This window comes from Marinobacter sp. 1-4A (assembly GCF_016597725.1).
Lineage (GTDB): Bacteria > Pseudomonadota > Gammaproteobacteria > Pseudomonadales > Oleiphilaceae > Marinobacter.
Window position 1 is genome coordinate 344,762 of sequence record NZ_VCGY01000004.1, and the last position, 50,042, is coordinate 394,803.

General features: G+C 51.3%; 56 protein-coding genes and 2 tRNA genes (1 of these 58 cut by a window edge). 29 read left to right on the forward strand and 29 right to left on the reverse strand.

Going from position 1 to position 50,042, the window contains the following annotated elements:
- The 8 genes from FE845_RS11365 to FE845_RS11400 all read right to left on the reverse strand — a co-directional run.
- Positions 1-343 carry the 5' portion of a glutathione S-transferase gene (locus tag FE845_RS11365; RefSeq protein WP_200364617.1) on the reverse strand. 284 nt of this gene lie to the left of the window's left edge, so only the first 343 of its 627 coding nucleotides appear in the window; the start codon lies at positions 341-343; its stop codon lies beyond the left edge, outside the window.
- A gap of 57 nt (positions 344-400) precedes the next feature.
- Positions 401-1,429, reverse strand: a complete 1,029-nt coding sequence (locus tag FE845_RS11370) for a hypothetical protein (protein ID WP_200364619.1) — start codon at positions 1,427-1,429, stop codon at positions 401-403.
- A 265-nt stretch (positions 1,430-1,694) separates the two neighbouring features.
- Complete coding sequence (locus FE845_RS11375) at positions 1,695-2,315, reverse strand: hypothetical protein (RefSeq protein ID WP_200364621.1); 621 nt, start codon at positions 2,313-2,315, stop codon at positions 1,695-1,697.
- A 301-nt stretch (positions 2,316-2,616) separates the two neighbouring features.
- A complete protein-coding gene (locus FE845_RS11380; protein ID WP_200364623.1) occupies positions 2,617-3,636 on the reverse strand; it encodes an RES family NAD+ phosphorylase in 1,020 nt (339 codons plus the stop codon).
- The gene (locus FE845_RS11385) at positions 3,636-4,580 is read right to left on the reverse strand and encodes a sce7725 family protein (protein ID WP_200364625.1); all 945 of its coding nucleotides are present in this window, start codon (positions 4,578-4,580) and stop codon (positions 3,636-3,638) included. Before FE845_RS11385 ends, FE845_RS11380 begins: the two co-directional genes overlap by 1 nt.
- A 2-nt stretch (positions 4,581-4,582) precedes the next feature.
- Positions 4,583-5,482, reverse strand: coding sequence for a sce7726 family protein (locus FE845_RS11390; RefSeq protein WP_200364627.1), 900 nt, complete (start codon positions 5,480-5,482; stop codon positions 4,583-4,585).
- Positions 5,483-5,685: 203 nt separating this feature from the next.
- Positions 5,686-5,772: transfer RNA gene (locus tag FE845_RS11395), tRNA-Leu, on the reverse strand.
- Positions 5,773-5,844: 72 nt separating this feature from the next.
- Entirely contained in the window at positions 5,845-6,483 is a 639-nt protein-coding gene (locus FE845_RS11400) for a class I SAM-dependent methyltransferase (protein WP_200364629.1), read from the reverse strand.
- A 183-nt stretch (positions 6,484-6,666) separates the two neighbouring features.
- Here FE845_RS11400 and FE845_RS11405 point away from each other — a divergent pair, with 183 nt between their 5' ends.
- Genes FE845_RS11405 through cydC form a run of 4 tightly spaced genes read left to right on the forward strand, consistent with a single transcriptional unit; the run spans position 6,667 to position 12,423 of the window.
- Positions 6,667-8,094, forward strand: a complete 1,428-nt coding sequence (locus FE845_RS11405) for a cytochrome ubiquinol oxidase subunit I (protein WP_200364631.1) — start codon at positions 6,667-6,669, stop codon at positions 8,092-8,094.
- A 2-nt stretch (positions 8,095-8,096) separates the two neighbouring features.
- Complete coding sequence (gene cydB / locus FE845_RS11410) at positions 8,097-9,098, forward strand: cytochrome d ubiquinol oxidase subunit II (protein ID WP_200364633.1); 1,002 nt, start codon at positions 8,097-8,099, stop codon at positions 9,096-9,098.
- On the forward strand, positions 9,099-10,814 hold the full coding sequence (gene cydD, locus FE845_RS11415) for a thiol reductant ABC exporter subunit CydD (protein ID WP_200364636.1): 1,716 nt from the start codon (positions 9,099-9,101) through the stop codon (positions 10,812-10,814).
- Entirely contained in the window at positions 10,807-12,423 is a 1,617-nt protein-coding gene (gene cydC / locus FE845_RS11420; protein ID WP_200364638.1) for a thiol reductant ABC exporter subunit CydC, read from the forward strand. Before cydD ends, cydC begins: the two co-directional genes overlap by 8 nt.
- Before the next feature lie 9 nt (positions 12,424-12,432).
- Here cydC and FE845_RS11425 read toward each other — a convergent pair whose 3' ends face one another.
- Positions 12,433-13,674 carry a saccharopine dehydrogenase family protein gene (locus FE845_RS11425; RefSeq protein WP_200364640.1) on the reverse strand — a complete coding sequence of 414 codons (1,242 nt, stop codon included), beginning with the start codon at positions 13,672-13,674 and terminating at the stop codon, positions 12,433-12,435.
- 199 nt (positions 13,675-13,873) lie between these two features.
- Here FE845_RS11425 and FE845_RS11430 point away from each other — a divergent pair, with 199 nt between their 5' ends.
- Positions 13,874-14,215, forward strand: coding sequence for a hypothetical protein (locus tag FE845_RS11430; protein WP_200364643.1), 342 nt, complete (start codon positions 13,874-13,876; stop codon positions 14,213-14,215).
- A 12-nt stretch (positions 14,216-14,227) separates the two neighbouring features.
- Entirely contained in the window at positions 14,228-14,707 is a 480-nt protein-coding gene (locus FE845_RS11435; RefSeq protein ID WP_200364645.1) for a hypothetical protein, read from the forward strand.
- A gap of 13 nt (positions 14,708-14,720) precedes the next feature.
- Here the strand turns inward: FE845_RS11435 and FE845_RS11440 are convergent, their stop codons facing one another.
- The 3 genes from FE845_RS11440 to FE845_RS11450 form a co-directional block, all read right to left on the reverse strand.
- Positions 14,721-15,563, reverse strand: a complete 843-nt coding sequence (locus FE845_RS11440) for a putative RNA methyltransferase (RefSeq protein ID WP_200364647.1) — start codon at positions 15,561-15,563, stop codon at positions 14,721-14,723.
- Between the two features lie 106 nt (positions 15,564-15,669).
- Positions 15,670-16,611 carry an electron transfer flavoprotein subunit alpha/FixB family protein gene (locus FE845_RS11445; protein WP_200364649.1) on the reverse strand — a complete coding sequence of 314 codons (942 nt, stop codon included), beginning with the start codon at positions 16,609-16,611 and terminating at the stop codon, positions 15,670-15,672.
- A complete protein-coding gene (locus FE845_RS11450) occupies positions 16,612-17,361 on the reverse strand; it encodes an electron transfer flavoprotein subunit beta/FixA family protein (RefSeq protein WP_200364651.1) in 750 nt (249 codons plus the stop codon). It abuts the gene before it with no gap.
- Positions 17,362-17,884: 523 nt separating this feature from the next.
- Here FE845_RS11450 and FE845_RS11455 point away from each other — a divergent pair.
- Entirely contained in the window at positions 17,885-19,537 is a 1,653-nt protein-coding gene (locus FE845_RS11455; protein ID WP_200364653.1) for an electron transfer flavoprotein-ubiquinone oxidoreductase, read from the forward strand.
- Positions 19,538-19,695: 158 nt separating this feature from the next.
- On the opposite strand, the gene FE845_RS11460 is transcribed toward FE845_RS11455, so the two are convergent.
- From FE845_RS11460 to FE845_RS11490, 7 genes are all read right to left on the reverse strand, one after another.
- A complete protein-coding gene (locus FE845_RS11460; protein ID WP_200364655.1) occupies positions 19,696-20,157 on the reverse strand; it encodes an FKBP-type peptidyl-prolyl cis-trans isomerase in 462 nt (153 codons plus the stop codon).
- 200 nt (positions 20,158-20,357) lie between these two features.
- Positions 20,358-20,924 (reverse strand): DUF1285 domain-containing protein, encoded by a 567-nt coding sequence (locus FE845_RS11465; RefSeq protein ID WP_200364657.1) that lies wholly within the window; start codon positions 20,922-20,924, stop codon positions 20,358-20,360.
- A gap of 27 nt (positions 20,925-20,951) precedes the next feature.
- Positions 20,952-21,848 carry a radical SAM protein gene (locus tag FE845_RS11470; RefSeq protein WP_200364660.1) on the reverse strand — a complete coding sequence of 299 codons (897 nt, stop codon included), beginning with the start codon at positions 21,846-21,848 and terminating at the stop codon, positions 20,952-20,954.
- Between the two features lie 43 nt (positions 21,849-21,891).
- Complete coding sequence (sixA, locus tag FE845_RS11475; RefSeq protein ID WP_200364662.1) at positions 21,892-22,341, reverse strand: phosphohistidine phosphatase SixA; 450 nt, start codon at positions 22,339-22,341, stop codon at positions 21,892-21,894.
- Positions 22,342-22,356: 15 nt separating this feature from the next.
- Positions 22,357-23,424 (reverse strand): NAD(P)H-dependent glycerol-3-phosphate dehydrogenase, encoded by a 1,068-nt coding sequence (locus tag FE845_RS11480; protein ID WP_200364664.1) that lies wholly within the window; start codon positions 23,422-23,424, stop codon positions 22,357-22,359.
- 63 nt (positions 23,425-23,487) lie between these two features.
- Entirely contained in the window at positions 23,488-23,979 is a 492-nt protein-coding gene (locus tag FE845_RS11485; protein WP_200364666.1) for an STAS domain-containing protein, read from the reverse strand.
- A 16-nt stretch (positions 23,980-23,995) separates the two neighbouring features.
- Positions 23,996-25,216, reverse strand: a complete 1,221-nt coding sequence (locus FE845_RS11490; RefSeq protein ID WP_200364668.1) for a PP2C family protein-serine/threonine phosphatase — start codon at positions 25,214-25,216, stop codon at positions 23,996-23,998.
- Positions 25,217-25,329: 113 nt separating this feature from the next.
- On the opposite strand from FE845_RS11490, the gene FE845_RS11495 reads away from it, so the two are divergent.
- Positions 25,330-26,814 carry an HD domain-containing protein gene (locus FE845_RS11495; protein ID WP_200364670.1) on the forward strand — a complete coding sequence of 495 codons (1,485 nt, stop codon included), beginning with the start codon at positions 25,330-25,332 and terminating at the stop codon, positions 26,812-26,814.
- On the opposite strand, the gene FE845_RS11500 is transcribed toward FE845_RS11495, so the two are convergent.
- Positions 26,804-27,847 (reverse strand): NAD(P)/FAD-dependent oxidoreductase, encoded by a 1,044-nt coding sequence (locus tag FE845_RS11500; RefSeq protein ID WP_200364673.1) that lies wholly within the window; start codon positions 27,845-27,847, stop codon positions 26,804-26,806. The two genes, FE845_RS11495 and FE845_RS11500, sit on opposite strands and share 11 nt — an antisense overlap.
- Before the next feature lie 116 nt (positions 27,848-27,963).
- Between FE845_RS11500 and FE845_RS11505 the strand changes: the two genes are divergently transcribed.
- From FE845_RS11505 to FE845_RS11550, 10 genes are all read left to right on the forward strand, one after another.
- Entirely contained in the window at positions 27,964-28,920 is a 957-nt protein-coding gene (locus FE845_RS11505; protein WP_200364758.1) for an acyl-CoA desaturase, read from the forward strand.
- Positions 28,917-29,384 (forward strand): nuclear transport factor 2 family protein, encoded by a 468-nt coding sequence (locus tag FE845_RS11510; RefSeq protein WP_200364675.1) that lies wholly within the window; start codon positions 28,917-28,919, stop codon positions 29,382-29,384. Before FE845_RS11505 ends, FE845_RS11510 begins: the two co-directional genes overlap by 4 nt.
- Positions 29,381-30,175, forward strand: coding sequence for an SDR family NAD(P)-dependent oxidoreductase (locus FE845_RS11515; protein WP_200364677.1), 795 nt, complete (start codon positions 29,381-29,383; stop codon positions 30,173-30,175). Before FE845_RS11510 ends, FE845_RS11515 begins: the two co-directional genes overlap by 4 nt.
- Positions 30,175-31,440: an NAD(P)/FAD-dependent oxidoreductase gene (locus FE845_RS11520; protein ID WP_200364678.1), complete on the forward strand. Its 1,266-nt coding sequence runs from the start codon at positions 30,175-30,177 to the stop codon at positions 31,438-31,440. The genes FE845_RS11515 and FE845_RS11520 overlap by 1 nt, the downstream gene beginning before the upstream one ends.
- A gap of 2 nt (positions 31,441-31,442) precedes the next feature.
- Positions 31,443-32,327, forward strand: coding sequence for a DUF1365 domain-containing protein (locus tag FE845_RS11525; protein WP_200364679.1), 885 nt, complete (start codon positions 31,443-31,445; stop codon positions 32,325-32,327).
- Positions 32,315-33,589, forward strand: a complete 1,275-nt coding sequence (locus FE845_RS11530) for an SAM-dependent methyltransferase (RefSeq protein ID WP_200364680.1) — start codon at positions 32,315-32,317, stop codon at positions 33,587-33,589. Before FE845_RS11525 ends, FE845_RS11530 begins: the two co-directional genes overlap by 13 nt.
- Positions 33,586-34,104 (forward strand): DUF2878 domain-containing protein, encoded by a 519-nt coding sequence (locus tag FE845_RS11535; protein WP_200364681.1) that lies wholly within the window; start codon positions 33,586-33,588, stop codon positions 34,102-34,104. The genes FE845_RS11530 and FE845_RS11535 overlap by 4 nt, the downstream gene beginning before the upstream one ends.
- On the forward strand, positions 34,101-34,850 hold the full coding sequence (locus FE845_RS11540; protein WP_200364682.1) for a hypothetical protein: 750 nt from the start codon (positions 34,101-34,103) through the stop codon (positions 34,848-34,850). The genes FE845_RS11535 and FE845_RS11540 overlap by 4 nt, the downstream gene beginning before the upstream one ends.
- 81 nt (positions 34,851-34,931) lie before the next feature.
- Positions 34,932-35,744 carry an exodeoxyribonuclease III gene (xthA, locus tag FE845_RS11545; RefSeq protein WP_200364683.1) on the forward strand — a complete coding sequence of 271 codons (813 nt, stop codon included), beginning with the start codon at positions 34,932-34,934 and terminating at the stop codon, positions 35,742-35,744.
- Between the two features lie 18 nt (positions 35,745-35,762).
- The gene (locus tag FE845_RS11550; protein WP_200364684.1) at positions 35,763-36,395 is read left to right on the forward strand and encodes a TetR/AcrR family transcriptional regulator; all 633 of its coding nucleotides are present in this window, start codon (positions 35,763-35,765) and stop codon (positions 36,393-36,395) included.
- Between the two features lie 44 nt (positions 36,396-36,439).
- Here the strand turns inward: FE845_RS11550 and FE845_RS11555 are convergent, their stop codons facing one another.
- Positions 36,440-36,856: a phasin family protein gene (locus tag FE845_RS11555; RefSeq protein WP_200364685.1), complete on the reverse strand. Its 417-nt coding sequence runs from the start codon at positions 36,854-36,856 to the stop codon at positions 36,440-36,442.
- A gap of 227 nt (positions 36,857-37,083) precedes the next feature.
- Between FE845_RS11555 and FE845_RS11560 the strand changes: the two genes are divergently transcribed.
- From FE845_RS11560 to FE845_RS11585, 6 genes are all read left to right on the forward strand, one after another.
- A complete protein-coding gene (locus tag FE845_RS11560; RefSeq protein WP_200364686.1) occupies positions 37,084-37,245 on the forward strand; it encodes a hypothetical protein in 162 nt (53 codons plus the stop codon).
- Positions 37,246-37,261: 16 nt separating this feature from the next.
- Positions 37,262-37,699 (forward strand): YeeE/YedE family protein, encoded by a 438-nt coding sequence (locus FE845_RS11565; RefSeq protein ID WP_200364687.1) that lies wholly within the window; start codon positions 37,262-37,264, stop codon positions 37,697-37,699.
- A gap of 4 nt (positions 37,700-37,703) precedes the next feature.
- A complete protein-coding gene (locus FE845_RS11570; RefSeq protein WP_200364688.1) occupies positions 37,704-38,174 on the forward strand; it encodes a YeeE/YedE family protein in 471 nt (156 codons plus the stop codon).
- Between the two features lie 87 nt (positions 38,175-38,261).
- Positions 38,262-38,690 carry a TIGR01244 family sulfur transferase gene (locus FE845_RS11575; protein WP_200364689.1) on the forward strand — a complete coding sequence of 143 codons (429 nt, stop codon included), beginning with the start codon at positions 38,262-38,264 and terminating at the stop codon, positions 38,688-38,690.
- 38 nt (positions 38,691-38,728) lie between these two features.
- On the forward strand, positions 38,729-39,838 hold the full coding sequence (gene hemH, locus FE845_RS11580) for a ferrochelatase (RefSeq protein ID WP_200364691.1): 1,110 nt from the start codon (positions 38,729-38,731) through the stop codon (positions 39,836-39,838).
- Positions 39,839-39,909: 71 nt separating this feature from the next.
- Positions 39,910-41,817, forward strand: coding sequence for an acyltransferase family protein (locus FE845_RS11585; RefSeq protein ID WP_227714269.1), 1,908 nt, complete (start codon positions 39,910-39,912; stop codon positions 41,815-41,817).
- An 8-nt stretch (positions 41,818-41,825) separates the two neighbouring features.
- Here the strand turns inward: FE845_RS11585 and FE845_RS11590 are convergent, their stop codons facing one another.
- Together FE845_RS11590 and FE845_RS11595 are read right to left on the reverse strand one after the other, a co-directional pair.
- Complete coding sequence (locus tag FE845_RS11590) at positions 41,826-42,044, reverse strand: hypothetical protein (protein WP_200364695.1); 219 nt, start codon at positions 42,042-42,044, stop codon at positions 41,826-41,828.
- Positions 42,045-42,227: 183 nt separating this feature from the next.
- Positions 42,228-42,318 (reverse strand) — tRNA-Ser (locus FE845_RS11595).
- A 257-nt stretch (positions 42,319-42,575) separates the two neighbouring features.
- On the opposite strand from FE845_RS11595, the gene FE845_RS11600 reads away from it, so the two are divergent.
- From FE845_RS11600 to FE845_RS11620, 5 genes are all read left to right on the forward strand, one after another.
- Entirely contained in the window at positions 42,576-43,292 is a 717-nt protein-coding gene (locus FE845_RS11600; protein ID WP_200364697.1) for a Bax inhibitor-1/YccA family protein, read from the forward strand.
- A gap of 103 nt (positions 43,293-43,395) precedes the next feature.
- Positions 43,396-43,812, forward strand: coding sequence for a sulfurtransferase complex subunit TusD (gene tusD, locus FE845_RS11605; RefSeq protein WP_200364760.1), 417 nt, complete (start codon positions 43,396-43,398; stop codon positions 43,810-43,812).
- Between the two features lie 2 nt (positions 43,813-43,814).
- Positions 43,815-44,165 (forward strand): DsrE family protein, encoded by a 351-nt coding sequence (locus FE845_RS11610; RefSeq protein ID WP_200364699.1) that lies wholly within the window; start codon positions 43,815-43,817, stop codon positions 44,163-44,165.
- A 31-nt stretch (positions 44,166-44,196) separates the two neighbouring features.
- Positions 44,197-44,481 carry a sulfurtransferase complex subunit TusB gene (tusB, locus tag FE845_RS11615; RefSeq protein WP_200364701.1) on the forward strand — a complete coding sequence of 95 codons (285 nt, stop codon included), beginning with the start codon at positions 44,197-44,199 and terminating at the stop codon, positions 44,479-44,481.
- Positions 44,482-44,484: 3 nt separating this feature from the next.
- Positions 44,485-44,811: a TusE/DsrC/DsvC family sulfur relay protein gene (locus FE845_RS11620; RefSeq protein ID WP_200364703.1), complete on the forward strand. Its 327-nt coding sequence runs from the start codon at positions 44,485-44,487 to the stop codon at positions 44,809-44,811.
- 45 nt (positions 44,812-44,856) lie between these two features.
- Here the strand turns inward: FE845_RS11620 and FE845_RS11625 are convergent, their stop codons facing one another.
- From FE845_RS11625 to FE845_RS11650, 6 genes are all read right to left on the reverse strand, one after another.
- On the reverse strand, positions 44,857-45,234 hold the full coding sequence (locus FE845_RS11625; protein ID WP_200364705.1) for a hypothetical protein: 378 nt from the start codon (positions 45,232-45,234) through the stop codon (positions 44,857-44,859).
- Positions 45,235-45,281: 47 nt separating this feature from the next.
- The gene (locus FE845_RS11630; RefSeq protein WP_200364707.1) at positions 45,282-46,481 is read right to left on the reverse strand and encodes a DUF445 domain-containing protein; all 1,200 of its coding nucleotides are present in this window, start codon (positions 46,479-46,481) and stop codon (positions 45,282-45,284) included.
- Positions 46,482-46,814: 333 nt separating this feature from the next.
- The gene (locus FE845_RS11635) at positions 46,815-47,087 is read right to left on the reverse strand and encodes a hypothetical protein (protein WP_200364709.1); all 273 of its coding nucleotides are present in this window, start codon (positions 47,085-47,087) and stop codon (positions 46,815-46,817) included.
- Positions 47,088-47,228: 141 nt separating this feature from the next.
- Positions 47,229-47,528: an antibiotic biosynthesis monooxygenase family protein gene (locus tag FE845_RS11640; protein WP_227714270.1), complete on the reverse strand. Its 300-nt coding sequence runs from the start codon at positions 47,526-47,528 to the stop codon at positions 47,229-47,231.
- A 148-nt stretch (positions 47,529-47,676) separates the two neighbouring features.
- Positions 47,677-49,002 (reverse strand): group II intron reverse transcriptase/maturase, encoded by a 1,326-nt coding sequence (gene ltrA / locus FE845_RS11645; RefSeq protein WP_200364711.1) that lies wholly within the window; start codon positions 49,000-49,002, stop codon positions 47,677-47,679.
- A 511-nt stretch (positions 49,003-49,513) separates the two neighbouring features.
- Positions 49,514-49,900 (reverse strand): VOC family protein, encoded by a 387-nt coding sequence (locus tag FE845_RS11650; RefSeq protein WP_200364713.1) that lies wholly within the window; start codon positions 49,898-49,900, stop codon positions 49,514-49,516.
- Positions 49,901-50,042: the final 142 nt, after the last annotated feature.

A 50,042-nucleotide genomic window follows, 5' to 3' on the forward strand; every position in this document is an offset into this window, starting at 1 on the left:
CAGAGTATTTATAGCGATCCAGCCAGTGCTTAAACTCGTTATCGTTCTGCTCGATCAAGGCCTTGGCTTGATCCAAAACCGCTGCATCCAACAGCCCTTGCGGATCATGCTGCTCCAGAGCCCAAATCATAATATCCCGGCTCTCCTCAATCACAACGCCATCCGTAAGCTGTAAAACAGGCACTGTGCCCTTCGGGCTGATGGCGAGCATTTGAGCTGGTTTATCTTTCAGGACAATCTCGCGCAGTTCCACTTGCAGCTCGGCAAACAAGAGCCCGAGGCGGGCACGCATGGCGTAGGGGCAGCGGCGGAAAGAGTAGAGGTGGTTAAGAGAGGTGGTCATATTATCAATAGTGCTCCAAGCCGGGGTCTGGCTTCCCTATATTCAGCCTATACAGTGTCATAACGACTTGAGGCCAACTACGTCCCGTAGCTCATTGACAACCTTGGTCGAGTCGCCTCTGCCGAGGAAAAACCATGGAGCACGAGTGGCATTTCGTCCGATCAATTTCAGGCTTGCTTTCAACCGCCGGTTATCCTTTGCCTGCATGAAGCACATCGCAAATATGTTTTCACCCAGAGCCTTTTCTTGGCGGCTAAGAAAATCATTGCCTGCCTCGGTTTTGCAGAAATGACGATAAGCGTCATTAATCTCTTTCTTGACCGCTTTGTTCTCGAAGTAGGTTGCTCGTTCGGATTTTGGCAGTTGGGTCCAGTATTCAATATGGGCAAATGGGATCAGTGCATTCACGACCGGGTGGGTTGAGTTCCCGAAGTAGCGGCGCGCCCAAGCAAACATCTCTTCATGCGAGCCAAGCCATTTCTTCGTCAGGGCTGTAACAACCGTAAGGCGATAATCAATTAATCCCGGAGCCACCTTTTCACCCCTCTCCGCCCACAGAAGTAAATCGTCTTTTTGACTAAGACCGAGTTGAACCGCCATCAACGACGCGTACACAAGTGGAAACTGCGGGTCGCGGTCATGCGCCGTGTATAGCTCTGCGGCCGCTTCAATCAGATACTGCTTAAAGACATCAAACTGTTGAGCACTGACATCTTCCGCCCGTGCACCCGTCCTCACTTTGAATGCTTCGTCGCATAACTTGTCGCCGTATATGAAGCGAGCCAGCGCGCTGTCGGGGAAACATTCTGCCAAGCGGCGGGTAAATTCCAAATCTAACCGAAGCAATTCGGTGGCTTCCGCGACAAGGCTCGCACCACCATTCTCAAGGGCGATGATAAAGCCCTGAGCGTCGCCCTGATCTGCTAGTTCTTGCACTGATATCGCAGCTTCTGAGAGCGGCCTTTCAAATGCCTTTCCCGTTTTGGGTTTCCTGAAACCGAGGTATAAGTCGCGAAGGATCGACTTAAAAAACCAAACCACCACGACGAGAATCAATAATAAAAATACAATCTGCGGTACTTCCATAGCTTTAGACTTCCCTGTATATGACTTTAAACTAAGCTTTTTTGTCTGTTTTAAGAGGCGACGTCGTGAGTCTTTCCCTTGAGATCAGGTAGTACTATCAGTAAGAGTACGAATCTAGACCACTTACCGAATCTAGAAATATCCGCCTAACGGAGCGAGATTTTGGGAATGGCAAGTTGACCAGAATTAAACCAGTATAAGGTTTAGATTAACGGCCTACCTCTCCAACGACGGGCGATCAAACCGAGATAGGAGGATAATAAAACTACTGCATACAGGTGACGCTCAGCTCTTTATTTTCTTTCGCCTGAATGGTCACTTGATATCGAGCCTCAGCAGTGATCTCGGCTACTTCATCGCCACTCAGATCATAGTAGGAAACCAAGTTGATCATTTGAGGCAAGCCCTTTTCCATCGAAAGCATCTTTGTACGATCTTCCTCGAGTAGCGCGTCACACTCATCGCTAGTAACCTGTATGAATGGCGCCTCATACAAAGCGCTTATGAAAAGCCTATTTTCTTTGTCGGCTCTAAATTTGGTGTAGATCTCTCTTGGCTCACCCTTGTTTTCTTCATTTTTTGTATCGAAATCTTTCACGGCAATATACAGCATATTCAGGTTGTTGACCAAAAGCTGAAAATGGTTAACCTCGTTCCCTTCAAGCGTATCTGAGATGCTTTTTGCCTGAATTGATGATGCCGAAAAAATCAGAACCATAGCGATAAGTGTCTTCATAGAAAGCCTTTTAGAATGGGTTATAATTACAGCGTGTAAAGACAGAGCCACTATCCAGAGCGCACTTACCCCGGATACAAGTTGGAATAACTCTAGCCCATGGAAGTTCGATTCTGAACGTGGAAAACTCAATTTAACAATGTTTTTCATATCAGAAGGGCCACCTAAGGGCCAGTTGTTTGGTCTTTACTCTCGGGGTCGATACTGGATTACACGAGGACTACACGGTGGGAGGCAAAACGACCGCAGCGAACGAAAGAATTGACGTCCACATCAAGCGACTCCTGGCTCGAACGCGTCACGCGCCTCACTCAAGTCTCTGAAGTCACACAAACTGAAATCGACGCACCACCTGACGATACCGCTTATGCATGGGAGAAACTGAACAGTGAGAATTGCCCGCTATCTTGGAGCTCTGTCAATAACTGTACGAGCAAATATCAGGATTCAACTAAGGCTGAGCTTCTACAGAGACTTTCGAGACATTGTATTCAGCCACTCCTAGGCACTGAGTTATCGTAGGATTGAAGAGCGCTATATTCATACCATCGCTTACGGAACTTCGGTAAACCACTCCGTCAAAACCACATTTCTTTGCAAATTCACAGAGAAATTGGCTCGGAATATAATCTATCGCCGCAGCCTTCGGAAGCACGGGGCGGGTCAATTCGTCACCTAAACGCTCTAGAAACATGACGTCCCCTCTCAGGGTCGCAACATCATTTTCATCTTCCAGAATAAACGGTGAAACTGTTTTTTTAGGCCTCCTAAGATCAACAAATTTCAATCCTTCGGGAATTAGAAACCTACCTACTGAAATCTTTTCACCAGTGTGTGGCCTGATCTCAGAAATGGCTGTCAAGTCCGTTGAGGCAAGATACAGATAAGGTATTCCCGCGGGGTTCGCACGACCGTGCGCGGCTAAAATTTGCGGAGGAGCTCCCATTTCGTCTTCGCTATAAGGTCCAGCTGACTGAATTCGAGCTCGATAAAACGGTTCGTCGGCTCTAAGCTCATCAAAAATAAGATGAGGGAAAAGTTCCCTAAGGCGGGCAAGGTCCAAGCCCATTTCGGGAAAAAAACGGTTTCTATGTTTAAGCTCTTCCCTTAGACCAGCCCAATCCTCTAAGCTATTGGTATGACAACTGGTTGAAGGGGAGAATGGCTTTCTAACGATGTCTCCATCATCCAATATCTCCGCGAGGAGCTCTTTGGCATGGGCAATTTCCATTTGAGGTAGCTCGAAGATAGCCCAGTCTTCACGGAGCCACTCGACAAGGAGTCTTCCTTCCGGATCTGGCGAATAAATACTTAGAAGCAACTCAAAACGCTCTCTCAGGGCAACGGGTTCAACCAGCTGTACATTTTGAGAATTGCAAAATGAGCACGTACCTTCGACTCTAGATATTGAAGGTATTATCTCTCGCTTAATGTATCGGTCACCGATGCAATTGCCACAACAGAAGCGCATTATTGCTCCCGTTTTGCGAAGATTGCCAAGGTTTCAAGGTGATGTAGCATTGATAGTTTCTTCACCGTGCCTAAACCGGGGAAGTGTTTTTTTTCGTGTAAACGAACAAACTCTTTAACCGCTTCGGTCTGCCATATTTTTGAGTTTGGCTCGTTTACCGCACTAATCAATTTATCAAGTGCTTCCAGAAATTTACCAGCGGGATCTGTGGGGGTATCTTGTCTTATGGACTTAAAATGATGTACATACATGATGCTGTCTTCAGCGTCATCAATATACGTTAGATGGATAGCAACAGCATAAGCTGGCCCCCCTCCCTCGGAGTAATCATCCCCGACGATCAAGAAATCGCCAAAACCATCCACCCCTTCTTCCGAATAAGTAAGGTGTAGGTCTGAAAACTCCTCTACCTCTGGGTGCTTCCGATTGATGCGCTTCTCAAACCCGTCCCGAATCAGCACACGATCAAATTTTTTAAAATTACGTCGATATATTTTTCCGCAATTATTTTCGATGAAAATTTGTCGCGCACCTACTTTGTTTTCGATTAACCACAACAAAAGGTCTTTTGGTTTCTTAAAGCCGCTATGAATAAAAGATATCTTCTTTTCTTTAAATAGATTGTAAAGACGCTCAACCTCCTCAATCGGCGTGGTCTCGAGTAAAAGAATTCCTATAGTAATATAGGGGGAATCATTAACATCTTCTGCAATAAACTCCTGTAAATTCTCATGTTGTTGCGCATGATCCCCATATCTAGGGTTGGCAATCAGAATGCACTCTGCCTCTGCCTCGTCCAATGAAGCTAAACACCTGTTTAAACTATTAAACGATTCTTTTACAGGTTCAATAATCGGAATAAAGCCAGCACTAACTAAAACCTCAGTGCTCTCCCTGATGGTAAGCAAATCATATTGCTTACCTCGAAAAAAAGGAAAATACATACTCAAATCCATTTTTTAGCAATTTCAACTGGAAGGTCTAGAGTTTCCAGCACTCGTGATCTGTCCTTAATTCTCACGGGTGTAGTAAGCGCATTGACCTTTAAAGAGCTTGGAAGCCCCGAAATAAAGTTTTTTAAGTGACTTTGTGATCGTGAAGCTTTGAGCACCTTTACGGTCGCCCGGTGTACAGTTTTCCCGGGTATATCCTCGAAGATTCTTGCAAGCTCAGAGTACAGCTGAGTATTAGGCACACTTGGACTAACGATTCCAAGCTCTTGCAAGACATCCGACGCTTCTCTCACAGAAAGTGAATTAAAAATAGCTGAGGATATGACGTTGTTTGAATTATCCAAACCTTCTCGCACTACGGAGATCTGATTGCGTCTGGTTAAACGATGAATTCCAACTGATTCAGGTAGAATTCTCCTAGCATCTTCAACATACTTTTCAGCGAGAATTACATTTACCCTACCGAACACCTTCAAGTAGTCCGCTATTTGCCCAGGCAATCTGCAAAGCTTATCACGCTCAGACTTGACCTCGTATACGGTGGTCGTGCCATTAACCACTACAATATCAGCTTTTGATGATCCTACCCTGAACTCTGACAATAGAGCCGCAGTGTTGAGATTGTGAATGCCAAGAATGGTTTTTTTGGCTAGTACCGCCTTGTAAACGTACTCAGATCTATTTCCCCGCTTTAGCTCAGAGAAGGCTTGCTCAAACAAATCTGCGACATTGCCATGCCTAACCTGCTCAAATAGCGCGCACTGACCTGCAAGCCTAGAAAGCGCTGGAGATCTTCCTTTGGTCGCAAGCTCTCTATAAATTGACGGAGAGAAGATTCTCGCTAGTGCGACATCTCTATCCCCTTGACGTTCTGTTGTCTGCACGTGGCTCATAAATACTCACGTCGGATTATTACTGGGCCCAGTATAGTTAAACATCATTATAACCCAATGGCTAATCTGGATGAGTGCGTTTGCCCCAGCATACAGCTAATGAAAAGTGCAAACTCTCGACTGCACCTGCCTACATAGCGTCTACACAAAAAGATATCGAAAAGGATATCAACTCAAGATTAGAGGTAAGCTATTGAAAATATTGGTGCTCCGGGCCGGAATCGAACCGGCACGACCGTGAGGTCGAGAGATTTTAAGTCTCTTGTGTCTACCAATTCCACCACCGGAGCATTCGGGGGGAAGTTTTGAGGGCCAGAATTGTATAAGGCCATGGACGATAACGCAATTCAAAACGCTTTCAGTCAGAGATTCCCTTCTGTTTCAGGCTTGCGAGCGACGCCTTTGTAGATATAACCGGCTATTTTTGGTGCGTTAGGCATGTATAGGTTTTCCAATTCTTCCAGCTCAAACCCTGCTTGGCGTATCAGATCGGCGATATGGCGATTCAGGTTGCAGCCGCCTGCCAGCTTTTTCCAACCGGGGTTTATGCGATTCTGCCATTTGCGGGTGTTCTCGTGGGGCGACTCGCCGTGCTCGAGAAACAAAAGCTCTCCGCCGGGCTTCAGCACGCGCTTCATTTGCAGCAGTGCTGCGTGCCAATCAGGAATGGTGCAAAGCGTGAAGGTAAGTAAGACGGTATCCACGCTGTTGTCCTGCAAAGGGATTTGTTCCCCCGGCAGCCCTAACCATTCCACGTGGACAGGTGAACGGTTTAAGTTTGGCAGGGCTTTGCGGCGCATGCCCTCGGAGGGCTCCAGTCCGTAGACCATGTCTATCTGGTCTGGGTTGTAGAATTCGAGATTGATTCCAGAGCCCATCCCCACTTCCAAAACGCGCCCTTTTGCCCTTGGCACAAGCTGACTGCGCAGTTTCATAACCTGCCCCAAGGAGCAGGCTTTGTTTATAACGTGGGGCAGGATGCGTTCTTCGTAAAAGCTCATGCTTTTTACCATACTTGTTTTTAATCAACGGGTGCGACAATCTGCCCTATGGGTTTTGCTATCATATCCAGTAGCATGCTCTTTATCTGCCGGTAATAACAATAGAACAATTTAAGCTAAGGCAGCAGCTGAGCGGGCGCGCTGTGCTCGTTTATTGTGACGTTAACTTTACCGGGGGTTCCTATGGAACTAGATCCTCTCATCCTATCGCGAATCCAGTTCGCTTTTGTCGTGTCATTTCACGCCATTTTTCCGGTGTTCACCATCGGTCTTGCTTCCTATATCGCCGTACTCGAAGGGCTTGCCTTCAAAACCAAAAATCCGGTTTGGGTGAAGCTGTCGTCATTCTGGACGACTGTGTTTGCGGTTGTGTTCGGGATGGGTGTGGTTTCGGGCATCGTTATGTCGTTCCAGTTCGGAACCAACTGGAGTAACTTTTCTCAGGCCTCTGCCAACTTCCTTGGCCCTATGTTGAGCTATGAAGTTATTACAGCCTTCTTCCTTGAAGCCGCCTTCCTTGGTGTTCTTCTATTCGGCCGAGATAGGGTTCCGCCCGGCGTTCACCTTTTCGCCGCAATTATGGTCGCTACTGGCACCTTCATATCGTCGTTCTGGATCCTTTCAGCAAACAGTTGGATGCAAACTCCGGCAGGCACCGAATTGAGGGATGGCATTTTCCATGTCACCTCCTGGAGCGAGGCAATCTTCAACCCGTCATTCCAGTTCCGCTTTGCTCACAAGGTGATTGCTTCATTCCTTACCGGTGGTTTTGTTGTAGCAGGCGTTAGCGCTTGGTACCTCCTGAAAGGTCGTGAGGTGGAAGCAAACCGCAAAGCGCTTTCTATGTGTCTTTGGCTGCTGCTTATTCTGGCACCCACGCAGTTGGTGGTTGGTGATTTCCACGGGCTTAATACCCTCGAACACCAGCCAACAAAAGTCGCTGCAATGGAAGGAAACTGGGAAACCTCCCGGAATGTTCCGTTGCTACTTTTTGCCATTCCGGATCAAGAAAACCAGAGAAACCTTTATGAAGTTGGCATTCCCGGGCTTGCCAGCCTCATCCTGACCCATGAGTGGGATGGAGAAATTCCCGGCCTCAAGGAGGTTGCGGTAGAAGAGCAACCGCCGGTTGCCATCGTGTTCTGGTCGTTCCGAATCATGGTTGGGCTAGGAATGCTGATGATTTTGTTCGCTCTCACCGGCCTTGCTTTGCGCTTTGGTGACCGCTACTGGCGCTCCCGCTGGTTCCTGCAGAGCATGCGCTTTATGAGTGTTGCTCCATTCATCGCGGTGCTGACCGGTTGGTTCGTAACAGAGGTTGGGCGAGCACCTTGGCTTGTGTACGGCATGATGACTCAGGCAGAAGCTGTCACACCATCGCTGACCGGTGGCATGGCGCTGTTTACGCTGATTGGCTATGTGGTTGTGTATTCGTTGGTCTTCACCGCTGGTGTTTATTACCTAATGCGTGTGCTGTACGAAGGAATGGAAAGCTCTCAACACGAGCCGGATATTCAGTCGGAACGTCCTAAGCGGCCTATGTCTGCGGCACACACCGAATTTGAGCTTCACGACTCGAATGAACAGCCGACCAAACAAGGAGGGCACTGATTATGGAACTGCTTGATCTAGCATTGGTTTGGGCGTTTATCATCGGTTTTGGCGTCATCATGTACGTGCTGATGGACGGCTTTGATCTGGGTGTGGGAATCCTGTTCCCGTTTGCTCCTTCGGAACAGGATCGCGACGTTATGATGAACTCTGTTGCGCCCGTATGGGACGGCAACGAGACCTGGCTGGTACTCGGCGGCGCCGGGCTTTTGGGAGCCTTCCCGTTGGTGTACAGCATTCTGCTACCGGCTTTGTACATTGGCGTATTCCTGATGCTCGCTGGCCTGATCTTCCGCGGCATTGCCTTTGAGTTCCGCTTCAAGGCCCGCAGTTCGCGCTATCTGTGGAACTGGGCGTTTGCAGGTGGCTCTACCGTGGCAGCATTCGCTCAGGGCGTTGTCGTTGGCACTTACATTGAGGGCTACGAAACAGCTAACGGCGTGTTCACAGGTGGCGCCTTAGATTGGCTTACCCCCTTCACTGTACTGACTGGCCTTGGCCTGCTTGCAGGTTATGCGCTGTTGGGGTCGACCTGGCTGATCATGAAAACCGAAGGCCGGTTGCAGGAGTGGGCCTATAAAATCACCCTGCCCCTTTTGGCGGCCGTGCTTGTGGTGTTCGGTATTGTCAGTATCTGGACACCGTTTATTGACGATATGGTTCGGGAACGCTGGTTCTCAAACCTGAGCATAATCTGGATATTTCCAGCGCTGACTCTGCTGTGCGCTTTCCAGATATTCCGGTCGGTGCGCAACCGTTTTGAAGGTATGCCATTTGTAGCCACGATGGGGTTGTTTATTACGACCTATCTTGGATTGATTGTCAGCCGTTGGCCCTATCTTGTGCCGCCCGACTACACCTTATGGGACGCAGCCTCAGCATACGATTCGCAGCTGTTCCTGCTGATCGGCCTGTTGATTGTGATTCCTTTTGTACTGGCGTATACCGCCTGGACCTATTGGGTGTTCCGGGGTAAAGTGCGCGCCGGGGAGGGTTACCACTAAGTGTCAAATCCAGCTCTTGACCAGCGCGCAGTCCGGCGCTGGCTTTCAGGGCTTACAAGCGGCAACCGGCGCTGGATTCAGGGCACGGTTGCTGCAGGTACTCTCGCGGGCGTAGCGACTATCGTACAGATGGTCTTTCTGGCGCACATTATTCATCTTGGGGTTATTGAAAAAGCGTCAGCTTCGGCGCTAGCGCCATTTTTTATCGGGCTTGTACTGGCCATTGTGTTTCGGGCGATTGCTCAAGGTACTCAGGCCCACCTAGCGGCCCAATGCAGCCAACAGGTGCGCCGCACTGCCCGACGACAGATTCATCAACATTGGCGCAACAGCGGCCCTCTAGAGCTGGGGCAAATCTCTGCGGGCAGTTTAGCCCGGGAGTGGATTGACCACGTCGACGCGTTGCATGGGTACTTCGCCCGTTTTTTGCCGCAGATGGCGCTATCTCTTGTTGTTCCGCTACTGATTCTGGCTCTGGTGTTCTATCTCGACTGGCTTGCCGGGATCTTTTTGCTTCTTTCCGCGCCGTTGATTCCCTTTTTTATGGCGCTTGTGGGTATGGGCGCGGAAAAGCTCAACCAGCAGCATTTTGAAACCATCAGCAGGTTGTCTGGGCAGTTTTTGGATAAAGTGCGCGGCTTAACCACTCTGCAACTGTTTGGGCAAACCGAAAGTGCTGCAGAGGTGATTGAGCAGCGGTCGGACCACTACCGTAAAATTACCCTGAAAACACTGCGCGTTGCGTTTTTATCCTCGGCGGTTCTGGAGTTTTTCGCCTCTGTGGCCATTGCCATTATCGCCATCTACATTGGTTTTGGTCTTCTGGGCTATATCACCTACGGCCCGTCTTCTGATTTAACCCTCTTCTCCGGGCTTTTGATTTTGCTGCTTGCGCCTGAGTTCTTTCAGCCCTTGCGCACGCTTTCGCAGCATTACCATGACCGGGCCGCTGCTCTTGGCGCTGGTGCAGAGATATTGGCCAGATTGGGTGAAGTGGAATCACCTATATCAGCCGCAAGCGCAGAGATAGAAAATCATCATAATGCGCCTTCTAGCCCCACCCCCATTGCCCGCATCGAAACGATTGAATTAAGCGGCGTATCTCTGGCTTTTCGTTCAGGCCATAAGGTTTTGGACGATGTATCTCTGGTCATCCGAAAAGGCGATGTTATTGCCCTAACTGGCCCATCCGGAGGCGGGAAATCCACGCTTTTGAATCTTATGGCGGGGTTTCTTACGCCAGACAGCGGCGAAGTTCACTTGTTTGGCCAGCCAGCGGGAAGCTTCGCCTTCGGCTGGCTCGGCCAGAGCGGCTTTCTCGTGCAGGGTACTTGGGCCGACAACCTTCGGTTAACCAGCCCAAACTCGTCCGATATAGCGATTGAAACCGCATTAAGAAATGTTGGTCTTGGCCCCCTGCTGGACAGCCGGGAGGAGGGTATTTACAGCAAGATTGCAGAAGATGGTCAGGGCTTATCCGGTGGTCAGGCCAGGCGTTTGAGTTTGGCGCGGATTTTTGTGGCCAACTACGATGTGATCCTGCTGGATGAACCCACTGCCGGTCTCGACAGCGACAGTGAAATTTTTGTACTGGAGGCGCTCCACAAGCTTGCTTTAGCCGGAAAAACATTGATTTTTTCTACCCACCATCAGGCGCTCTTGGCACTCGCTAACCGAGTACTGCTGGTGTCTGCCGGGGAGGTTAACGATGTTTGAATTAAAACCCTGGCTGAAGTTGATCTACCGGCGCCCGGGACGGCTTTTTGTCGGCGCTTTGCTGATGCTAGCCGCCCTGCTCTCCGGCCTTGGTTTGCTTGCGCTTTCCGGGTGGTTTATCACTGAAACCGCCTTAGTGGGCATTCTTCTGGCAGCCAGCCTACCCGCCACAATAAATCTGTATGTACCCGGCGGGGGTATTCGTTTTTTCGCCGTATCCCGAACGGTTTCCCGCTATGTGGAGCGACTTTATAACCACGATACCGTGCTCAGGCTGTTAACGGACATTCGGGTAGCGCTGTTCCGTAAGCTTGCGGCTACCGGCCGCGGCCAGAGGCGAGAGTTAACCGGAGCCCAATGGCTATCCAGGCTGACCAACGATGTTGATGCGCTGGATACTGTGTACTTGCGCCTGATTGCACCTGCGGGCTTAGCGGCGTTTGTAACGCTGTTGGTCTTCGGACTGGCTTGGTTACTGTTTAATATTCAGATTGCTGCAGGCATCGCACTCATACTCAGCGCAGCATTTCTGCTGGCAACGCTGGCTGTTTATGTGCGAACAGCAAAAATCTCCTCTAGCCAAAGTGATCAACAAGAAGCGCTGCGAATGGCGGTTGTGGAGCACTTGGAAGGCTTTGCAGAACTTACCGCAGCGGGGCGCACGGGCAAGCACGGCGCGTGGCTTTTACGGCAGGCGCATCAGGTGTCGTCAGAGCAGGTAAAAGCAGATACCCGTACCGGATGGCATCAGGCTGGCTCCCTTTTATTAGTAAATCTAACTGCTGTGTTTGCGCTTTGGGCGGGCTTTGAACTATTCCGCTCGGGAATCATTTCCGAGCCGGTTTTGGTTCTGCTGCCTATCGCCCTGCTCGGCCTGGCAGAAGTGTACAACATGCTACCTGAAGCCTTCAGCAAGCTAGGGGCGACTCAGGCTTCTGCTGCGCGCCTAAATCGCGACTGCAGAGAGACAAGACCTCAAGCTGGTTTGGAACCCATTAAACTGCCTGCAGACACGGCCCTGCTGGCCAAAGACCTGACAGTGAAACATCCCGAACATTCGCCGATTTTTACGCATTTTAATCTGCAGGTGAAAAAGGGAGAGCGGGTTGGTGTTCTTGGGCACTCAGGCAGCGGCAAGTCCTCACTTGCCGATGTATTTTCAGGCCTACTGACTCCATCGAACGGCGGCTGTGCGAGCCTTCCCTGTTCTTACCTAACCCAGAAAACTGTCTTGTTCGAAGACAGCTTACGGGCAAATCTATTGTTGGGCGCTCCGGATGCAAGCGATGCGCAGTTATGGAGAGTTTTAGAACTGGTGGGTTTGGCGCAACGGTTCCTTACTGAAAAAGATCAACTTGATACTTGGTTGGGCAATTCAGGAAGCCGCTTGTCGGGCGGTGAGACACGTCGTGTTGCTCTTGCCCGGGTGCTTTTGAGCCCCGCCTCTTTGCTTATATTGGACGAGCCTTTTACGGGCGTTGATGCAGCCACGCGGGAGAAAATTATTGAGCAAATGGATGCGTGGTTGGAAGGCAAAGCGGTTATTAGCTTGGCTCACGGGCCGGACGCCCTACCGGGCACCGACCGCGTGGTTCAGCTTACGATTTAAAGCAGCATGTTAACGAGTTTCAACAACGTCAAACGTAAGCCCAGCTTTGCTGGTTAAGCGATCAAGCAAATGACCGTCCAGTAGCGATGCCGGGGTCCAGAATCCGCCCGGCTGGTCGGCGGGAATGTCGAATGCCAGGCACATACCGGCTTCGCCCAGCATTTTGCCGGTAGATCCGTAACCCGGGTCAGCATCGCCCGTCACTTTTGTGATCATGGTTTTGCCATCCTGAGTGCGCCCCACAAAACGCAAATCGTAAAATCCTGCTTTTTGGGCTTCCGGAGTCGGACCCTCACCCGGCTGGGGTACAAATTTTTCAACCAGCCAGCGACTTGGCTTGATCGCGGATGCAGTCAGAAAGCCCATCAAGGCAGCGGTAATACCGTAGGCCGTAAGGCGGCCTTTAGTGCCTGTGCCCGTCATCATGGCTTCATCGTAGGTGAACTCTTTGCCATAACGTGCGTTTTGCATCGCGTTGGATCGATGCACAATACGGGTATTGATTGCCCCCATTACAAAGGGTGCCAGCCATACGTTGAAGGTTTTGTCGAACTCCGCACCTTTAAGGCTGGGCTGGCGTACCTTTGAGCGATGCTCAGGCGGGCAGATAGAAAATGGATTGGCCAGTTCTTTGCGCAGTTTCGGGTCGCTTGCAGCTTCTTTGGCGACGTTGATCATAGAGGCAACGGTGCCCCCGGATATACCACCTTTAGCAACCTTCACGCGCATGCGTACATCCTGACAGGCTTCACCAAATGTTTTTTCAGCCTGTTGCTGCAGAAACCACACGCCCATATCCGATGGGATAGAATCAAATCCGCAACAATGCACAATACGTGCGCCAGATGCCTTTGCTTGATCCTCATAGCGCTCAACCATGCGGCGGATCCACTGAACTTCGCCAGTCAAATCGCAGTAATCAGTGCCAGTCTCAACACAAGCTTTCACAAGAGGCTCGCCATACAGTGCGTATGGTCCAACTGTAGAGATAACAACTCGTGTTTGCTCACACATCGCTTTAAGGGCCTGATCATCCGTAGCATTTGCGAGTATCACCGGTAGTTCGCCAGCACCTTCGCCCAAGCTGGATTTAAGTGTGCTCAGTTTGGATTCTGAACGACCGGCAATGGCCCACTTGACCTCACCTGCAATGCCGTATGAATCAAACAAATATTGCGTAAGTATCTGGCCGACGAAACTGGTAGCTCCGAAGACAATCAGGTCGTATGTGGTTGGTGCTGGCTTGGTCATTACCTATCCCTTTTAAGAGGTCTTTCTACGATTATTGGGCGAATTTTGCTAAGAGTCGCAATGAACGGATCTTAACAGCTTTAAGCTGATGTTCTAACTTCATACGGAGCGCTTTAGCGTCGTCGTCACGGCCAATCGCACAGCCCCGCCTATAAGGCACACTGCTGACTATCGAATAATGAATTCGCGGAGGCATGCATTGGCCACTTTACTCCTGATATTCAGCATACTACTCACCGTGTTCAGCGGAGTTCTTTGCTGGCAAGTGATCGAGCAACGCAAAATCGTTGCTCGCATGATCACCGAGACTAAACAGAAGGACCCCTTATCCGATTTAGATAAAGAACCGCATTTGATCCTTACGTTAAAAGTGCTCAATCCGATTGCGGTGGCAAAGCGTGAATCCCGTTCTGCTCGGGTTTTAGCCGATAAGCTCCCCGTAATGGTGCGAAAAATGGTCTATCAAGAAGTAATAAAAGAACTGGAAGTTGAGATGATTGAGCGTGGCATCGACGTTGAGCTGAATATTGAGTACCGCTAGGAGAATCCCGCTGTGACTACCTCTCTCGCTTTCGCATTGCTCTTACTGGTGGCTGCAGCCGGAAGTCTTTGTTATGGGTTTTCGCAGCTCCAGCGCTCCAGAACGCTTATGCGCACGCTCAACGCCCACCGCATAGCGGTCAACAGCGATATACAAAAGCGCCGTTTGGATCTTTACGAAGTTCGTAACAGGGCGAAGCTGCTGGAAGATACGGTATCCGGCGGCGCCAGTGCGGTGGAAAAGATGCACAGAGCCATTTCGAATACCACCTTCAGTCTGGTCGCTCGGTTTTCAAAAGACGACGAGTTTCGGCAGAGTGCAAACAAAGCCCGGCAAACCCACGATCAAGCGAGTAAGCAGATTTACCATGCGGTGCGCACCACCAACAAAGCCATTCACATTCTCGCGGATTCTCTGTTTATCACCAAGGCGGAAAAGCGGGTCATATTAGGAAGGGGCGACCGCTCAGACTCGACTGATAAAGACCAATAGCCTGCTATGTTAATCAATTATTTTTAAGGCGTTTAAGGTTAGCTTCAACCGTTACTGTGAGTGATTCAAGCTCTTCAGCGCGGGCTAAACCTTCCGCCCTTGCACGGTAAAGGTGCGGTGTCATCGCCAACAAATCGGCAATGGCGTTTTTGTTTGGCAACGTCAGGCTGTAACGAATAACGTTCGTCTCTACCGTGGTAAACCCATCCGGAGCTGCATTTGAAGGCGGTTTGGGCGCTTTCAGTTCCGGATAAATGATTTCACGCAGCTCTTTAAGGTGGTCCGGCCCTACCTCCACCAAAACAGCCTCTCCACCTGAACGTAGCACCCGGGCAAATTCCGGATACATGGGAAAGCCGAATAGGCACAGCACGCGGTCCAATGTTTCCGGAAGTACAGGCAAGTTTGCATTGCTTCCCACAACCCATGCGGGGCCTTTGTATTGCTTGGCGGCTGCCAGCACGGCCCACTTGGAAATATCCAACCCCACAAGAGATAGCTCTGTGGTGCCGGGCGCCTTTTCGGCCAAATAGTGCATGTAATACCCTTCACCGCACCCTGCATCTAAGCACGTCAGCCTAGTCTTGTGGTCGTTCTTATGAAAAACGGCAGAGCTGAGAGCATCTGCAATAGGTTGATAAAAACCAGCGTTCAAAAACCGCTGGCGAGCCGCAACCATCTCTTTGTTGTCGCCGGGATCTTTGGAGCGTTTATTCTGCACGGGTAGTAAATGGACATAACCCTGTCGGGCAATATCGAAACTATGACCAGCCTCGCACTGCCAGCTTCTGCCCTTTAGCTGCAACGCAGAACCGTCGAGTGGGCAAGCAAAAGCTTCGAATGCACTGATAGTCATTGAGAGGTATCCGGGTTGGGAAGGCGATTACAAACACATGCTGATAGTTTATTACGTAGGAACAAAAAAGACACCCGAAGGTGCCTTTTCGTTGCCTGATAGAAAGTTACAGAACTTTCTTCAGTTCTTCCTCAAGTTGCGGTACTGCTTCAAACAGATCCGCGACTAGGCCGTAATCGGCAACTTGGAAGATCGGAGCTTCTTCATCCTTGTTGATCGCAACGATCACCTTGGAATCAGACATACCTGCCAAGTGCTGAATCGCACCGGAGATACCCACAGCGATGTACAGCTGCGGAGCAACAATCTTACCAGTCTGGCCTACCTGCATGTCGTTCGGCACGAAGCCTGCATCGACCGCTGCACGTGAGGCACCGATACCTGCGCCCAGCAAGTCAGCAACCTGCTCCAGCATCTTGAAGTTGTCGCCATTTTGCATGCCGCGGCCACCGGAGATAACAATACCGGCACTGGCAAGATCAGGACGATCGGATTCAGCTTTCTGCTCGCCAACAAACGAGGATAGGCCAGCGTCTTTAACAACGTCTAACTGCTCAACGGAAGCAGAACCGCCTTCCGCGGCAACCGGATCAAACCCTGTCGGGCGAACGGTTACAACCTTGATGCTATCGCTGGTTTTAACCGTTGCGATAGCATTACCCGCGTAAATCGGGCGAACAAAGGTGTCCTCAGACTCAACGCGGATGATGTCAGATACCTGAGCAACGTCCAGCAGCGCAGCAACGCGCGGCATGAAGTCCTTACCCGTGGTGCCGGCAGAGCTCAGAATGTGGCTGTAACCCTTACCCACTTCCGCTACCAACTCACCTAGGTTTTCACCCAAGAAGTGGCCGTAAGCTGCGTTGTCGGCAACCAATACCTTTGCAACGCCTTCGGCTTTGGCTGCGGCTTCAGCAACAGCGCCACAGTTTTCACCAGCAACCAGTACGTCGATATCGCCACCGATGGCCTTGGCAGCCGCTACAACGCTCAGAGTAGCCTGCTTCAGGCTGCTATTGTCGTGTTCAGCAATTACAAGGATGCTCATTTAGATCACCTTCGCTTCGTTCTTCAGTTTATCGACCAGCTCGGCAACGTCGGCCACTTTAACACCTGCTGAACGGCCAGCCGGTGCTTCAACTTTCAAAGTGGTCAGGCGCGATGCAATTTCAACACCTAGGTCAGCCGGGCTCATTGTATCGAGCGGCTTTTTCTTTGCCTTCATAATGTTTGGCAGAGACGCATAGCGAGGCTCATTCAAACGCAGGTCTGTGGTTACAACCGCGGGGAGGTTCAGGGAAAGGGTCATAAGACCACCGTCTACCTCACGGGTAACATTTACTTTTTCGCCATCAACAACCACTTCGGAAGCGAAAGTGCCCTGACCCATTCCGGTCAGTGCAGCCAGCATCTGGCCAGTTTGGTTGTTATCAGAATCGATGGACTGCTTGCCAAGAATGACGAGCTTGGGCTCTTCTTTCTCAACAACGGCTTTAAGTAGCTTGGCCGCGTCAAGAGACTGAACGTCTCCGTCGGCTTCAATGTGGATACCACGGTCAGCACCCAGCGCCAGCGCAGTACGAATCTGCTCCTGACAAGCCTTGGGGCCAATGGAAACCACGACAATTTCGTTTGCAATACCCTTTTCTTTCAGACGAACCGCTTCTTCAACAGCGATTTCGCAGAATGGGTTCATTGCCATTTTGACGTTGGCGAGATCAACACCAGTGTTATCCGGCTTGACACGTACCTTTACGTTGTAGTCGATTACTCGTTTTACAGCGACCAGAACCTTCATAGATTCCTCGTTCTTCTACGATGGGTTAATGACTCTCAACCAAAAATACTCTAATACAGGCCCTGTGCGGGCGAGTTACAGAACATTTTCGATTGCTTCGTCTCGGTGATATACCGGGATTATGGGTATAGGAACCGAACGTTACAAACAGCGGCCTCACACTGGGGCCATCCGTCACGGCGCACTAATACTGAAGGCAAAGATAAAGTGGGTCAATAGTCCAATGAGACGCCCCACACCTGTTTCCTGAGCCAATCAGTCGACACTGCGTCCGCAGTTGATAGCATTACAACCGATCCAGCGGGCTGTATCGCAGCACGAATCTACAATGCCAAAGCTTTGGCCAAATTTCAAACAAACGTTTGTTTGAAACTCTAAATACGTTATTCTTTATGTGCAATAAAGCCGGAGCATTGGGCTATGGGTAGTCGTCTGAGAATACTTTTAACGGTATGATGGCGCTCCAGAAATTAAAAAGCCTGCGGGCATAAAATATCCATTAAAGATGTTTGAGGAGACCAACGTGGAACGCGAATCGATGGAATTTGATGTTCTTATCGTCGGCGGCGGGCCTGCTGGCTTGTCGGCAGCTTGCCGAGTTATGCAGTTGGCACAGGAAGCTGGCGAAGAACTGACGGTATGCGTAGTTGAGAAAGGTTCTGAGATTGGTGCACATATTTTGGCCGGCACTGTTTTTGAGCCAACCGCTCTCAATGAACTCTTCCCTGACTGGAAAGAGAAAGGCGCACCCCTGAACACCCCGGTTACCCGTGACGATATTTTCCTGCTAAAAGATCAGGAAAAGGGAACCAAAATCCCGAACGCTTTTGTCCCCAAAAACATGCACAACCATGGCAACTATATTATCAGCCTTGGTAACCTGTGCCGTTGGCTTGGTGAGCAGGCCGAAGCTCTGGGCGTTGAAGTTTACCCGGGCTTTGCTGCAGCCGAGACTATTATTGAAGACGGCCAAGTCAAAGGTATTCTGACCGGCGATATGGGTGTCGCAGCCGACGGTTCAGAAAAAGACGGCTATATGCCGGGCATGGAACTGCGCGCCAAATACACTCTGTTCACAGAAGGCTGTCGCGGCCATCTAGGCAAGCGCCTGATTAAAGATTTCAAGCTCGACGAAGGCAAAGACCCCCAGCATTACGGTATTGGTATTAAAGAGCTGTGGGACATAGATCCGGCCAAACACGAGCCAGGACTGGTTGTACACACCACCGGCTGGCCCCTTACGGAAACCGGTTCTACCGGTGGATCCTTCCTTTATCACCTAGAAAACGGTCAGGTTTACGTGGGCTTGATTGCAGACCTTTCCTACAGCAACCCGCATTTGAGCCCATTTGAAGAGTTCCAGCGTTTGAAGACCCACCCGGAATACAAACAGTATCTGGAAGGCGGTAAGCGTGTTTCCTACGGTGCCCGCGCTCTAACCAAAGGTGGATATAACGCTCTACCCAAGATGAGCTTCCCCGGCGGCCTGCTGCTTGGCTGCGATGCCGGTACGCTAAATAGCTCCAAGATCAAAGGCTCCCATACTGCTATGAAGTCTGGCCTACTGGGCGCGGAAGCCGTGTTTGAAGCCCTCAAGAGCGGAAAGAACGGTGAAGAAATCACCAGCTTTGCTGATCGCTTTGAGAACAGCTGGCTGTACAAAGAGCTTTATGACGAGCGTAACTTTGGCCCGGCAATGCACAAGTTTGGTAACTTCATCGGTGGTGCAATCGCTTTCTTTGAGCAGAACATTCTGCGCAGAAGTCTGCCTTTCACGCTGCGTGATCTAACACCAGATTACGCCGCAATGAAGCCCGCTGCTGATTGCAAGAAGCCGAACTACCCCAAGCCAGATAATAAGCTGACCTTTGACCGGCTTACCTCGGTGTTTATTTCCAACACCAATCACGCCGAGAACCAGCCGGTTCACCTGAAGCTGACTGACCCGGATATTCCCATCAACCATAACCTACCCAAGTACGACGAGCCTGCTCAGCGCTACTGCCCTGCAGGGGTTTACGAGGTGGTTGATAAAGACGATGGCAGCGGTAAACGGTTCCAGATCAACGCCCAGAACTGTGTTCACTGCAAGACCTGTGACATTAAGGATCCTTCGCAGAACATTACCTGGGTAACGCCGGAAGGCGGTGGTGGGCCAAATTATCCCAATATGTGATTTGGCTTACTAATCCAAAGCATCACCAGCTTGTTTATCAGTGATTGCTTTTGAAGCGGAGGTGCAGTTTAGACTGCACCTCCTTTTTTGTGCCTATCTTTATCCCAGACACTAAAAAGGCTCCCGTAGGAGCCTTTTAGAAAACGGAATCAACACTCTTAGTGAGCGTGGCCGTGTTCCTTTTCTTCGTCAGTGGCATCACGCGCTTCGATGACTTCAACATCAAAGTGCAGAGTTTCGCCAGCTAGCGGGTGGTTCGCATCAATGGTAACGGTTTCTTCGCTCACTTCCACAACACGAACAACCTGAGGACCGCCTGGAGTCTGGGCTTGGAACTGCATGCCCGGCTCAATGGTGTCCACGCCTTCAAAAGCAGTACGCGGAACTGGCTGAACCAACTCTTCGTTGATTTCGCCGTAGCCTTCAGCTGGCTCTACAGAAACTTTTACCTGATCGCCTGGGTTCTTTTCGGCCAAGGCACTTTCCAGACCACCGATAATGTTTTGTGCACCTTCCAGATAAGCCAATGGCTCGCGACCTTCTCCACGGGAGGAGTCCAGCTCTTCTCCCTGATTATTGGTAAGCGTGTAGTGGATGGTAACAACGCGAGGTTGGGCCATGTGATCTCCTTGAGTGTCGCAATGACTGTTTGATTGATTAAGGGCAATCGAAAGTAATCATGAACAGCCAGACTGAACAGAGGGACTAACGACCACCAGGCCTCGTTTGAGAGCCGGGCTCGTAACAAGCACGAATGTACAGTTTAACAACTGATACTGTGCGTTTTCCACCGTCATTTCTGGGGGCGCCCTCAGGCTTTTCAACCGCCCTGCCCGATTTTGTAGAAATTTCCGTGGCTGAAAACGCCTAGCGCCGCCTTTCCGTCAATGGTTTGCTCCACAACATGCTCTACTAGGTCGTAGTAGGCAGCGGTTACAAGGCGGGCAACTAGCCCGTGGCGCACCTTTACTATAGGACGGGGTTGCCCCGAGCCCTCGTAACTACCCACTTCGAGTGCATGCTCGTCACCAACCTCAATGGTTTCTCCCACATTGGTTGTCAGCCTTATAACCTGCTGTTCACCGCTGCCTTCAACGACAAAAGAGTGGGCCAGTAAGGGGGTATCTTCGACCTGTATCCGCCATTTCTCTACCGGTGTAACCAGATAGTAGTGACCATCGTCTTCTCGGCGGAGAATGGTGGAAAACAGTTTAACGATAGCCTCTCGGCCCAGCGGTTCACCTTTATGAATCCACTGTCCGTCTCTGCTTATTCTCAGGTCCATATCGCCAGACAGCTCCGGGTGCCACTTGTCAATTGGCGGCTGACTGACGTTCTTCGCGGTTTTCTGCACTTGCTCGGCAAGCTTCTCCGGGCTCTGGCTCATAGTTCTGCTCCGCAAACCGATAATTTATTACAAACCACGCTGCCATTCAGGCCTTAGCGGCACGGCACCGGGGCTTGTAATGGCCAGATTAACCTGATCCAAAAGCGTCTGCTTGTCTCGCCCCAGATTCCCTTTAAGGATTAAATAGTTTGATGCATGGTCACTTCTAAATACGGTCTTCTCCAGCTCAAGGTGCTCCAGAAAAGTACGAATTTCTTCAAACAGACCTTGCTGGGAAAGTGGAATGAAGTCCTCGCCAAAACCTTCTCGAAAGCGCTCTTCGCCTTGAGGGAAACTGACCACCAGAGTAGACAAGTAATCCGGCTGGGTTTCGTTGCAGAGAGTGGCGGTATTTATCGCGTGTTGGCGCGAGAGCGTTTCACCGCCCAGTCCATTGAGCACCATAACTGAACTCGTCAACCCAGCTTCGCGAATTTTCAGCAAAGCAGATCGGGTTGATTCCCAAGTTTCCCCTTTGTTTATGCGTCGAAGGACTTCGTCGTCTCCTGACTCCATACCAACGTATAGAATCTTGAGCCCCGCTTCTTTTAACTGTTTAAGTTCTTCTACGGTCTTTTTCGCAAGGTTTCTCGGGAGACAATAACTGGACACTCGTTGCAACGCCGGGAAGGCCGCATTCAGATCGCCCAGAATCTCTAGCAATCTGCGGGTTGGCAGCACCATGGCGTCTCCGTCTGCCAAGAAAACCCGCCTTACACCTCCCAGACTTTTTGCTGCCTTCTCGATATCCTTACGAACATCTTCCGGCTTGCGTGCCCGGAATTTTTTCTGGGGTTGGGTATACATCTCGCAGAAGGTGCATTTATTCCAGGAGCAGCCGTTAGTCACCGGCAGAATCAACGATTTTGCTTCGCTGGGAGGCCGAAAAACTGGCTCTACATACTCAATAGGAAAACTGTACATACTCTGTACTCAACAATTAGAAATGACCCTGATGATAACGTAGTCAGGGCAAATACTGGGTTTTCAAGTCTGCGCAGCCGGGGCCGACCACTGGCATATCGAGCACAACAGCTTGCCCGGTCATAAAAGGAATGCCACGGCGATGCCCGTCAACCAGAAGCGTAGACAAGCTGCCCACTAAAGGCATGTGGGACACCAGCATCAGCGGTGTATGCTGGCTCTCAAGTAAGGCGTTTAAGCAGGTCCCAGGGTCGTCTTCCGGCGTAATGAAGGTCTTTTCCTCCACCGGGCAATTGAGAATTTCAGAAACAATAGCTGCCGTCTGTCTTGCCCGCACATAGGGGCTACTCCAAATTTGCACAGGCCGCCAAGGCGACGCGGCTATCTGGGCAGCGCAGTTTGCAACTTGTTTCCGGCCGGTTTCGGTGAGCGTTCGCTCTTGGTCCAGCGAGTGCCAGCCAGCCTCACCATGGCGCATGATAAGCAGGTGCATAAGCAACCTCCGGTATTACTCAGCGATGGTTCTAGGCAGAATAAACTCAACGTCGGAGTTCTGTACAGACATCATCAGGCTATTGATTACTGCGCTGATGGACGCATCCCCGTAGAGAATTTCATAAAGGCCGCGTACCAGAGGCATGTATATCCCTATGGCTTCAGCCTTTTCTTTTACCAATTCCAGCGTGTAAATGCCTTCTGCCACCTGCCCCAGTTCAGCCACCGCATCATCCAACTTCTTCCCTTGACCAACAGCATGGCCAACCCGGAAATTGCGGCTTTTTGAAGACGTACAGGTAACAATTAGATCACCCACACCGGCCAGCCCCATAAACGTCATTGGGTTGGCACCTAGGCTGACAGCAAAACGGCTCATTTCCGCCAGCCCGCGTGTAATCAACATAGCATTGGCGTTCTCACCCATGTTTAAGGCAGAGGCCAAGCCAGCAACAATGGCATAGATATTCTTGAGTGCGCCCGCCAGCTCAACCCCGTAAATATCTACGTTGGCGTATACACGGAAATACTCGCACCCCAACAGATCCTGAACAGCGCGCCTTACTTCCGGGTCCTTAGCGGCGATAACCGTTGCGGTAAGGTCGCGGTTTACAATTTCACTCGCCAAATTCGGGCCGCTCAATACGCCGATACGGCAGCGGGGGATTTCTTCCTGAAGAATCTCACTCATAAGCTTGAAGCCATGCGCTTCAATCCCTTTTGTGAGGCTTACAACAATTTGCCCTTCACGGAATTTGTCGCTGTTTTCACGAATAACGGTACGAAAGGCCTTGCTGGGGATGGCGACAAATACAATCTCTGCTTTGCGGACGGCGCCCGCAAGATCTGTGGTCGGCTGTATGTCGCCTTTAATTTCCACATCGGGCAAGTAGCGACTGTTAATACCGGTAGTGCGGATTTCTTCTGCCTGAGCTTCATCGCGCATCCAGAAGTGCACCCGGTGGCCATTCTCGCCAAGCACTTTTGCCATGGCAGAGCCGAAGCTGCCGCCTCCGAGAACCGCCACATCATGCACCGGTTCTTCGACCTCATTTACAAGAGGCTCATTATTTTCAGGCATAGTTATTCCGTGTTTATGTAATTCAGGTTCGAATCAGCGAGGCCGAAATGAGAAGCGCGACGTTTAGCCGGGCTCTTCACATTCCAAAGCACGCACTAGATTCTTGAACTCTTCCCGGTTTTGCTTGTTCAGCCCCATAAGCACTTTATGGGCGTCCAGTACCTTATCCCGAACGTCTTGTTCGCTGGCCTTCAGCACAGGTATTTCTTCAAGTTCTTCAATGCGCGAGGCGGGCTCACGAACAATAATAAAGATCTTATCGAACCCCATGGAGGTGATAATACGGGTAATGTCCGGGTTGGTGGAGATCAGCGTGGGTAAAAAGTGGCTTTGCTTTTGGGCCGCCATGGCGATCTTGGCGAGCAGGCCGAGGGTGGTACTGTCGATGATCTCGGTTTCGGTGAGATCAATCACCACAGTTTTGAACTGGGGATCCAAGGTGATGGAGTCAACCAGATTGTCTAATGTACAGCATAGGTTCAGCCGGATTTCTCCAATGAACTTCAGAACATAAATGCCCTGTTTTTCAGCCTGCAGAATTTTATAACCAGCCATGTCTCTCACACTGCCACTAGTTCGTCGACGTGTTGTCTGACACTGTCACCGTATCAGTAACCGTCACAATACCGATATCGTCCGGTAACTCTGTGATCTCGTCGAGGTTAAGAGCCTCGCTAAGAGATGCGACAGTGTGACGACCTGCAGATACGAGTTCAAGTAGTCTCTGCTCCTTTTCATCAAGACTCTTCTGCTTTATCACCTCCAGAATTCCGTCTGAAAACAGAATCAGGTGAAAAGGCTTGTCCAGTGGGACTTCATAAACCTCCCACTGCGGCGATTCAAAGAGCCCGATAGGAAGCCCACTACCCTCCAGAAACGCTGTTTCTCCACCCTCAAAGGAAAGCACTGGCATTGGGAAGTGAGCCCCCACTGAATACTTCAATTTACGCTCACTCAAAGAAATAATGCCAACAAACATTGTTACGTGTTTTCCCAGACCCGTATCAAGCAGCTCCGAGTTGATGCGTTGAAGAAAACGGTCGGGGTAGAGAATATCGTCTGTCGACCCTCGGCGTAGGTTGCGCTGTAAACGGTTACTAAGGTTCTTCAGTAGCACTGTCACGAAGGCAGAACTGGCGCCGTGACCAGAGACATCGGCGATGTAAACCAGCGTTTTATCTTCGGTGAGCGGAAAATAATCGAGAAAGTCACCACTCAGATAGAGCGACGGCTTAATTAAGTGATCCACAAACAAACCACCGGTGAACTGCTCTTTCTCAGGCAACATACGCAGCTGAACTTTGCGCCCTGCCCTCTGATCTGCGCGCAACTCAGCAATGCCATCTCTTAGGTCCCGGTTGGCGTCTTCCAGTTCTTGCCGATATAACTGATTAAGACGGCTCAAACGTACACGTTCAAGCAGCTTGCGAATCACGTCACCAAGAGCTTTCTTGTCTTTGCTAAAAGGCTTAAGCACAAAATCGGAAGCGCCTGCTCGAAGCGCATCGACAACCTGCTTGCTGGATTCACTGCATGAGAAGGCCACGATGGGCGTGAGGGATTCGGCCTCTTCCAGATGGTCCGCCAGACTTTCTATCTGCACGGGATCCAGATCTGCAAAGATAACATCGGGCATGTTATCGTCAATCACCGCACTGGCAGTTGAGAGATCGCGATAGCCTGAGACGTAAAAGCCTCTGGTTTCAAGGTGGCGCGCAAGCTCTGCACGAGCCTTCTCGTCTGCATCAATGATCAGTATTCGAATAAGAAGGCGCCCGGTGCGCGAGGTCATGGCTGCTGCCCTAAACTACCAGCGATAAACGAAAAATGACGTGTCAAAACCTATTTTGGCATGCCCCTGTGATATAACAAGGCCAGTTTGGCCAAATCCGGAGATTCCTGCGAATGAGAAGAGCGGTAAATGACCTGTTAGGTGCTTATGACAAGCTGATTATGGACCCGGTTCACGGCGCGATTCCATTATACCGTCACGAAGTTCAGGTGATTGACCATCCGCTTTTCCAACGTCTGCGTAATATTTGCCAGAACGATATCCTCAGCTTGGTGTTCCCCGGTGCCACGCACTCCCGCTTTTTGCACAGTATTGGCGTAATGCATGTGGGCACGCGAATGTTTCGCTCAATGATTGACGCCTACCTGCGGGAGCGTCAACTCAGTGAGCAAACCGACCTGAGCTTGAATCAACTGGATGCCATTGATTACTTGGCCAAAACCATCCGCCTTGGCTGTCTGCTTCATGACAGCGGGCACTCCAGCTTCTCCCACCAGTTCACTCAGGCCCAACGGATTCGCGACCTCATGAGTCGCCCGGGGCGGTTTGCCGACCTTTGGGAAGGCGTTGACTATTCTGCCTACCATAGCGTGGAACCGGAAGAGCTTGAACATGAGCACTATTCCGTGCGGGTAGCGCACGATGTGCTATCTGTAGTGGATTTGAAAGCAGCAGGTCTCCACGCTCAAGATGTGATCGGAATAATGGAGACCACAGATGTAACGCCAAGCGATACCTTCTGCCGCCACGCTCGTACCTTTTGGGGCTTTATTGCGGGTGAAGACGCTGAAGCTGGGTCTTTGATCAGCGACAACATTCCGCGCTTGGTGCTGGACCTGCTCTCATCCATCGTATCCGGCGAGATTGACGCTGACCGCGCCGATTACATGCTGCGGGACGGGTTTCATTCATCCGTTACAATTGGCGGCTTCAACCTTGACCATCTTCTGAGCAACTTACGTTTTGGCTGGGATGAATCAGAACCTTGGTTGGGCCTAGCCATTACCCAAAAAGGCCTTGGCGCGCTGGAGGATTTTGTTTACAGCCGGTATCAGATGTACCGCAAAGTCTACGCCCACAAAACGGCTCTGGGGTTTGACTGGCTACTGAGGGAAGCCATTAACGAGGTTTTGGAAGACCCGGAAAGCTTTGAATGGATCGACACCTGCCTCAGCAATATGCGGTACTTTGCCGAACTCACAGACAACTTTTTTTGGGAAGCCTTCCGGAAAGTCGCCCGCCAGCGACCGGAGAGCTTCTCGTTCTGTATTGTGAACCGGGTAAAACTGAACCACCTAGATACACGGGAAGATCTCTCCGCCAGTGGCATTGCCAGTCACAGCGCTTGGCTGGCCGAAGCAATGGAGCTTAATCCGGCCCACGTGGTTACCTGCTCCATGCGGGCGCGCTTCTCCAATATTCAGGACAACTTCAATGGCATTAAGGTATTGGTTCGAGACCCTGTTAACCGGACACGCTCGCTGAAAAAGATCACCAATGTAAGTGCCTTTTTCAGCAAGTTCAGCGACGGAACCATCACCCACTTCTACACAAGGCCAGACACCACCGTAAAGACCACCCCCGGAATTAGCGGCTAACCGGCCGCTCCGCGCAGGCGGACACCAAACTACAGGCGCTGTCGAAGGCGCCTTCAACCCTGCCACCGCTGAGCCAATCGCCCGCAAGGCCGATGCCGTGATCTTCAAACCAGAGATAGCCGGGATTGGCACCTCCTTCTGAGCGAGCATAAAGCCAGCGGTGGGCAACGGAATCCGTCACCATTGCCGTTGTGCCTGTCAGATCCCGAAATGCTGCAATGAGCTCTTCCGTGACCTTTTCAGGCGCCGCATCAACATGTTGTTCCGTCCATTCCGGGGTCGCGTGTAACACCCACCATACGCCTTCGCTGGTCTGATCCGAGGTTTCACGGCCGGGCTTGCTGGAATTGTTAGCAACCCAGTACAGCGCCCGGTGATTACACCGCATGCCAACGTGGCGCGGCCACGGGTTTTCCGTAAATCGCGCAGCTACCGCCCAGCAAGGCAACACCCGGCTTACGGCGTCGTTAAGCTCCGCAGCCAGTTCCGGTAAATTGCTTTGTTCAAGCAAATCTCTGGCCTGAGCTGGCGGCGCGGTGATAATTACCTGATCGAATTCGCCTAGTTCATCACCGCTTGTATCAGTGAGCCGCCAGCCTTTGCTGTTTCGTTTTAAGCTCTCTATGCGCGTTTCCGCAATCAGATTTACATGGCTGGAAAGAGCCCGCGAAATGGCTGTCATTCGCGGCACGCCCACGTACCGGTGCTCATCAGGAAATGCCTGCCACTGGCCGTCTTTGTCCTGAAAACCAAATGAGCCTTCCCAAGTGCTAAAACGTCGGTTGCCGGCAAACTCTTCAAGAAACGGAAGAAAGTCCGGATTACGGGAGGTGAAATACTGCGCTCCAATATCCGCCGCCCCCTCTGCAACCCGTTTTGCGGCGAGCCTACCACCGGGGCCACGGCTTTTTTCGAACACAGTCACATCGTGTCCCTGCTGTTTCAGCTTTATAGCAGCACTCAAGCCCGCTAGGCCTGAACCAACAATCGCGATACGGCGTATATCATTTTTAGTAAGCGTCTCATTAAACATGGTTTATGGTGCATCCAAGTGCTGTGGTCAGAGCGTACAAACCAGCAAGCGACAGAGCCCGGTATATGGGAAAACATCGCTGTACAGGTTCCATTCAGAAAAAAGGCAGTCAGGGTATGACCCGCGTGCAAAACTTATTTGTAAACATTCTAAGGTGGTTCGATTCCGAAGCAGGTTTGGATCACATAGACAGATCCTCCCGTTCTTTCAGCTTCGTGCGCGTAATTCCGTTTATTGCGCTGCATCTGGCCTGCCTATTGGCTTTTTATACCGGCGTAAGTGCATTCGCCGTCGGGTTCGCACTCGTCTTTTTTGTGGTCAGAATGTTTGCGATTACCGGATTCTACCACCGCTACTTTGCCCATAAGACATTCAAAACCAGCCGCCCGGCCCAGTTTATATTTGCCGTGTTGGGTGCGAGTGCAGCCCAACGTGGACCACTTTGGTGGGCTGCCCACCACAGGCATCACCACCAGCACTCGGACCGTGAGCAAGATCTACACTCGCCTCATCAAGGCGGCTTCTGGTGGTCTCACATGGGGTGGTTTACCTGTGATGCAGGCTTTGTTACAGACGAACGCCGCATTCGCGACTGGTTAAAGTTCCCGGAGCTGAAAGCAATTAACAGGTTTGACGCGCTGGTACCTGCCGCCGCCGCCATTTTAATCTATAGCCTAGGCGAAGCCCTTGCCGTCTGGGCACCGGATCTTGGCACCAATGGCCTGCAATTGCTGGTTTGGGGTTTCTTCATCTCTACCGTTGTGCTGTTTCACGCCACCGTCTCTATCAACTCGCTATCCCATGTTTGGGGCAAGCGACGATTCGAAACCTCTGACGACAGTCGCAATAACGTCTGGCTTGCCCTCCTGACATTAGGTGAAGGCTGGCACAACAATCATCACCGCTGGCCCCAGTCCGTTCGACAGGGCTTCCGTTGGTACGAGATCGACGTAACTTGGTACGGGCTTTGGGCTCTGTCGAAACTGGGCATTATCTGGGATCTAAACCCGATACCTAAACACATCCAAGAAGAAACCCGCCAACGTGATCAAATGAGGAGGGCGCAAAAATGACAACCGCCCCGGCAATAGAAGTAGGACATCCCAACTCCGCTGTGCCCATCACTCTGGAGAAGTTCAAGGCTTTATTTAACCAGTTGGATAAGGGAAACCTGCACACTCTGTCCGCCGTGTATAGCGAAGACATAAGGTTTCAGGACCCATTAGGTCAGGTCGAAGGCCTTGATGCCCTAACTCACTACTTCGCCAGCGCCTACACCAACGTCATTTCGTGTCACTTTATTTTTGACGAGCCGGTGGTTCAAGGCAGCTCCGCCTCCATTCCTTGGGTGATGCACCTTCGCCATAAGCGCATTCGCGGTGGCCGTGACATACAGGTGGCAGGCATTAGCCACGTCGTCGTGAAAAACGGCAGAATCTGCTACCACCGGGACTATTTCGACGCCGGGCAACTGCTGTATGAAAACCTCCCGTTGATCGGTGGCGTTATCCGCTGGGTTAAGGGATACGCAGGATGAGCAAACGTCTCGACACTGTATCCAGTATATGGATTACCGGCGCCAGCTCTGGCATCGGTGAATCAGTCACCCAAGCATTGATACGCGGCGAACACCGGCTGATTGTTACCGGGCGCCGCGTAGAGCCTCTGGATCAGTTGAAAACACTGGCGCCAGAGCGCATCGCAACGGCAGCGGCAGACACAACCAGCAAGGAGGATTTGCAATCAATTTCTGCAACATTGGAATCCTTCGGCGAGTTGAACATGGCTATTCTGAATGCTGGCACTTGCGAGTATCTGGATGTCGCTCACTACAGCAGTGACGTGATCGAGAAAAACATACACACCAACGTTGTTGGCACAGCCCGTTGCGTTGAGATCGCCTTGCCTGCATTGCGACGCACCAGAGCTAAAGGGCAGCCCGCCACGTTGGTTATTGTAGGCTCATCCGCTTGGTGGTTCCCGTTTGGCCGTGCGGAGGGTTATGGCGCATCCAAAGCAGCCTTAGCCTATTTCGCACAAAGCTTGAGAGCCGATCTGGCGGCGGAAGGTATCGATGTTGTGTTGGTGTCACCCGGCTTTGTGAAAACGCCACTGACCGACCGGAATGATTTCCCTATGCCGTTTCTGGTCACAGCCGAAGATGCTGCAGAGCGCATCGTCAGCGGGCTTGCTAAAGGTCACAATGAAATTGCCTTCCCGAAACGCTTTACATGGATCTTGAAGTGTCTGGGTGCCCTTCCCCAGTCATTGATTGACCGTATGGCCGCTTCCATGGCCCGTAAAAGCTCCAGCGAACAGGATACATAATGAATAACGAACGTCAGCGTATTGCGGTTATTGGTGCCGGTGTCTCCGGCCTTACGGCAGCGTGGCTTCTCGCTGAAAAGCACGATGTCGAACTCTTTGAGGCCGCAGATTACGCCGGGGGCCACACCAATACCGAGTTTGTAGAAGCCGGAGGGCGCATGTGGCCGGTAAATACGGGGTTTATTGTGTTCAACGATTGGACATACCCGAACTTTATGCGCCTTATGGAGCGATTGGGAGTGCCCTCGGAAGTCAGCGACATGAGCTTCAGTGTGGATAGCAGCACCACAGGGCTGCAATACAACGGCACCAGCTTGAATACGCTCTTCGCCCAGCGCAAAAACCTGCTTAACGTCCGCTTTTTAAATATGGTGCGGGAAATTCTGAGGTTCAACAAAGAAACCCGCGCCGATATGGCTGCTGGCAAGATCCTCAGTACCGAAACACTCGGCGAATACTTAAACCGCAACGGCTATTCCCGGTACTTTCGCAATTACTACATAGTGCCCATGGGCGCAGCGATATGGTCGGCCCCGGAAATCGTCCTCGAACAGTTTCCAATACGCTTTTTCCTACAGTTCTTTAATAACCACGGCATGTTGTCAGTGGACGATCGCCCCACGTGGCGGGTTATTTCAGGTGGCTCCGCGCAATATGTGAAGGCCATGATGGAAAGGCTAGGAAAACACACGCATTTGAACACGCCAGTACAGACTGTAAGCAGAAATGAGAAAGGCGTTACGGTTGTCCTAGAAGGACAGACCCTTGAGTTTGATCAGGTTATTTTTGCTTGTCATAGCGATCAAGCGCTAGCCATGCTAGCCGACCCGAGTGATACAGAGCGTGACATTCTAGGAGCCATTCCGTACCAGAAGAACGATGTGGTGCTTCATACAGACAGCAGCGTTCTGCCAGACAACCGCAGAGCTTGGGCGGCATGGAATTACTATATTCCGAAGCACAGCACTGAACCGGTTTCGGTAACATACAACATGAACGTACTACAGAACTTCCATCAGGCTCCGGAGGTTTTTTGCGTCACCCTAAACCGAAGCCAAGATATTGCCGAAGACAAAGTCATCAAGCGCTTCAATTATTCTCACCCAGTGTTCACTTTGGATGCGGTAGAAGCTCAAGCACGCTACGGCGAGATTGGTAACAAAAATCGCACCCATTACTGCGGCGCCTATTGGTTCAATGGTTTCCATGAAGATGGCGTGCGCAGTGCGCTACGGGTAACCAGTGATTTTGGTGTGGAGCTCTGATTATGGACAGCCAATGGTTACAAGGCTCCATCCGGCACCGGCGCTTGTATCCGGTTCGGCATGAGTTTGAATACCATACTGGCATGTTGGCGCTGGATACGGATGAGTGGAATCAAATAGCCAACGTAAGCCCCTTCTTTTCTCTGGAAAGCTTCAATTGGGTGTCTTTGAAGCGTAAAGACTATTTCCAGCCCGAGGCCGGTGAGTTATCAGAAGCGCTACGCGCACACGTTGAGACCGCCACCGGTTGGCGCCCTGATGGCGCTGTGGAACTCATAACCCATCCTCGTTACGCGGGGTATGTTTTCAATCCTGTGAGCTTTTACTTTTGCTATCGCGCTGGCGAAAGCGGTGCCAACGGCGATGTTCCCGCTGTTATCGTGGCCCAGATTACGAATACCCCTTGGCATGAACGCCATGTTTATTGCTTAGAAACCACACACAGCGCACCCAATGCCGCTGGCTGGCGCACCGAACGATTCGACTTTACCAAGCGCTTTCATGTGTCGCCGTTTAACGCCATGGCACAGCAGTACGAATGGACGTTCAGCTTCCGTGGGAAGGATTTGAGAATCCACATGAACGTGCTCGAAGAAGGAAAGAAACATTTTGATGCCACACTTGTAGTCCATAGAGCCCCTCTTACACGTAAAACTCTTCATAAAAGTCTGCGCCAGTTCCCGGTGGAGGCACTTAAGGTGGCAGCCGGTATTTACTGGCACGCGCTGAAGCTGAAACTCAAAGGTGCGCCCTTCTATACGCACCCGGACAAACTCGCTGATAGCGATCCCGCCCACAAGCTAGGGGTCACCGATCAGGGAGTTGATGTAACCAGCACAGACGACTCAAATAAGACTCGAGGAAAGGTAAGCTCATGGAGAACCTGAATACACCGGCAAATACTGTCACCACCCCTCAGGCCAATATCTCACTGGCTAGCCGGGTAGCGCGCAATTTGGTGATCCATCAACTGCGGCAACTGGGAGCCGGCACGCTCATCATTCGTGAATCCGGGATGGAGGATCTGGTATTTGGCGATGGCAGCGATGAGCATCCACCCGCAGAGCTGATTGTTCATGATCCGAGCACTTGGCGGGATTTGCTAACGGGCGGCAGCGTCGGCGCTGCCGAAGCCTATGTAGCCGGAGATTGGTCATCACCGGATCTCGTTGCGCTGCTTCGGTTCTTTACGCGCAATATTGACCGCATGAACGAGTTTGAGGACAAGTTCAGTTGGGTGACCAAACCAGCGCTCAAAGGACTGCACTGGCTTAACCGCAACACAAAAGACGGTTCGAGAAAGAACATCAGCGCCCATTACGATCTGGGCAACGATTTGTTCGAGACCTTCCTCGACCCGACCATGATGTACTCTTCTGCAATTTACCCCAGCGAAGATTCCACGCTCGAAGAAGCTGCCGTTCACAAACTCGACACCATCTGCAAAAAACTGGATTTGCAGCCAAGTGACAGAGTTATAGAGATAGGCACCGGCTGGGGAGGTTTCGCTATCCATGCGGCTAAACACTATGGTTGCCATGTAACCACAACCACTATTTCCAAAGAACAACTGGAACTCGCACAAGAGCGGGTTCGCAGTGAAGGCCTCGAAGATCGCATCACCTTACTGTTCGACGATTATCGAGACCTTGCGGGTCAGTTCGACAAACTGGTTTCCATTGAAATGATTGAAGCCGTAGGCCCTCAGTATCTGGACAGCTATTTCAGTCAGATTAACGCGTTACTAAAGCCAAACGGATTGGCCTTGGTTCAGGCCATCAACATGCCTGAGCAGCGTTACCAGCGTGCCCTAAAAAACGTCGATTTTATCCAGCGGTTTATCTTTCCCGGCAGTTTTATACCGTCATTCGGCGCCATTCTGGAATCGGTACGTAATGAATCCAATCTGGTTTTGACCCATTCGGAAGATACCGGCTTTCACTATGCGCGCACGCTCAGGGACTGGTGCGACCGGTTTATGGCCAACCGCGAAACCCTTGAATCCATGGGCTACGATCAGGCTTTCCGCAGGCTCTGGCACTTCTACTTTGCCTACTGCGAAGCAGGCTTTAGCGAACGAGCTATCGGTGTATCACAGTTGGTTTTCGCCAAACCCGGCAACAAACGGCAGAACATACTGAGTGTATGATTACATCAGAAACGGCTCGTAATGTACTGAATTTTATACTTTTTCAGATCGGATGGTTTGCTTGCGTCGTCTACCCCGATGTGATTGGTCCAATTGTCGCGCTGCTGTTACTGGTGATCCATTTTGTGCTGGTGAGCCAGAATCGCTTAACCGAGCTGCAATTTATCGGCTTGGGAACGGTTGTAGGCTCATTGCTAGACGGTCTCTGGCTCAACACTGGCGTCCTTGATAACGGAAGCGACGCGTTGGTGATTACTCCGCTTTGGTTGGTGGCTATTTGGGCGACATTCATGTCCACCCTCAGCCATTCCCTAAACTGGATCAGCCGTAAGGTCTGGCTTGCGTTTTTGTTTGCGCCCATTGCAGGCCCGTTTGCCTACTGGTCGGCAAGTAAATTGGGAGCGGTTACCTTGCCGGATCTTGCTCTCTCAATCGCAGCTCTGGCCCTTGGATGGCTATTGGTGTTTCCGTTGCTGCTGTTTACCCGAAAATCTCTGTATCCGGAGCTGTCATGACTGCCATACGCGGTGGATTTTTACTGGTGGCGGCCTCTCTGGCTGAGCCTACCTATGCTGCTTTGTTCGAGTTTACCGGTTCCGCCGCCAGAAACGATGGAACAGTGCTGTACGAGGAACAACACCGAGTCGAGGGACTGTGTGAACGTGGCGAGTTCGAGCCACTGGAGCATCACGTTATCTACCTCCCCTCTAGGGGCAGCGGCAGCGATCAACCATTCGCAGAAAAATGGCTGGATTACAGCGCTTCGGCTGTACGTCCAACAGTGAATTTCCGGCAGCCAAATTTTAATGAGTTTCTTAAAGTCACCTATCCTGATAAAGATATCGTGAGCCTTGTGTGGCAACAGCCCGGAGGCGATACCAACCGGTCAACCCTTGATATGCCCAATGATTTGGTGGTGGACGCAGGCTTTGATAATTTCGTGCGTCAGAATTGGCACAAAGTTATTAACGGTGAATCTGTAAGATTCCGTTTTCTGGCGCCAACTCGCGGAACCGATTACGCGTTTGTATTGGAGCCTGCACAAAACCAGACCGTGAAAGCAGACTACTTGGTACAAATTCGCCCGGACAGCTTCATGCTCAAATTTTTGGTGGACCCTATTGTCCTCGGCTACAGCAAAAAAGGGGTGCTCACCGTCTATTCTGGCCTCACCAATATTCGCGAGAATGCCGATCAAAATTTCACTGCAACCATCCTCTATAACGTGACCACCTACCCGGAATGTGAACTTACCCCTTAATCTTGCCGCCTTTGAAGAGGCGGTGCACAGGTTCCTATGTGTTAAACTTCTGCGGCAACCAACGCCGGAGAATGTTTAGCCATGATGTTTGTGTCTTTTAACGTCAACAGTATACGTACCCGCCTGCACCAGCTTGAGGCACTGGTAGAAAGCCATAACCCGGATATTATCGGCCTTCAGGAAACCAAGGTACGGGACGAAGAATTTCCGGTTGAAGCCATACGCGAACTGGGCTATCACGTGCATTTTCACGGCCAGAAAACACACTATGGGGTTGCATTGCTATCCCGCATAGAGCCGGACCGGGTTTTTAAAGGCTACCCCGGAGATGAAGACGACGCCCAGCGGCGAATGATTACCGGGCAGTTCACCGTCAATGGCAAAAAGCTTACGGTTCTTAACGGTTATTTTCCTCAGGGCGAGAGCCGCGACCACCCCATCAAGTTTCCAGCCAAAGAGAAATTCTACGCAGACCTCATGGCTTATTTGGATGAACTTAATGAGCGGGATGGCCACGTGGTGATTATGGGCGACATGAACATTTCCCCCACGGATAAAGACATTGGCATAGGCCCGGACAACGCCAAGCGTTGGTTACGCACCGGTAAATGTTCATTTCTTCCGGAAGAAAGGGAATGGTTAGGCCAAGTTGAGGCTCGCGGCTATACCGATGTGTTCCGCCACCTGCATCCGGATGAGGCACAAACATTCAGTTGGTTTGATTACCGCAGCAAAGGCTTTGAACGTGAGCCCAAGCGAGGCCTACGTATTGACCTCATCATGGCGAGCGATGGGCTGCTGCCTAAAGCAAAGGAAGCGGGCGTGTCTTATGATTTCCGCGCGATGGAGCGTCCATCCGATCATTGCCCGGTTTGGGCGACCTTTGAACTCTGAGATCTGATCGGGCGCCCCATGACAAAAGTAAAAACCCGGGACCGAATACTTAACACCAGCCTTTCGCTGTTCAACAGTCTGGGCGAGCCAAATGTAACAACGTTGCTGATCTCGGATGAGCTGGATATAAGCCCGGGCAACCTGTATTACCACTTTAAGAGCAAGGGTGACATTGTCGAGGAGCTGTTTTCGGCTTTTGAAACGGAAATGCTGGACTTGCTCGCGGTGCCGGATGACGTTGACATCAGTTTAGACCAACAAAGCTTTTTTCTGCATTTGCTGTTCGAGGCAGTGGCACGATACCGGTTTTTGTATCAGGACCTGGTGAACGTCTTATCCAGATACGAGCGCTTGCAACTGCGTTTCAAACGGATTTTGAAGAAGAAAACGGAGGCTTTCCGGGGTATCTGCGAAAGCCTGCGGAACCAAAACATGATGAGCGCTGATCAGGAAGAAGTAGACTCCTTGTGTGAACAATTAACCCTGACTGCGTGTTACTGGAGCGCGTACGATACGCTTTCCCACCTTGACGACAGGGAGTCTGTCGATCCTGGACGTGGTGTTTATCAGATGATGAATCTTATGCTGCCCTATTTCGCGCCGGACGTTCAAGAGCACGCAAAACTGATTAGCCGGGACTATTTGCTGTAGTACACCTCTTAGCCCCTCTCTCAGTCCCTTAGGCCCCAAAGCGCTTACTCTTCTTCATCTCTACTGCTGTTATCCCTGAGCGCCGAAAGTTCTGCTTCCAATGCATTTATTCTTTGCTCAAGCGCTTCGATGTCTTCCCGGCGATGAATGCCTAGGCGGCGTAACGCGCCGGACACCCGCTCATCAAATAGGTGCTCAAGCCTGTCCCAGGTGCCGGTTGCCCGCTCACGAACACCCTCGACCCGATCTTCCACGGAGCGTATCTGCTTCTCTACCACTCCCCGAGTTTTATTCTCCAGTTGTTCACCTTCCTGAACCAAGCGATCAAAAAACCGACCTGTATCCTCTTCCGCTTTCGTGTAAGCGCCAAGGCCAGCAAGCCAAATCTGTCGGGCAGAGCCTTTTATCTTTGCTGCCAACTGCGGATCGTTTTCGGGTTTCTTGTCGTTCTCATTAGACATGCAACAACCTCGGGAAGAAAAGTGCGCTTAAAGCCTATTGTATTACAGCTAAAGCGCAATTTCAGTCGGCTTGAAAGCCGCATAACAACAGGCCTCAGTATAAAGGCGAAATTTATATGCGAAAATGTTCCCAAAGCGAATAGCTGCAAGCTTGAAGTGTACGAATTTTAGACAATACTTATTCATACCGGAGTCCCTGTTGACACCGGTTTGTCTGGAAGCCTTTCATGGATAAAACTCGCACGCCTCTGCCCGGCATTCACGCCGGGCTTTTTTTTGTTATTATTGCCTGCACTTATATGCTTATTCCAAAAACAACTTTGGAGTTCGCAGAACTAGACGCTTTTGTATCGCAAAAAGCAATTCGAATACCTTACCTTACCGGCTAACTGGAGGAATGATTGAATGATTGATATTGCCTGGAGTAGTTTTACTCCCTGGTCAGCACTCATCGGTGGCGTGCTTGTAGGTCTCGCGGCTGCGAGCTTTCTTTTGCTGAATGGCAGGATAGCCGGAATAAGCGGCATTTTAGGCGGCCTGCTAACGCCGACTGTCGGCGACATCAGCTGGCGCATTGCTTTTTTGGCCGGGCTCATCGGCGCGCCAGCTCTTTGGGCCTTGGTGGCTCAATTGCCGCCCATTGAAATCAATGCGGGATACCCCGTTCTCATTTTGGCTGGCCTTATTGTAGGCGTTGGCACTCGCTACGGCTCAGGCTGTACCAGCGGGCATGGCGTTTGCGGGCTGTCACGACTCTCTCCCCGGTCTTTAGTAGCAACCCTTAGTTTTATGTTTGCCGGGTTTGCCACCGTGTTTGTTATCCGCCATCTGCTGGGAGTGTAACTCTATGAAATCTGCTATCGCCGCACTATTTTCTGGCTTGCTGTTTGGCTTCGGCCTACTGGTTTCCGGCATGGCGAATCCGGAAAAGGTCTTGGGCTTTCTCGATATTGCCGGGCTCTGGGACCCGTCCCTTGCTTTCGTGATGGGTGGCGCCATCCTTGTTGGCCTTGTGGCATTCGCCATCGCCCGTAAAAGAACCCTCTCCTTCCTCGGCTTCAGCATGAAAGTGCCCGGCCAGTCCCACGTAGATAAACGCTTGATCATTGGTGGTTTATTATTTGGTGTGGGCTGGGGTATTGCCGGCATTTGCCCCGGACCCGGGCTGGTAGGTTTGGGCGCAGGCGAACTCAAATCCGCTGTTTTCGTGGCCTCCATGATCGTCGGCATGGGCGTGTTCGAACTGATAGAGCGCAGCCGGGCTGGCGCAAACCCAACCCGGTCCGGAAGCGGCTGGAGTGCGACCACTCAGGAGTGAGCGGATTAGCGGTGTATCCTTCTGACAGACGCCATCAGCTATGAGATGATGGCGTCGTTTTTCTACTGAATCCGGAGACGAACCCCCATGGATATCCGAAAAATAGATGACTCAATTTCCGTCGCTCCCCAGATTACCTACACAGATGTAGCAGAGGCCGCCAAACTCGGCTTCAAAACACTGGTAGCCAACCGCCCGGACCAAGAAGAGTTTGGCCAGCCCCCCATGGCAGATATTGAAGCGGCCGCTATTGAGAACGGCATGACGTGGGTTTATATGCCCGTTGAATCGGGAAACATAGCAGACGCAGACGTTGAGCGCTTCGGAGCAATGATCCGCGAGTCAGAAAAGCCCGTATTGGCCTTTTGCAGAAGCGGAACTCGTTGTACAGTCCTTTGGGCACTAAACGCAGCCCGCACCACTCCGGCGGAGGAAATTTTCACCAAGGCCCGCAGTGCTGGCTACGACATCAGCGGCCTTGCTCCGCGCATGGCCCAGCAAGCAAATAATCAGTAATTTGTTTCTTACGATCAACGCTCAGGATCCACCTTCACATGCAATACAAAGGTTCAGAGAACTTCCGGCATAATCAGCCGGAACGGCTTGGTGTACTGGTAACCAACCTAGGCACTCCAGATGCACCCACCCCTTCAGCTTTACGGCGTTATTTGGGGGAGTTTCTCTCCGATCCCAGAGTTGTTGAGCTGCCTCGCCCTTTGTGGTGGCTGATATTGCACGGAGTCATCTTGCGAATCCGCCCCAAACGCAGCGCTGCAGCCTATGCCAGCGTTTGGCAGCCTGAAGGCTCGCCGCTGCTAATCCACACAGCCAAGCAGGCTGAAGGCATACAGAAAGCTCTAAAGAAGAAGTACGGCACTGATGTGGTTGTAGGCTTTGCCATGCGCTACGGCAACCCCTCTATTCCGAGGGTGCTTGATGAAATGCAACAACAAGGTGTGCGAAAACTGGTAGTGCTGCCGCTCTACCCACAGTATTCCGCCTCAACATCCGCGTCTACTTTTGACGCGATCGCGAAAGACTTTTCGAAGCGCCGCTGGCTGCCGGATCTGCGTTTTATCTCCCACTATCCGGATTATCCGCCCTACATAGAGGCAATGGCCCGTCACATTGAAAATCACTGGGCTGATAATGGGCGCAATCAAAAGTTGGTGCTTTCCTATCACGGCGTTCCACTGAAGTACCTCACCAAGGGGGACCCCTACCATTGTGAGTGTCACAAGACTTCAAGACTACTGGCAGAGCGTCTGGGGCTGGCAAAAGATGACTACATAACCACCTTCCAGTCTCGTTTTGGCAAAGAAGAATGGCTCAAACCTTATACTGACGAAACGCTAAAATCGCTGCCCGGGCAGGGAGTTAAATCCATAGATGTGTTTTGCCCAGGGTTTTCGTCTGACTGTCTGGAAACCATTGAAGAGATTGATGAAGAGAACCGCGAATACTTCATGGCGTCTGGTGGCGAAGGTTTCAATTACATAACTGCCTTGAATGCGACCCCGGGCCACATTGATGCGTTGGTACAGTTAATCGAGGACAACCTGCAAGGCTGGCAGTCTCCAAACAACCAACCTGAAACTCTGGTCGCTCGCCAAACATGTGCAGACGAGCAAAAACAAGCCATCTACCCCGGCCGCGACCTCTAGTGCAATTAGGCTCACCAAAGAGTGAAAAAGGATCTCAGGCTTAATAAGCATCTTGATTCAGGGTTTTTATATTGAAGTATCGCGCCGAAATAGACGGTTTAAGAGCTCTTGCCGTTGTGCCAGTAATTCTCTTCCATGCAGGGTTCGATCTGTTCAGTGGTGGGTTTGTTGGTGTAGACGTATTTTTTGTCATCAGTGGCTACTTGATCACCACATTACTTATTTCTGATATTGAAAAAAATAAGTTCAGTTTGATTAACTTTTACGAGAGGCGGGCAAGGCGTATCTTGCCCGCCCTATTCTTCGTTATGTTAGCTTGCGTGCCATTCGCTTGGTTTTTGATGGTCCCAAGCCAGATGGAGGACTTCTCTCAAAGCCTTATTGCAGTGAGCTTGTTTGCGTCGAATTTTCTTTTTTGGAGCGAAAGCGATTATTTTGCACCGGCGGCAGAAGAGAAACCTCTGCTACACACTTGGAGTCTGGCAGTTGAAGAGCAGTATTACTTCCTCTTCCCGATCTTCTTACTGCTTACCTGGCGTTATGGAAAAAACCGCGTATTTTGGCTGATTGCGTTCCTCTCTTTAGCCAGTCTCGCCCTTAGTGAATGGAGTTGGCGGAACAGCCCTGTAGCGAATTTTTATTTAGCACCAACCCGTGTATGGGAACTTCTAGCAGGCTCTATGTCTGCGTTTATCGTTCAGAAAGCTGGCATAAATAAAAATAACACACTGTCTCTTATTGGTTTGTTCGCTATTTTGCTGACTATCTTTTTATACGATAAAAACACGCCCTTCCCTAGCCTATATGCCCTACCAACGGTTGTAGGCGTTGTACTCATCATTTTGTTCGCAGACAAACACACGGCGGTCGCAAAGCTCTTAAGCACTCGCGTGATCGTCGGGATTGGATTGATCAGTTACAGCGCCTATTTGTGGCACCAGCCGCTATTCGCGTTCGCAAGGATACACGCTCAGGAGTCCCCAAGCCCAACCTATATGCTGATACTTTCGGCCGTATCTATGGGTTTGGCGGTGCTAAGCTGGAAGTTCATTGAAACACCTTTTCGAGACCGGGCTTTAGTCTCGAAAAAAATGGTTCTTTACATAACACCCGTTTTTCTATTCTTTCCGCTCTCCCTGGGTCTGGTCGGCCACGCCAACAACGGATTCGAAGGCAGCTTGCTAAATGCCAATCAACGGGGTTTGCTGGACACGGCGATTAATAGTCCAAAGCGCGATGATTGCCATGCCAGTAAACGAGACTATTTTGGCTATGACGACGCCTGTGAGTATTTTGAGGGTGAACTCAAGGTCGCTGTTTTTGGCGATAGCCACACTGTCGAGCTCGCTTATGCGCTGGCCAAAGAATTGGCGCCGACCCAACAACGTTTAAAGCACTTATCCTTCTCTAATTGCATTCCGAGCTACGGGATCCTGATTGAAGGATACGACGACTGCTCTAACTGGACCAACGACGTGATAAGCCGCGTGATCAACGAAGGTTCAATAGAAACCGTTGTCGTATCCTATCGAATAAATGAAGCTCTTTTTGGCGGGCACGAAGCAACCTTTCCTACACTGCCGAGCAATCGATCAAAACAAGAGAGGGAGAAGATTTGGCGGGCATATGTTGATGTTCTGAACGCTCTTGACGAAAACGGTAAGAACGTCATTCTCGTTATGCAGGCTCCGGAATTGAAAGAGCCCATAGAGAGGCTGATCAAAAGAGATCAGGTTTCAAATGGTGATCTGTCTGGCATCTCAAAGGAGTGGTGGCTCAACAGAAACCAGTTTGTTCGTACACGGATCTCAGACATACCTAAATCAATAGCGATCGTTGATCCGACTCAGCTGTTTTGTGATGAAACCCAATGCTTTGCGGCGAAGAACGGCGTTGCCTATTATTTTGACGATGACCACATGTCTATCGCTGGCGCGACAGTCGTCGCGAAGAGAGTGGTAGAAAAAATGGGCGATTAATATCGAAATTACTCGCCCTTCTTATCGGTTTGCTCCCGCCCCTCATCAGAAAGATCCGGCATGGCTTCACAGAAAGCGCACTCATCAACATTCACATTGGCACCGCCTGCCTCCACGTAACGGACCCGGTGGTTCGCTTTGCCACGGTTAGTGGACACCGCAAATTTTCGATCACGGCGATCATCTAAGTCGGTTTTAATGGCGTTGCCTGCCTGTTTCTCGGACATGCTCATCCTCCAGCTACCTCGATATTAGGAACTATGGCGGGTTATAAGTCCGAAGTGGGGGCGACTAAGACAGATTTAAAGGCCACAGAATACACAAGGCTAGAGCGATACCTGACTTAAAAGAATTTTTTTGACTACAGAGATATTCAGGAAGGATAAAACCAATAACTTCATTGGAAAAAATGGCGGTGGGCCAGGGATTCGAACCCCGGGTACGCTACTAACGTACGGCGGTTTTCAAGACCGCTGCATTAAGCCACTCTGCCAGCCCACCGGTTTTCCATTGCTGCCAAACGACAGCGGTGTGCATGATACCGGAATTGCCTGTGCTGTCAACGCCCTGGACTAAACTCCGTGTAAATTTGAACATTAACTGTCTTTAATGGAATCTGGCGACCACTTTCGTGTCGTAAATGATTGAAAGTTGAGAATTCGACATTACTATAGTGTGCAATACCAAGTGATTGGCGTTTAGCAGGCTTTGGGCCTGCTGCCCGTAACCAGTCAAGCTGCTTTAAATCGGAGAACAGAATGCAAAACAGACAGTTTAATGCTCAGCAGAACCGCAACGGCATGATTGCCCGTGGGTCCGCTACCGCGCCAATCAGTGCTTCGGCGACCAAGGTTTTGCGCAATACTTACACCCTGCTTGCGATGACACTGGTTTTCAGTGCAATTATGGCAAGCGTTTCTATGTCTATTGGTCTGAGCCAAGGCGCAAGCCTTATGTGCAGTTTGGGTGCGCTTGCTCTGATCTGGTTTGTATTGCCACGAACCGCCAACAGCTCAGCTGGCATTGCAGTAGTGTTTGCGTTTACCGGTCTATTGGGTCTTTCCCTTGGCCCAATTCTGTTTCACTACCTGCAATTCCCTAATGGCAGCCAAATCATCATGCAAGCTCTGGGCGGAACCGGCCTAGTGTTTTTTGCACTGTCTGGCTATGTGCTGACCACCAAGAAAGACTTCAGCTTCATGCGGGGCATGCTCGTTGCTGGTCTAGTTGTGGTGCTGGTCGCAGCAGTGGGCGCCATGGTTGCGTCGATGTTCGGTGTTGAAGTTACAGCCTTCAGTCTGGCTCTGAGCGCAGCCATTGTATTCCTAATGTCAGGCTTCATCCTGTATGACACCAGCCGTATCGTTAACGGCGGTGAAACCAACTACATCATGGCGACTACTGGCTTGTACCTGAATATCTACAACCTGTTTGTAAGCCTGCTGCATCTTATTGGCGCCTTCTCCAGCGACTAACGTTTGGAGCGCACAGCGCAGATAAGTGTTTACGCAAACCCCGGCCTTTGCCGGGGTTTTTGCTATTGGTACACTGGTTACATTTCCGGCGAGAATCGCATCCATGGCTGCTAACCCCATACACAGTTATACCTTGGTCATCACTGGCGCGCCCTACTCTACGCAGGCTCCGCAAACGGCCTTATCGTTCGCTCGCGCCGCCATTGCAGCAGGCCACACGGTGGACCGGGTCTTCCTCTATGGTGACGGCGTTCACCTTGCGTCGTCCCTCTGCGCACCTCCGTCGGATGAAACCCATTGGCCTACCGAATGGTCGACATTTCTCACAGACAATGGCATACCCGGAGTCGCTTGCATTGCATCTGCATTGAGGCGCGGGCTGGTAAACGAATCAGAACGCAAGCGTTATGAGTTATCCGCTAGCAACCTTCTGAAGCCATTCATAATTGCCGGGCTTGGCGAGTGGGTTGAGGGCAACATGGCCTCGTCTCGAACGCTCTACTTCCACGCAGGAGGCTGAATATGGGCACATTGATGGTTATTGATCAACCGCCCTATGGAATCTGGGCCGGCCGTGAAGCGCTGGATATGGCGTTTTCTCTTGCGGCGTTTGACCAACCGGTATCCATACTGTTTACCGGTGCTGGCGTTAATTGGCTGCGAACCTATCAAGACACAAGAGAAATCAATCAAAAATCCGTAGAAAAAAATCTTTCAGCGGCGCCGATTTTCGGTGTCGAAGCAATGTACGCATGCGCGCGCGCCTGCACCCAATACGGACTCGGGCCTGAAAACATGGTGGATGGTGTCGTGCTAGCTGAAAACAGCTCTGATTTAATACGCCAACACTCCCACACGGCCTTTGCAGGCTAATTAATACCCGAACATGGCGGAGCCGAGCGTTATGACTGACATTCACACGCTTCACATTCTCAACAAAACCCCCGAACACCCACGCTCGAAGGCATGCCGGGATGCGTTACGGCCCGGAGACGCTTTGCTTCTCATCGAAAGCGCCGTGCTCGCCCTTGCGGCCCAGAGTGGTCCAGAATCAGATGTACCCGTTTACGCTCTAGCATCGGATATCGTTGCTCGCGGGCTTGGGCAATGCGCTCGAGAGGCCTCACTCGTCGACTTTCCAGCCATGGTTGATCTTACGACCCGGGCTCAAAACGTAATAAGCTGGTAACCCATGAAAAAGCCTGCAATACCTGCAAGAAATAACGAAGGATTTCTCGAAAACGCCAATGACTGGACACCCGAGATTGCCACACTCATTGCCTCTGATGACAGTATAGAGCTAAACGAAAAACACTGGGAAATCATCGAGTTTTTGCGGTTATTTTATAAAGAACATGAAATGTCGCCGCCCTCAAACAGGCTGTTTGTAAAGTCGGTAAAAGAGGCTTTAGGCGACGAAAGGGGCAACAGCATTTATCTTATGCAGCTGTTTCCGGGCACCCCCGCAAAAACTGCATGCCGAATAGCTGGCCTACCCCGGCCGACAAACTGCTTGTAAAGATTTCATCTTTTTAGAATGGGCTGCTAATCAGCACCCACACAGTTACTTCGGCATTACCTCTTCACCGTTCGCGGTTGACCCACGCTCTTGCTGTCTGCGCCGTTCCAGATCGGCAGCACTGCCAAGCAAGCTACTAAGCCCATTCTCGAAGATACCCGATCCAAACTTGAGGAATTGCCGTGTAGATTCTTTCACTGTGCCGTCCCAGGCGTTTTCTGGTAGCTCTCGCAAGGTATCTGCAACGCCTGCTTTTACGCCGCGCGCCACCCGAGGCTCGATCTCCTCGGAGACCGCGATCAGCTCGGCAACTTTCCGATCTAGGTAGGGCCGAATAACGAGTGCCCAGAAGCCCGATAAAACCACCAATACAGCAGCAGCCGTAACGATAAACTGCAAAACAAGCAGTGCCCAAGCTGGCATAGCCGTACCCTCCTTTTTGTCACTATGGGGTAGCTATAACGGGGTAGCTATAACGAAAAATACGTTAGAGCAAAAAACTGAATAGCTCCCGCCATCGCCCCGAATAAGCCACCTACAAACATGAGCTGTATTTCCTCCTCCCGAAATGCGGGGCGGAGTATGTCCTGAAACTCTTCGGGCTGTAGCGCTTTCATTTGCCCAGCCAACACATTAGCAACAACTGGCGCTCGCTCCTTGTTAAAGGAAGGGTCGCTGAATACATCTTGAGTCGCCAGAAGTGCCTGTTGATTCATGGCTTTCTTTAGCTCGGTGTAGCCACTCATCCCCACGGTTACCTGAGCGCTGAGCTTCATCAACAAAGAGTTATCTAGCAACGGCCTCAGGTGCTTCTGTATGATCGCCCGGGTTCGATCGCCTCGGCTGCCGTTTATCATGGCATCGGCCACCTTTTCCACAGTGATCAGTTCTTCTGCCACCAATTTCGCCCAGATTTCACTGATTTCTGGCTGGCGTCGCAAAAACAACCCTTGAACTTTCCAGAAGAAGAAACGGCGGGGCTTCAGCGGCGCAAAAATCAGATTTATCGCAAGCCAATTGGTAATGAAACCGACCCCGAAACCGCCAATTGGCAAGACCCAAGGCACAGGATAAGCCGACCATGCTGGCGCAAGAACACACCCGAGAATTCCGCCGATGATTGCCCCGCGATTAATAACGGACCTAAGTTCAACAGAACCCGCTTGCTTGAATATACGATTCATAAGATCAGGGTGCTGTTGCAACTCTCGGCTTAGTAGTGCTTTCAGATCAACCAGCTCGTCAAGATCATCGCCAAAATCATCAACCAGACCCTCAATCCGAGCAGGCAGTTGCTCCCTCGCCCACTGATAAATTCGTCTGCGCAAAAATAAGGGCAGATTATCCCAAAGCACCGGTTGGATTTCGTACATCACCTCATCAATGTACTCATCCAATCGAGGCGTCACTTGAGAAATGACTTGCTCTACGATGCGCTGAGGCTCGAGCTTTTGGTAAACGGCGTTGAGGTCTCCAAAGTGACGGAGTGTTCTATCGATGCAGATATGGGCCATCTTTTCCGATTTACGGGGGATCACCCCTTGCCAACCAACAGCGCCGATGCCTATGAACTGAACCGGGTAGAAAGACATCTGTATAGCCAGCCAATTGGTAAACCAACCTACCACGGCTGCCATAATGGGCACGGATAGAAGTGCAACGTCGAACAAATGAGACCCCGGGTTTTTTAAACTCAGGCGGTTAGCCTGCTGGTTATGTCAACTATGGATGGGCGGATAGCAGTTACCACCTCTGTGTAAGGAACGCATCATGCGACAATCACGCTTATGCGGCATTGGCCGAGTAGCCACTGAGCGCTAGCAAGTGCAGCAGACTTGCTAGATGCTTTACTGAACAAGAAATTGCTTCGGTAGTATTTGCTCTGGCTCGGTTTGGAAAAACAACGATGTCGCGCCAACTCCCTTTGAGCCACTATAATAGTTAGCGACAGCAAACGCGGGACCGTTTTTATACTCAAGTATTCCAATGATGTAGCACGACTTTCAACCTAGCTCTTTTGTGCTCAATACAGTAGCCGTTTCAATGGGGCCGAAGAATTGCTCGATTTGCCCTAACACTTGCGCCTGACTTAGAGACTTCATGTCACTTTCTAAGGGGCCATTTTTCAGCACGCGCTTCATGAAAGCTGTACCACCCTCCTTTTTATAAACCTCTACAGCTTTATCGAACTCCTTTGATGCTTTATCACAGACACTGCTCGCAAGCGAATGACCACTCATAGCCACTAAAAAGGCAGCAATTATAAAACTCTTCATATCTCTTCCTTATTATAGCTTGACCCTAACACTGAGCGTGCTATTTAGCGCAGAGCTTTGGGGCGGCTGAAGTGCAGCGTAAGCCGCCCCAGCCACGAAAGAATGGACTGCAACAACTTGTTATAAAGCATGAGCCCCCATTCACCCTCTCAGCTCAGGTGCAATTTGATGCTCGATAACCTCATAGTGCTGGACTGAAAGGTCAGGCTCAAGCTCATAAGCCCCGTCTTCCGGGTACAAACGAGCCTGCGAAATATCATCGCCAGCGAACGCCTTGATCGATTCTAGGTTGTCCCAGTACGTGATGAGGGTAAGCTCAATTTTGTCCGTCAAAGACCGACGGAAAATCTGAGCACCTAGGAAGCCTGGCGTGGCGTATGAATCCTTGATGCCGGTTTCGTACAGATAGTCCGTGAAACCTTTATTGTGTGCTTCAGGCACTCGACATTTCCATTCCCTGGCGATCATCATTACGCACTCTCTCCTGCTTTATAATGGGGATAGGGAGACACCTCACGATGCCCCTCCTCCCACATCACCGGGCATACGGATCACGTACCACGGCGATTCAGTGACTTGATTCAACCCGTTACCGTACTGCCAGCCCCGGCAGTCCATAGCTCCGGAACAATCGGGCCGGTAAGGCTTGTCGCAGTGCCGGCGAATGACTCAGCCGCCACGGGCCGTGAGCTGATTTGGCGGTGTTCCAAGCCAGTCTGACCGGGACGCCCCGCTTTCTCAGTTCACGATACCCTCTTCGGCCCCATTGCTTCCACACGTAACTTCTCATTCTCCGCCTTATCCACTTGTCCAGGTCCCGCAGCGGGCTCAGCACTTCGGCTGTGTCGAAGTACGCTTTCCAACCAAGCAGGGTCTCTTTTAGATCTGCGATCACCTGGGCCAGTGAGTGGCCCCGTGTTCGGCGGCTCAGTATCCGGATCTGGGTTTTCAGCTTCGTGATGGCTTTGCTGGCTACCTTCAAGCGTTGCCCTTTCCGGCTGAGGGTGAAGCCCAGGAAGCTGCGCTTCCAAGGCCGGTCTACCGCGCTCTTTCGTGTATTCACTGTGAGCTTCAGCGAGTCCTCGATAAAGCGCGTCAAACTCACCATTACCCGCTCGCCTGCACGGCGACTGCCAACGTAGATCTGGCAGTCGTCCGCGTAGCGGGCGAAGAGCAGGTTGCGCCGCTCCAGTTCCCAATCCAGCTCATCCAGCACCACATTCGCCAACACCGGGGACAAGGGGCCGCCTTGCGGCACGCCTTCGGGTGTAGGCTCTTTGTGATGGTTGATCTGGACGCCTGCTTTCAGGTATCGGTTGATCAACCTGAGCAGCGGCTTGTCCAGCGTGTGCTGTTTCAGCCGTGCCATCAACCGATCATGATTTACCCGATCGAAGAAGGCTTCCAAGTCCAGATCCACTACCCAGTTACGGCCTTCCCGAGTGCAATGCTGTCCGTGTCGGACCGCTTGATGCGCAGAGCGTCCCGGACGGAAGCCATAGCTGTGTGGATGGAAGCGGGGTTCCCAGTCCTGCTGGATAACCTGAGCGATTGCTTGCTGGATAAAGCGATCCAGCACCGTTGGAATACCCAGAGGGCGGGAACCGCCGTTGGCTTTGGGAATGGTGACCCGCCGTACCGGTTTTGGTCGGTAGGTCTGCTGGAGCAACTGCTGCCGGATCTCCGGCCAGTGTTGGCGCAGATAATCCGGCAGTTCATCCACGGTCATGCCGTCGATGCCCGGCGCTCCCTTGTTACGTCGAACCTGTTTCAGGGCGCGTTTGAGGTTGTCCCTGCTCAATACACGCACCATCCACGGTGAGGGTCGAACGGAGTGCGAGTTCTCCCGCTTTCCGACAACGGGTTCATCCCCTGGTTGCTCCAGGGGCAGCGCAAGCTGCTTTGCGGATGCCATCCCGTTTCCCTGCACGGACTCTCGACTCCTGTCTCTGTTCGGGCCTTCGGTTCACGGGCGAACCTACTATGCCCTCTGCTGATTTCTGCCACGCGATCAGAGGCGATCGCTCGTCTCTCAGTGGGTCCGTCTACACGTGACAGACCTCCCGGGGTAAGGCACAGAGCTTTCACGGCGTGAACGCCCGATTTATAAAGTACACCCCAATCGCAGAAGGAGGGCTTCGCGGTCACGTGCCCGCTCGCCCCGGGTGTACCACACCTCGTATCGGGTTCCTGTTCGTCGCCCCGCCGCTTTGGATTGGGCTTCCTTCAGACCCCACCTCGCGATGACGCCCTTGCCCTTCTCCTAGCCTTCGGCTCTGCGAACACCTGGCAGGAGGACTTTCACCCGGGCGGCGCTCCGCTCCCTAGTTCTGTGCCATGCCCGGCACACACGCCAATATTAAGCGGCGCCCGACAAGGGCGTCCGGTGGACGGCCGCCAGGCCGGGAACGAACTTGAATGACTGGTTATGTTGCGGTTCCGTACGACGAAACCTCGATCAAATTTTGATCGGGATCTCTGAAGTAAAAGGATTGTATTGGCCCTACCGCCCCTGTGCGCGAAACAATGCCTTCTACGATTTGAACCTTTTTTTCTGAAACTCGATCGTAAGCCTCGTGGATAGGCAGATCGGTAATAAAACATACATCTGCCGAACCCGGCGTAGGAGTGCGAGCATTTGGTTCAAACTCCTTACCCGATTGGTGCAGATTGATTTTCTGGGCACCAAATTTCAGCGCAACTCTTCCCTCACCAAAAATTTCCTGCTCCATACCTAGGACATCCGTATAAAAGCGAACCGTATCGTCTATGCTGCGAACAGTGAGTACAAAATGGTCAAGTCTCAAGATCACAACGAGGCTCTCCTAGCAACATAACGCCAGCGCACAACGGCGCACTTGTAATGGAGGCGCAGCCGCAATGAAAAGTGCGTCCGGCGGCCACAGGCCGCGAATTGCTGCGCCTTGTTAAATTTGGTTGCGACCGACAACATGG

What these genes read in the sequence shown, in the direction of transcription:
- FE845_RS11370 (WP_200364619.1), bottom strand. Translation starts at nt 1,429, where the DNA reads ATGGAAGTACCGCAGATTGTATTTTTATTATTGATTCTCGTCGTGGTG.
- FE845_RS11375 (WP_200364621.1), bottom strand. Translation starts at nt 2,315, where the DNA reads ATGAAAAACATTGTTAAATTGAGTTTTCCACGTTCAGAATCGAACTTC.
- FE845_RS11380 (WP_200364623.1), bottom strand. Translation starts at nt 3,636, where the DNA reads ATGCGCTTCTGTTGTGGCAATTGCATCGGTGACCGATACATTAAGCGA.
- FE845_RS11385 (WP_200364625.1), bottom strand. Translation starts at nt 4,580, where the DNA reads ATGTATTTTCCTTTTTTTCGAGGTAAGCAATATGATTTGCTTACCATC.
- FE845_RS11390 (WP_200364627.1), bottom strand. Translation starts at nt 5,482, where the DNA reads ATGAGCCACGTGCAGACAACAGAACGTCAAGGGGATAGAGATGTCGCA.
- FE845_RS11400 (WP_200364629.1), bottom strand. Translation starts at nt 6,483, where the DNA reads ATGAGCTTTTACGAAGAACGCATCCTGCCCCACGTTATAAACAAAGCC.
- FE845_RS11405 (WP_200364631.1), top strand. Translation starts at nt 6,667, where the DNA reads ATGGAACTAGATCCTCTCATCCTATCGCGAATCCAGTTCGCTTTTGTC.
- cydB (WP_200364633.1), top strand. Translation starts at nt 8,097, where the DNA reads ATGGAACTGCTTGATCTAGCATTGGTTTGGGCGTTTATCATCGGTTTT.
- cydC (WP_200364638.1), top strand. Translation starts at nt 10,807, where the DNA reads ATGTTTGAATTAAAACCCTGGCTGAAGTTGATCTACCGGCGCCCGGGA.
- FE845_RS11425 (WP_200364640.1), bottom strand. Translation starts at nt 13,674, where the DNA reads ATGACCAAGCCAGCACCAACCACATACGACCTGATTGTCTTCGGAGCT.
- FE845_RS11440 (WP_200364647.1), bottom strand. Translation starts at nt 15,563, where the DNA reads ATGACTATCAGTGCATTCGAAGCTTTTGCTTGCCCACTCGACGGTTCT.
- FE845_RS11445 (WP_200364649.1), bottom strand. Translation starts at nt 16,611, where the DNA reads ATGAGCATCCTTGTAATTGCTGAACACGACAATAGCAGCCTGAAGCAG.
- FE845_RS11450 (WP_200364651.1), bottom strand. Translation starts at nt 17,361, where the DNA reads ATGAAGGTTCTGGTCGCTGTAAAACGAGTAATCGACTACAACGTAAAG.
- FE845_RS11460 (WP_200364655.1), bottom strand. Translation starts at nt 20,157, where the DNA reads ATGGCCCAACCTCGCGTTGTTACCATCCACTACACGCTTACCAATAAT.
- FE845_RS11465 (WP_200364657.1), bottom strand. Translation starts at nt 20,924, where the DNA reads ATGAGCCAGAGCCCGGAGAAGCTTGCCGAGCAAGTGCAGAAAACCGCG.
- FE845_RS11470 (WP_200364660.1), bottom strand. Translation starts at nt 21,848, where the DNA reads ATGTACAGTTTTCCTATTGAGTATGTAGAGCCAGTTTTTCGGCCTCCC.
- sixA (WP_200364662.1), bottom strand. Translation starts at nt 22,341, where the DNA reads ATGCACCTGCTTATCATGCGCCATGGTGAGGCTGGCTGGCACTCGCTG.
- FE845_RS11480 (WP_200364664.1), bottom strand. Translation starts at nt 23,424, where the DNA reads ATGCCTGAAAATAATGAGCCTCTTGTAAATGAGGTCGAAGAACCGGTG.
- FE845_RS11485 (WP_200364666.1), bottom strand. Translation starts at nt 23,979, where the DNA reads ATGGCTGGTTATAAAATTCTGCAGGCTGAAAAACAGGGCATTTATGTT.
- FE845_RS11490 (WP_200364668.1), bottom strand. Translation starts at nt 25,216, where the DNA reads ATGACCTCGCGCACCGGGCGCCTTCTTATTCGAATACTGATCATTGAT.
- FE845_RS11495 (WP_200364670.1), top strand. Translation starts at nt 25,330, where the DNA reads ATGAGAAGAGCGGTAAATGACCTGTTAGGTGCTTATGACAAGCTGATT.
- FE845_RS11500 (WP_200364673.1), bottom strand. Translation starts at nt 27,847, where the DNA reads ATGTTTAATGAGACGCTTACTAAAAATGATATACGCCGTATCGCGATT.
- FE845_RS11505 (WP_200364758.1), top strand. Translation starts at nt 27,964, where the DNA reads ATGACCCGCGTGCAAAACTTATTTGTAAACATTCTAAGGTGGTTCGAT.
- FE845_RS11510 (WP_200364675.1), top strand. Translation starts at nt 28,917, where the DNA reads ATGACAACCGCCCCGGCAATAGAAGTAGGACATCCCAACTCCGCTGTG.
- FE845_RS11515 (WP_200364677.1), top strand. Translation starts at nt 29,381, where the DNA reads ATGAGCAAACGTCTCGACACTGTATCCAGTATATGGATTACCGGCGCC.
- FE845_RS11520 (WP_200364678.1), top strand. Translation starts at nt 30,175, where the DNA reads ATGAATAACGAACGTCAGCGTATTGCGGTTATTGGTGCCGGTGTCTCC.
- FE845_RS11525 (WP_200364679.1), top strand. Translation starts at nt 31,443, where the DNA reads ATGGACAGCCAATGGTTACAAGGCTCCATCCGGCACCGGCGCTTGTAT.
- FE845_RS11530 (WP_200364680.1), top strand. Translation starts at nt 32,315, where the DNA reads ATGGAGAACCTGAATACACCGGCAAATACTGTCACCACCCCTCAGGCC.
- FE845_RS11535 (WP_200364681.1), top strand. Translation starts at nt 33,586, where the DNA reads ATGATTACATCAGAAACGGCTCGTAATGTACTGAATTTTATACTTTTT.
- FE845_RS11540 (WP_200364682.1), top strand. Translation starts at nt 34,101, where the DNA reads ATGACTGCCATACGCGGTGGATTTTTACTGGTGGCGGCCTCTCTGGCT.
- xthA (WP_200364683.1), top strand. Translation starts at nt 34,932, where the DNA reads ATGATGTTTGTGTCTTTTAACGTCAACAGTATACGTACCCGCCTGCAC.
- FE845_RS11550 (WP_200364684.1), top strand. Translation starts at nt 35,763, where the DNA reads ATGACAAAAGTAAAAACCCGGGACCGAATACTTAACACCAGCCTTTCG.
- FE845_RS11555 (WP_200364685.1), bottom strand. Translation starts at nt 36,856, where the DNA reads ATGTCTAATGAGAACGACAAGAAACCCGAAAACGATCCGCAGTTGGCA.
- FE845_RS11560 (WP_200364686.1), top strand. Translation starts at nt 37,084, where the DNA reads ATGGATAAAACTCGCACGCCTCTGCCCGGCATTCACGCCGGGCTTTTT.
- FE845_RS11565 (WP_200364687.1), top strand. Translation starts at nt 37,262, where the DNA reads ATGATTGATATTGCCTGGAGTAGTTTTACTCCCTGGTCAGCACTCATC.
- FE845_RS11570 (WP_200364688.1), top strand. Translation starts at nt 37,704, where the DNA reads ATGAAATCTGCTATCGCCGCACTATTTTCTGGCTTGCTGTTTGGCTTC.
- FE845_RS11575 (WP_200364689.1), top strand. Translation starts at nt 38,262, where the DNA reads ATGGATATCCGAAAAATAGATGACTCAATTTCCGTCGCTCCCCAGATT.
- hemH (WP_200364691.1), top strand. Translation starts at nt 38,729, where the DNA reads ATGCAATACAAAGGTTCAGAGAACTTCCGGCATAATCAGCCGGAACGG.
- FE845_RS11590 (WP_200364695.1), bottom strand. Translation starts at nt 42,044, where the DNA reads ATGTCCGAGAAACAGGCAGGCAACGCCATTAAAACCGACTTAGATGAT.
- FE845_RS11600 (WP_200364697.1), top strand. Translation starts at nt 42,576, where the DNA reads ATGCAAAACAGACAGTTTAATGCTCAGCAGAACCGCAACGGCATGATT.
- tusD (WP_200364760.1), top strand. Translation starts at nt 43,396, where the DNA reads ATGGCTGCTAACCCCATACACAGTTATACCTTGGTCATCACTGGCGCG.
- FE845_RS11610 (WP_200364699.1), top strand. Translation starts at nt 43,815, where the DNA reads ATGGGCACATTGATGGTTATTGATCAACCGCCCTATGGAATCTGGGCC.
- tusB (WP_200364701.1), top strand. Translation starts at nt 44,197, where the DNA reads ATGACTGACATTCACACGCTTCACATTCTCAACAAAACCCCCGAACAC.
- FE845_RS11620 (WP_200364703.1), top strand. Translation starts at nt 44,485, where the DNA reads ATGAAAAAGCCTGCAATACCTGCAAGAAATAACGAAGGATTTCTCGAA.
- FE845_RS11625 (WP_200364705.1), bottom strand. Translation starts at nt 45,234, where the DNA reads ATGCCAGCTTGGGCACTGCTTGTTTTGCAGTTTATCGTTACGGCTGCT.
- FE845_RS11635 (WP_200364709.1), bottom strand. Translation starts at nt 47,087, where the DNA reads ATGAAGAGTTTTATAATTGCTGCCTTTTTAGTGGCTATGAGTGGTCAT.
- ltrA (WP_200364711.1), bottom strand. Translation starts at nt 49,002, where the DNA reads ATGGCATCCGCAAAGCAGCTTGCGCTGCCCCTGGAGCAACCAGGGGAT.